At 55.4% G+C, this 56,594-nt stretch carries 57 protein-coding genes, 2 tRNA genes and 2 pseudogenes (1 of these 61 running past the window's edge); 41 read left to right on the top strand and 20 right to left on the bottom strand.

Features of this window, described 5'->3' with window-relative positions:
• The 6 genes from adk to HHJ16_RS06240 form a co-directional block, all read right to left on the bottom strand.
• Positions 1–598 carry the 5' portion of an adenylate kinase gene (gene adk, locus HHJ16_RS06265; RefSeq protein ID WP_293641640.1) on the bottom strand. 59 nt of this gene lie to the left of the window's left edge, so only the first 598 of its 657 coding nucleotides appear in the window; its start codon is at positions 596–598; the stop codon falls past the left edge of the window.
• Between the two features lie 189 nt (positions 599–787).
• Positions 788–1,546 (bottom strand): 3-deoxy-manno-octulosonate cytidylyltransferase, encoded by a 759-nt coding sequence (gene kdsB / locus HHJ16_RS06260; protein WP_293641812.1) that lies wholly within the window; start codon positions 1,544–1,546, stop codon positions 788–790.
• Between the two features lie 23 nt (positions 1,547–1,569).
• Positions 1,570–1,752: a Trm112 family protein gene (locus tag HHJ16_RS06255; protein WP_293641639.1), complete on the bottom strand. Its 183-nt coding sequence runs from the start codon at positions 1,750–1,752 to the stop codon at positions 1,570–1,572.
• On the bottom strand, positions 1,733–2,776 hold the full coding sequence (gene lpxK, locus HHJ16_RS06250) for a tetraacyldisaccharide 4'-kinase (protein WP_293641638.1): 1,044 nt from the start codon (positions 2,774–2,776) through the stop codon (positions 1,733–1,735). The genes HHJ16_RS06255 and lpxK overlap by 20 nt, the downstream gene beginning before the upstream one ends.
• Positions 2,777–2,831: 55 nt before the next feature.
• Positions 2,832–3,260, bottom strand: coding sequence for a biopolymer transporter ExbD (locus HHJ16_RS06245; RefSeq protein ID WP_293641637.1), 429 nt, complete (start codon positions 3,258–3,260; stop codon positions 2,832–2,834).
• Between the two features lie 2 nt (positions 3,261–3,262).
• Positions 3,263–3,901: a MotA/TolQ/ExbB proton channel family protein gene (locus HHJ16_RS06240; protein ID WP_293641635.1), complete on the bottom strand. Its 639-nt coding sequence runs from the start codon at positions 3,899–3,901 to the stop codon at positions 3,263–3,265.
• Between the two features lie 341 nt (positions 3,902–4,242).
• Between HHJ16_RS06240 and xseA the strand changes: the two genes are divergently transcribed.
• Both xseA and HHJ16_RS06230 read left to right on the top strand, forming a co-directional pair.
• The gene (xseA, locus tag HHJ16_RS06235) at positions 4,243–5,562 is read left to right on the top strand and encodes an exodeoxyribonuclease VII large subunit (protein ID WP_293641634.1); all 1,320 of its coding nucleotides are present in this window, start codon (positions 4,243–4,245) and stop codon (positions 5,560–5,562) included.
• Between the two features lie 58 nt (positions 5,563–5,620).
• On the top strand, positions 5,621–6,202 hold the full coding sequence (locus HHJ16_RS06230) for a Fe-Mn family superoxide dismutase (protein WP_293641633.1): 582 nt from the start codon (positions 5,621–5,623) through the stop codon (positions 6,200–6,202).
• A gap of 68 nt (positions 6,203–6,270) precedes the next feature.
• On the opposite strand, the gene HHJ16_RS06225 is transcribed toward HHJ16_RS06230, so the two are convergent.
• Positions 6,271–6,765, bottom strand: coding sequence for a DUF192 domain-containing protein (locus HHJ16_RS06225; RefSeq protein WP_293641632.1), 495 nt, complete (start codon positions 6,763–6,765; stop codon positions 6,271–6,273).
• Positions 6,766–6,858: 93 nt separating this feature from the next.
• The gene (locus HHJ16_RS06220; protein WP_293641631.1) at positions 6,859–7,236 is read right to left on the bottom strand and encodes a hypothetical protein; all 378 of its coding nucleotides are present in this window, start codon (positions 7,234–7,236) and stop codon (positions 6,859–6,861) included.
• Between the two features lie 87 nt (positions 7,237–7,323).
• Between HHJ16_RS06220 and icd the strand changes: the two genes are divergently transcribed.
• From icd to sbcB, 4 genes are all read left to right on the top strand, one after another.
• A complete protein-coding gene (icd, locus tag HHJ16_RS06215) occupies positions 7,324–8,583 on the top strand; it encodes an NADP-dependent isocitrate dehydrogenase (RefSeq protein ID WP_293641630.1) in 1,260 nt (419 codons plus the stop codon).
• A gap of 186 nt (positions 8,584–8,769) precedes the next feature.
• Positions 8,770–9,141 carry an ATP-dependent Clp protease adapter ClpS gene (gene clpS / locus HHJ16_RS06210; protein WP_293641810.1) on the top strand — a complete coding sequence of 124 codons (372 nt, stop codon included), beginning with the start codon at positions 8,770–8,772 and terminating at the stop codon, positions 9,139–9,141.
• Positions 9,142–9,209: 68 nt separating this feature from the next.
• Positions 9,210–11,540 (top strand): ATP-dependent Clp protease ATP-binding subunit ClpA, encoded by a 2,331-nt coding sequence (gene clpA / locus HHJ16_RS06205; RefSeq protein WP_293641629.1) that lies wholly within the window; start codon positions 9,210–9,212, stop codon positions 11,538–11,540.
• A 166-nt stretch (positions 11,541–11,706) separates the two neighbouring features.
• On the top strand, positions 11,707–13,161 hold the full coding sequence (gene sbcB / locus HHJ16_RS06200) for an exodeoxyribonuclease I (protein WP_293641628.1): 1,455 nt from the start codon (positions 11,707–11,709) through the stop codon (positions 13,159–13,161).
• A gap of 117 nt (positions 13,162–13,278) precedes the next feature.
• On the opposite strand, the gene HHJ16_RS06195 is transcribed toward sbcB, so the two are convergent.
• A complete protein-coding gene (locus HHJ16_RS06195; RefSeq protein ID WP_293641627.1) occupies positions 13,279–14,379 on the bottom strand; it encodes a saccharopine dehydrogenase family protein in 1,101 nt (366 codons plus the stop codon).
• Between the two features lie 138 nt (positions 14,380–14,517).
• On the opposite strand from HHJ16_RS06195, the gene HHJ16_RS06190 reads away from it, so the two are divergent.
• Entirely contained in the window at positions 14,518–14,949 is a 432-nt protein-coding gene (locus tag HHJ16_RS06190; RefSeq protein ID WP_293641626.1) for an Lrp/AsnC family transcriptional regulator, read from the top strand.
• Positions 14,950–14,996: 47 nt separating this feature from the next.
• Here the strand turns inward: HHJ16_RS06190 and HHJ16_RS06185 are convergent, their stop codons facing one another.
• Complete coding sequence (locus HHJ16_RS06185; RefSeq protein WP_293641624.1) at positions 14,997–15,695, bottom strand: glutathione S-transferase; 699 nt, start codon at positions 15,693–15,695, stop codon at positions 14,997–14,999.
• A gap of 8 nt (positions 15,696–15,703) precedes the next feature.
• On the bottom strand, positions 15,704–16,675 hold the full coding sequence (locus tag HHJ16_RS06180; RefSeq protein ID WP_293641623.1) for a rhodanese-related sulfurtransferase: 972 nt from the start codon (positions 16,673–16,675) through the stop codon (positions 15,704–15,706).
• 258 nt (positions 16,676–16,933) lie between these two features.
• On the opposite strand from HHJ16_RS06180, the gene HHJ16_RS06175 reads away from it, so the two are divergent.
• The gene (locus tag HHJ16_RS06175; RefSeq protein WP_293641622.1) at positions 16,934–18,124 is read left to right on the top strand and encodes a PHB depolymerase family esterase; all 1,191 of its coding nucleotides are present in this window, start codon (positions 16,934–16,936) and stop codon (positions 18,122–18,124) included.
• Between the two features lie 49 nt (positions 18,125–18,173).
• On the opposite strand, the gene upp is transcribed toward HHJ16_RS06175, so the two are convergent.
• Positions 18,174–18,803 (bottom strand): uracil phosphoribosyltransferase, encoded by a 630-nt coding sequence (upp, locus tag HHJ16_RS06170; protein WP_293641621.1) that lies wholly within the window; start codon positions 18,801–18,803, stop codon positions 18,174–18,176.
• A 301-nt stretch (positions 18,804–19,104) separates the two neighbouring features.
• Between upp and HHJ16_RS06165 the strand changes: the two genes are divergently transcribed.
• The 11 genes from HHJ16_RS06165 to HHJ16_RS06115 all read left to right on the top strand — a co-directional run bounded on the left by HHJ16_RS06165 (position 19,105) and on the right by HHJ16_RS06115 (position 29,147).
• Positions 19,105–19,830, top strand: coding sequence for a YebC/PmpR family DNA-binding transcriptional regulator (locus HHJ16_RS06165; protein WP_293641620.1), 726 nt, complete (start codon positions 19,105–19,107; stop codon positions 19,828–19,830).
• Between the two features lie 35 nt (positions 19,831–19,865).
• Positions 19,866–21,173, top strand: coding sequence for a phosphoribosylamine--glycine ligase (purD, locus tag HHJ16_RS06160; protein WP_293641619.1), 1,308 nt, complete (start codon positions 19,866–19,868; stop codon positions 21,171–21,173).
• Positions 21,174–21,246: 73 nt separating this feature from the next.
• Positions 21,247–22,164: an oxygen-dependent coproporphyrinogen oxidase gene (gene hemF / locus HHJ16_RS06155; RefSeq protein WP_293641618.1), complete on the top strand. Its 918-nt coding sequence runs from the start codon at positions 21,247–21,249 to the stop codon at positions 22,162–22,164.
• Positions 22,161–22,793, top strand: a complete 633-nt coding sequence (gene nadD, locus HHJ16_RS06150; protein ID WP_293641616.1) for a nicotinate (nicotinamide) nucleotide adenylyltransferase — start codon at positions 22,161–22,163, stop codon at positions 22,791–22,793. Before hemF ends, nadD begins: the two co-directional genes overlap by 4 nt.
• Before the next feature lie 26 nt (positions 22,794–22,819).
• Entirely contained in the window at positions 22,820–23,683 is an 864-nt protein-coding gene (rsfS, locus tag HHJ16_RS06145; protein ID WP_293641615.1) for a ribosome silencing factor, read from the top strand.
• On the top strand, positions 23,680–24,147 hold the full coding sequence (gene rlmH, locus HHJ16_RS06140) for a 23S rRNA (pseudouridine(1915)-N(3))-methyltransferase RlmH (RefSeq protein ID WP_293641614.1): 468 nt from the start codon (positions 23,680–23,682) through the stop codon (positions 24,145–24,147). The genes rsfS and rlmH overlap by 4 nt, the downstream gene beginning before the upstream one ends.
• Before the next feature lie 38 nt (positions 24,148–24,185).
• Positions 24,186–24,788, top strand: coding sequence for a Maf family protein (locus HHJ16_RS06135; RefSeq protein WP_293641612.1), 603 nt, complete (start codon positions 24,186–24,188; stop codon positions 24,786–24,788).
• Between the two features lie 21 nt (positions 24,789–24,809).
• On the top strand, positions 24,810–26,285 hold the full coding sequence (gene rng / locus HHJ16_RS06130) for a ribonuclease G (protein ID WP_293641610.1): 1,476 nt from the start codon (positions 24,810–24,812) through the stop codon (positions 26,283–26,285).
• A complete protein-coding gene (locus HHJ16_RS06125) occupies positions 26,282–27,055 on the top strand; it encodes a polysaccharide deacetylase family protein (RefSeq protein WP_293641608.1) in 774 nt (257 codons plus the stop codon). Before rng ends, HHJ16_RS06125 begins: the two co-directional genes overlap by 4 nt.
• Positions 27,052–28,257, top strand: a complete 1,206-nt coding sequence (locus HHJ16_RS06120) for a glycosyltransferase family 4 protein (RefSeq protein WP_293641606.1) — start codon at positions 27,052–27,054, stop codon at positions 28,255–28,257. Before HHJ16_RS06125 ends, HHJ16_RS06120 begins: the two co-directional genes overlap by 4 nt.
• Positions 28,258–28,307: 50 nt before the next feature.
• Positions 28,308–29,147: a glycosyltransferase gene (locus HHJ16_RS06115; protein ID WP_293641808.1), complete on the top strand. Its 840-nt coding sequence runs from the start codon at positions 28,308–28,310 to the stop codon at positions 29,145–29,147.
• A 33-nt stretch (positions 29,148–29,180) separates the two neighbouring features.
• Here the strand turns inward: HHJ16_RS06115 and HHJ16_RS06110 are convergent, their stop codons facing one another.
• The 3 genes from HHJ16_RS06110 to HHJ16_RS06100 all read right to left on the bottom strand — a co-directional run bounded on the left by HHJ16_RS06110 (position 29,181) and on the right by HHJ16_RS06100 (position 33,100).
• Positions 29,181–29,966, bottom strand: a complete 786-nt coding sequence (locus HHJ16_RS06110; RefSeq protein ID WP_293641604.1) for a glycosyltransferase — start codon at positions 29,964–29,966, stop codon at positions 29,181–29,183.
• Between the two features lie 150 nt (positions 29,967–30,116).
• Positions 30,117–31,886, bottom strand: coding sequence for a lipid A export permease/ATP-binding protein MsbA (msbA, locus tag HHJ16_RS06105; protein ID WP_293641602.1), 1,770 nt, complete (start codon positions 31,884–31,886; stop codon positions 30,117–30,119).
• On the bottom strand, positions 31,886–33,100 hold the full coding sequence (locus HHJ16_RS06100; protein ID WP_293641600.1) for an O-antigen ligase family protein: 1,215 nt from the start codon (positions 33,098–33,100) through the stop codon (positions 31,886–31,888). The genes msbA and HHJ16_RS06100 overlap by 1 nt, the downstream gene beginning before the upstream one ends.
• Positions 33,101–33,272: 172 nt before the next feature.
• Between HHJ16_RS06100 and HHJ16_RS06095 the strand changes: the two genes are divergently transcribed.
• The 13 genes and pseudogenes from HHJ16_RS06095 (at position 33,273) to HHJ16_RS06035 (ending at position 44,532) form a co-directional block, all read left to right on the top strand.
• Entirely contained in the window at positions 33,273–34,073 is an 801-nt protein-coding gene (locus tag HHJ16_RS06095; RefSeq protein WP_293641598.1) for a glycosyltransferase family 2 protein, read from the top strand.
• Positions 34,063–35,373, top strand: a complete 1,311-nt coding sequence (gene tolB, locus HHJ16_RS06090; RefSeq protein ID WP_293641597.1) for a Tol-Pal system beta propeller repeat protein TolB — start codon at positions 34,063–34,065, stop codon at positions 35,371–35,373. Before HHJ16_RS06095 ends, tolB begins: the two co-directional genes overlap by 11 nt.
• A 63-nt stretch (positions 35,374–35,436) precedes the next feature.
• Entirely contained in the window at positions 35,437–35,973 is a 537-nt protein-coding gene (pal, locus tag HHJ16_RS06085) for a peptidoglycan-associated lipoprotein Pal (RefSeq protein WP_293641596.1), read from the top strand.
• 21 nt (positions 35,974–35,994) lie between these two features.
• The gene (gene ybgF / locus HHJ16_RS06080; protein ID WP_293641806.1) at positions 35,995–36,750 is read left to right on the top strand and encodes a tol-pal system protein YbgF; all 756 of its coding nucleotides are present in this window, start codon (positions 35,995–35,997) and stop codon (positions 36,748–36,750) included.
• Between the two features lie 48 nt (positions 36,751–36,798).
• Positions 36,799–37,902, top strand: a complete 1,104-nt coding sequence (locus tag HHJ16_RS06075) for a YeeE/YedE family protein (RefSeq protein ID WP_293641595.1) — start codon at positions 36,799–36,801, stop codon at positions 37,900–37,902.
• A gap of 33 nt (positions 37,903–37,935) precedes the next feature.
• Positions 37,936–38,778: a tRNA threonylcarbamoyladenosine dehydratase gene (locus HHJ16_RS06070; RefSeq protein ID WP_293641594.1), complete on the top strand. Its 843-nt coding sequence runs from the start codon at positions 37,936–37,938 to the stop codon at positions 38,776–38,778.
• Positions 38,779–38,856: 78 nt separating this feature from the next.
• Positions 38,857–38,932: transfer RNA gene (locus HHJ16_RS06065), tRNA-Lys, on the top strand.
• A 33-nt stretch (positions 38,933–38,965) separates the two neighbouring features.
• A tRNA-Lys gene (locus HHJ16_RS06060) sits at positions 38,966–39,041 on the top strand.
• A gap of 501 nt (positions 39,042–39,542) precedes the next feature.
• A pseudogene (locus tag HHJ16_RS06055) lies at positions 39,543–39,856 on the top strand (IS30 family transposase); the annotation flags it as partial.
• Positions 39,857–39,860: 4 nt separating this feature from the next.
• A pseudogene (locus HHJ16_RS06050) lies at positions 39,861–40,155 on the top strand (integrase core domain-containing protein); the annotation flags it as partial.
• Between the two features lie 205 nt (positions 40,156–40,360).
• Entirely contained in the window at positions 40,361–40,822 is a 462-nt protein-coding gene (locus tag HHJ16_RS06045) for a CHRD domain-containing protein (protein ID WP_293641593.1), read from the top strand.
• Positions 40,823–41,063: 241 nt separating this feature from the next.
• The gene (locus HHJ16_RS06040) at positions 41,064–43,454 is read left to right on the top strand and encodes a YgiQ family radical SAM protein (RefSeq protein WP_293641592.1); all 2,391 of its coding nucleotides are present in this window, start codon (positions 41,064–41,066) and stop codon (positions 43,452–43,454) included.
• A 457-nt stretch (positions 43,455–43,911) separates the two neighbouring features.
• Complete coding sequence (locus HHJ16_RS06035) at positions 43,912–44,532, top strand: response regulator (protein ID WP_293641591.1); 621 nt, start codon at positions 43,912–43,914, stop codon at positions 44,530–44,532.
• A gap of 153 nt (positions 44,533–44,685) precedes the next feature.
• Here HHJ16_RS06035 and HHJ16_RS06030 read toward each other — a convergent pair whose 3' ends face one another.
• The 3 genes from HHJ16_RS06030 to HHJ16_RS06020 all read right to left on the bottom strand — a co-directional run bounded on the left by HHJ16_RS06030 (position 44,686) and on the right by HHJ16_RS06020 (position 47,615).
• A complete protein-coding gene (locus HHJ16_RS06030; RefSeq protein WP_293641590.1) occupies positions 44,686–45,570 on the bottom strand; it encodes a CoA transferase in 885 nt (294 codons plus the stop codon).
• A gap of 149 nt (positions 45,571–45,719) precedes the next feature.
• The gene (locus tag HHJ16_RS06025) at positions 45,720–46,640 is read right to left on the bottom strand and encodes an NRDE family protein (protein WP_293641588.1); all 921 of its coding nucleotides are present in this window, start codon (positions 46,638–46,640) and stop codon (positions 45,720–45,722) included.
• Between the two features lie 24 nt (positions 46,641–46,664).
• Positions 46,665–47,615 carry a folate-binding protein gene (locus HHJ16_RS06020; RefSeq protein WP_293641586.1) on the bottom strand — a complete coding sequence of 317 codons (951 nt, stop codon included), beginning with the start codon at positions 47,613–47,615 and terminating at the stop codon, positions 46,665–46,667.
• Positions 47,616–47,699: 84 nt separating this feature from the next.
• Here HHJ16_RS06020 and mltG point away from each other — a divergent pair, with 84 nt between their 5' ends.
• The 6 genes from mltG (at position 47,700) to HHJ16_RS05990 (ending at position 52,523) form a co-directional block, all read left to right on the top strand.
• Positions 47,700–48,713, top strand: coding sequence for an endolytic transglycosylase MltG (mltG, locus tag HHJ16_RS06015; protein ID WP_293641585.1), 1,014 nt, complete (start codon positions 47,700–47,702; stop codon positions 48,711–48,713).
• Between the two features lie 5 nt (positions 48,714–48,718).
• On the top strand, positions 48,719–49,402 hold the full coding sequence (gene tmk, locus HHJ16_RS06010; protein WP_293641584.1) for a dTMP kinase: 684 nt from the start codon (positions 48,719–48,721) through the stop codon (positions 49,400–49,402).
• Positions 49,399–50,514 (top strand): DNA polymerase III subunit delta', encoded by a 1,116-nt coding sequence (locus HHJ16_RS06005; RefSeq protein ID WP_293641583.1) that lies wholly within the window; start codon positions 49,399–49,401, stop codon positions 50,512–50,514. The genes tmk and HHJ16_RS06005 overlap by 4 nt, the downstream gene beginning before the upstream one ends.
• A gap of 67 nt (positions 50,515–50,581) precedes the next feature.
• Entirely contained in the window at positions 50,582–50,962 is a 381-nt protein-coding gene (locus HHJ16_RS06000; RefSeq protein WP_293641582.1) for a PilZ domain-containing protein, read from the top strand.
• Between the two features lie 98 nt (positions 50,963–51,060).
• Complete coding sequence (locus HHJ16_RS05995; RefSeq protein WP_293641581.1) at positions 51,061–51,855, top strand: TatD family hydrolase; 795 nt, start codon at positions 51,061–51,063, stop codon at positions 51,853–51,855.
• Positions 51,852–52,523 (top strand): ankyrin repeat domain-containing protein, encoded by a 672-nt coding sequence (locus HHJ16_RS05990; RefSeq protein ID WP_293641580.1) that lies wholly within the window; start codon positions 51,852–51,854, stop codon positions 52,521–52,523. The genes HHJ16_RS05995 and HHJ16_RS05990 overlap by 4 nt, the downstream gene beginning before the upstream one ends.
• A 216-nt stretch (positions 52,524–52,739) precedes the next feature.
• On the opposite strand, the gene HHJ16_RS05985 is transcribed toward HHJ16_RS05990, so the two are convergent.
• Together HHJ16_RS05985 and HHJ16_RS05980 are read right to left on the bottom strand one after the other, a co-directional pair.
• Complete coding sequence (locus tag HHJ16_RS05985) at positions 52,740–53,228, bottom strand: hypothetical protein (protein ID WP_293641579.1); 489 nt, start codon at positions 53,226–53,228, stop codon at positions 52,740–52,742.
• The gene (locus HHJ16_RS05980; RefSeq protein WP_293641578.1) at positions 53,225–53,827 is read right to left on the bottom strand and encodes a VC1465 family Xer recombination activation factor; all 603 of its coding nucleotides are present in this window, start codon (positions 53,825–53,827) and stop codon (positions 53,225–53,227) included. Before HHJ16_RS05980 ends, HHJ16_RS05985 begins: the two co-directional genes overlap by 4 nt.
• Positions 53,828–54,314: 487 nt before the next feature.
• Between HHJ16_RS05980 and aat the strand changes: the two genes are divergently transcribed.
• The 3 genes from aat to HHJ16_RS05965 all read left to right on the top strand — a co-directional run.
• A complete protein-coding gene (aat, locus tag HHJ16_RS05975) occupies positions 54,315–55,082 on the top strand; it encodes a leucyl/phenylalanyl-tRNA--protein transferase (RefSeq protein WP_293641577.1) in 768 nt (255 codons plus the stop codon).
• The gene (locus HHJ16_RS05970) at positions 55,079–55,867 is read left to right on the top strand and encodes an arginyltransferase (protein ID WP_293641576.1); all 789 of its coding nucleotides are present in this window, start codon (positions 55,079–55,081) and stop codon (positions 55,865–55,867) included. Before aat ends, HHJ16_RS05970 begins: the two co-directional genes overlap by 4 nt.
• Positions 55,868–55,928: 61 nt before the next feature.
• Positions 55,929–56,594: IclR family transcriptional regulator (locus tag HHJ16_RS05965; RefSeq protein WP_293641575.1), on the top strand; the 666-nt coding region annotated here is incomplete at its 3' end.

Raw genomic sequence — 56,594 nt, 5'->3', positions numbered from 1 at the left:
GGATAGCGCGGTATTTTGGTGCTGCATCAGGCGCGGCCTTTGCCCAACTGGAGTAGTAATCCACCAACGGGCGGGTTTGCGCGCTGTAAACCTCTAGCCGCCTGCGTACGGTCTCTTCCTTGTCGTCCTCGCGCTGAATCAAGGGCTCGCCGGTGACATCGTCTTTGCCTTCGACTTTAGGTGGGTTGTAGTTCATGTGATAGGTGCGGCCCGAGGCAGTGTGCGAGCGGCGTCCGCTCATGCGCTCGATGATGGCGTCGAAAGGCACGTCTATTTCGAGCACGTAATCAATCTTCACGCCCGCTGCCTTCATGGCGTCCGCCTGAGGAATGGTGCGCGGAAAACCGTCGAACAGGAACCCTTCGGCGCAGTCAGCCTGGGCAATACGGTCTTTGACGAGATTGATGATCAGGTTGTCACTCACCAGCGCACCGGAGTCCATGATTTTTTTCGCTTCAAGGCCTAACGGCGTGCCCGCTTTGACGGCGGCACGCAGCATATCACCGGTCGAAATCTGGGGAATGCCGTATTTTCGGCAGATAAACGCAGCTTGCGTTCCCTTGCCCGCGCCAGGGGCGCCCAACAAAATTAGTTTCATGGGAGGTCCTAGGATTTTTATGGATTCAGGAAGTCAACCCGGAAGGTCGGTGGGCCGATCATCCTATCGGTTGCCCGGTGGATGTTGAAGATTTCCACCGCACCATGCAAGCTTGTCTTTGTACTTTGCAAGGATAGCATGTACCCCTTGATTGCAGCTTACATCGTGTCGAGAAATCTCCTCTGCATCTTATAAAAACAGCTTGCGCGCCCGGTTTAGATCTTCGGGTGTATCCACCCCGAGGCCGGCTGCCTCGTCGCTAATATGCACGCAAATTCGGTGGCCATGCCACAGAGCCCGCAATTGCTCCAGCGACTCGAGTTGTTCCATCGGAGCCTGCGGAAGGCCTGGAAACTGCCGCAAAAAACCGACGCGATAACCGTAGATGCCGACGTGGCGGAGTGGTTTGGGTAGTTCACTGCCGGCTTTCCACCAGGCCTCGCCGGCAAAGTCGCGTGCGGCGGGGATTGGCGCGCGGCTGAAATACAACGCGGTATCGCGCGCATCAAGCACCACTTTGACTACATTGGGATTTAGAAAGTCAGCCAATTGGTCAATCGGATAGGCGGCCGTGCTCATGGCGCAGTCCGGGCGCTCATTGAGCAGGTGCGCAACGGCGTCAATCAGCGCCGGGTTAATGAGTGGTTCGTCACCTTGTACGTTCACCACGATGTCCTTGTCATCCAGGCCGAGCAGGCTGCAGGCCTCGGCGAGGCGATCGCTGCCACTCGCGTGGTCAAAGCGAGTCAGCACTGCCGAGACCCCAAAGAGCGCGCATTTTTCGATGACCTCAGGGCTGTCGGTCGCCACCACGGTGCGCGCGGCCGTGCTCTGCATGGCGCGCTGCGCCACGCGAACGACCATGGGCGCGCCGGCGATATCGGCCAGTGGTTTGTTCGGCAGGCGTGTGGACCCCAGACGTGCGGGAATGAGAACGGTGAAGCTCATGCCGGCAAGGATCTCACCAGACATTACAAACCAAGCTCTTCATCGGAGAGGGTTCGCGCTTCATTTTCCAGCAGCACCGGTATGCCGTCGCGCACAGGGTAGGCCAGCCGGGCACTGCGGGAGATGAGTTCCTGTTTCTCGCGGTCGTATTCGAGTTTGCCCTTGGTTACGGGGCAGACCAGTAGTTCAAGTAATTTGGTGTCCATGAACCAATGGTAGTTGAGAAAGCGGTGTAGAAAGCAAAGGAGCCAGAAGGGTGTCAAGGGCCGCAAAAAAAGCGGGCTCGGCCGAAAATGCGAGGGGCACAGCCAGCAGGTGGCGTGGAGCCAGATTTGGCATTGAAAATAGTTTGACGGCGTCCTTTTCGGTGCAAAGCACCGTCTGACCTGCGTAATCCGTCAGGTCGTCATTATCAAAATGATAGTGGTCGGGCAATGGAATCGTTTTTTCAAGCGTTAGCCCGCGCGTCCTGAGCATGGTAAAAAATGCTTCAGGATTCGCGATGCCCGCCAGGGCAACTAGGGGGCGGCCTCGCAAGGCGGCTAATTCAAACCGACTACCATCGGCCGCGACCGCATGATCTGCAAGTTGCCTACTTGAGGTAAATCCCTCAAAAGCGGGTTTCTGTCCAGAGTGCAGTACCAAATCAATACCTTGCCTTTTGCGATCGGGCCAGGATTCGCGCAGCGGGCCAGCGGGCAGCATCCAGCCATTGCCTACACCGCGGTCGTCGAATACAGCAATCTCGATATCGCGCTGCAGGGCATAGTGCTGCAGGCCATCGTCGCTCACCACCACAGCGGTGGCCGGGTACGTGGCGAGCAGGGACAGCATGGCGTCAGTGCGCCGGGAGGCCACAAAAACCGGCGCATTGGTTGCCCGTTTTATAAGCCCCGGCTCATCACCAGACTCGTCACTGGGCGTATCCGTTTTGACTTCGAGGCTCTCACGACCGGCTCGCCCGTAGCCGCGCGAGATCACAGCAACCTGAAGGCCCTGTGCCTGCAAATGCTTGACCAGTGCCATCACCAATGGTGTTTTTCCTGCCCCGCCAGCCACGACATTGCCGACCACAATCACGGGGATCCTAAAGCGCTGGGACTGGAGAAATCCGCTGTGGTAAAGCGCTCGGCGCAACTGCACCGCCAAGCCGTACAGTTGCGCCGCAGGCCAGAGTAGGTAGGCCAGCCAATTACGAGAGGCCCAAGCCTTTTGTAAGAGGTGATTCACATGTTTCTTGTCATTTCACGGCGCAAATTAAGGACTATGGGGAGGGCCTGAAGAGCTACTTCGCGCCAGCCTGCGCAGTGCTCTGTGTTGCAAAGGTAATTTGCGTGAGCCCTTGTCGCCGCGCAGCCTCCATAACCGTGATCACGGCCTGGTGCGTGGCGCTGGCATCTGCGCTGATGATGATGACGCTATCTTTGCCGGCCTTGGCTGCCGCGGCTAGTGCGTCGCCGAGCACCTCGATACTCCGACCCTCGACGAGGGTCTTGTTGACCATGTAGCGGCCGTCGCTGCTCACGGCAACGATGACTTCTTTGGGATAGTCGCGCTGCTGCTCCGCATCCGCCGCAGGCAATTTCACCTGAAGTTCAGTGAATTTGCTGTAGGTGGTCGACAGCATCAGAAAGATGAGCACCACGAGCAATACATCTATGAACGGGATGAGATTGATCTCCGGCTCATCATGCGGGTGGGGGCGAAAGTTCATCTTCATTTCCGCAAACTATTAAGGTGACGCACAAAGCGTTCAGCAGCCAGTTCCATGGTCAACAGGTAGCCGTCAACGCGGGCCCGAAAATAGCGCCAGAAAATCAGTGAAGGTATGGCCACCATCAAGCCAAAAGCGGTGTTGTAAAGCGCGATGGAAATGCCCTGTGCCAGTTGCGCCGGGTTGCCGCCGGAAGCGTTGCCGGCACTGCCTGCGCCAGCTTGGGAACCAAAAATCTGGATCATGCCGATGACAGTGCCCAGCAGGCCCAGCAAAGGCGCGGCAGAGGCGATAGTTGCCAGCGCAGCCAAATAGCGCTCCAGCTTGTGAGCGGCTTGGCGACCAGCGCCTTCCATCGTAGAGCGCAGGTCGTCTTCACTGATTCTTGGGTTGGTATTTAGCGCACGGAAGCCGCTGGCAAGTACTTCGCCGAGGAGAGAGTTTTGTTCTAGCTGCGACACCACATCGGGCGATGGGACGGCGGTTCGCGAGACGGTCATGGCTTCGTCAAGTAGTTTCGGCGGAGCGACTTTTGGGGTTTTAAGGCTGGAAAAACGCTCAATGACCAGCGCAAGAGCCAAGATAGAGCAGGCTACCAAAGGCCAAATAGGCCAGCCTGCGGCTTGTATGATCGAAAACAATGAACATCTCCAAACAGATAATTTAGCTTGAATTATGGCCCACTGAACTCCTGCAATCGGCCATTGCTTCAACTTGCGCGGCAAAGCTCCCAATGCGCTGTTTTGTAAGACATAACCCACAGAAATTGTGGATAACTTTGTGAATAAGTAATGGCGCAGAGGCCGTAGAGGCGCGCCAAATCGTGCTTATGACAGAACGATGAAAATTTGAGCAAAATTAAGTACTTTAAAATCAATGAGTTACATGAATTCATCACGACGTCCGCACAAAACTGGGGCTTCAGGCCACGCCAATTGGTGTTCTGTGGAGTACTACCTCCGTCAAATCAAGACGTTTGGCCATGTTTGACCCATCCGACCGTCATGAATCACCGCTAAGTTCCCGGCGAGAAACCGGCGACCGTATTTGGCCTGTGGGGGTCCTGCTGCGGGCGATTGCAGACAGTTTGGAGGCCCGTTTCAATCCTGTCTCCGTAAAAGGTGAAATTACCGGCTTCTCGCGAGCTGGCAGCGGACACTGCTATTTTTCGCTCAAGGACGAGCAGGGCCAGGTTCGGTGCGCTATGTTTCGTCGCGCGGCCGGTTTGCTGGAATTCTCCCCTTGTGATGGGCAACTGGTGGAGTTACGGGGCCGCTTGGGCGTGTACGAACCGCGCGGCGAACTGCAACTGGTGGTCGAGTCCTTGCGACAGGCTGGGCAAGGCAATCTATTTGAGCAGTTTGTGGCACTCAAGGCCAAACTTGCAACGGAGGGGCTTTTTGAAGCAAGCCGTAAACGGCCTCTGCCTTTACTGCCGCGGGCGATTGGCGTGGTCACTTCGTTGGGCGCCGCGGCCTTGCACGATGTCGTGACCGCACTGCAGCGCCGCACGCCCCACATACCCGTTGTGATCTACCCCGCCAGCGTGCAGGGCGGTCAAGCGGCGAGTGAGTTGCGCCAGGCGTTGCTGAAGGCTTATCGCCGCCGGGATGAAGATGAGGTCGACGTGTTGTTACTTGTTCGCGGGGGCGGCGCCATGGAAGATTTGTGGGCGTTTAACGACGAGCACCTCGCGCGCACCATTGTGGCTTCGCCTGTGCCCATAATTAGCGGCGTAGGGCATGAGACAGATTTCACCATTGCCGATTTTTGTGCTGATGTGCGTGCGCCAACGCCCACAGCAGCCGCGGAGCTCTGTGCGCAGCCTCGAAGTGTTTGGCTGGGGGTGTTAGACCTAGCCCGGTCCCGTTTGCAAAACGGGGTAGACCGCCAACTGCAGACGCATAGTCAGCGGCTGGATTGGGCGGCGTCGCGTGTCGGTCGGCCTTCGCACCTGGTGACCCGGCAGCAGGCTCGGTTGGCAAGGCTTGCGCAAAGCCTGAACCATGCCACACGCCTGACTTTTGAGCGCGAACGGTCCAAGATAGATTATCTGAACCATGATTTCCCGAGAGCGGTGGCCGGCTGCCTCCAACGCAATCGCCAACTAATCGAGCGCGCCCAATTGCGCCTTCAATTACTGGATCCCCAACTGGTCTTGGAACGAGGTTACTCCTGGCTGGCTGACCTGCAGGGGCTACCGATTGTTAGTGTAAAAATGACCCACGTGGGCCAGCCAGTGCGCGCTACCCTTGCCGATGGAGAGGTCGATTTGACTGTTTCTGCACCTCGGCTCATTTAGTTTTTTACAATGGTTTTTATCGGTTATTAGAAGTTCATCAACCACCCAAAGGAAAATCATGGAACACAAGCTCCCAGCCCTCCCTTATGCGAATGACGCGCTCGCGCCGTACTACAGCCAGGAAACCTTTGAATATCACTACGGCAAGCATCACAACGCTTACGTGGTGAACCTCAATAACTTGCAGAAAGGCACCGAGTTTGAAGCGATGACGCTCGAAGAAATCGTCAAAAAATCCAGCGGAGGCGTGTACAACAACGCTGCGCAGACTTGGAACCACACCTTTTTCTGGAGCTGCATGAAGCCTTCCGGTGGCGGCGAGCCCAGCGGTGCCTTAGGTGCCGCCATCAACGCCAAGTTCGGCTCGTACGCCGCCTTCAAAGAGTCATTTGTCAAATCTGCTGTCGGCAACTTTGGCTCGGGATGGACCTGGTTGGTCAAAAAAGCGGATGGCACGGTGGACATCGTAAACACTGGTCCCGCTGGTACACCGCTAACGACGGCTGACAAGGCCCTGATGACGGTCGATGTCTGGGAGCACGCCTACTACATCGACTACCGGAACCAACGCCCGAAATTTGTTGAAACTTTCCTGTCGAACCTGGTGAACTGGAAATTTGCCGAAGCCAACTTCGCATAATCCGGTTTTGCAAAGCAGGTAAAAAGGCCGATTTCGTATCGGCTTTTTTTGTACCCAAAATCCAAAAATCAGCGTTTTGCTTCGAAAAGTGAGCCGCTCAGCTTGCTGCCAGCTTTGATGCCCTTTTTGACAAACCAGCCTTTATTCATTTCCAGAACGTAGCGAACCGGTTGGGCTGAGCAGTGAGAGTCTGTGGTTTGCGGCTTCATGTCGGCGGTGTTCACGATAGTGCCGTCGTCTGCCACGAAAGCCGCGGTCAGGGGCAACACGGTATTTTTCATCCAGAAGCATTGTTTGGTCGGCTGCTCGAACACAAAAATCATGCCTTCATGTTGCGGCATATCCTTGCGAAACATCAAGCCCATCTCGCGTTGTGCGGGAGTTACCGCTACTTGGGCATCAATCAGATGCATGCCAGCAGACAGCTTAACTCGCTCCAGAGTCATCTGTGGGCCTTCTTGAGACGACGCGCCAAGAGGGGAAATTGCGGCTGCGAGAAACAGCAAGTAGGGCAAGCCTTTGTAAGCCCTACCGGGGAAGAAGGCGTTGAGTTTAAAAAACATAGACTCACCGTGTTGAAGTTAGACTTTCAGCATAAACGACGGGCATAAAAAATGCCCGCACAAGGCGGGCATTTTGACTGAAGTCAGAAGGAATTACTTGACTTCTGCTTTCTTGGCAGCAGCGTCGGCTTTTTTGGCAGCAGCAGCTTCAGCTTTTGCTTTTTTGGCAGCAGCAGCTTTTTCTTTCTTGGCAGCTTTGGCAGCAGCTTTATCTGCTTTGGTCATAGCTGCAGGCTTGGCAGCAGGAGCAGCAACCACAGCGGAAGCTGGGGCAGCAGGTGCCGGTGCAGCGGCTGGCGCTTGCGCGTAAGCACCAGCAACAAAGAGGCCGGCGATCAAAGTAGCGAGAATTTTGTTCATTTGGATTTCCTTAATAACGTTATTGGAAAAATTACCCCGAACTTCTCGGAGGCCCGTCCATAACGAAGCCCGCTCACAAGCCGTTGACAGGTTCTCGTAAATTCTTTCCAATAATTTTTACGGCTAAAATTTGGGAGGATCATCTAAACTGCTTAAAGAGGTGTCTTCCCAGGCGCCCTCATTGCTCACCGGAGACTATTGCACATGTACCAGCACATCAAGGTGCCCGCTCAGGGCCAGAAAATCACGGTTAATGCCGATAATTCACTGAATGTGCCTGACGAGCCCGTTATTCCCTTTATTGAAGGCGACGGCACAGGCGTAGACATCACGCCGGTGATGCTGAAGGTGGTAGACGCAGCGGTTGCCAAAGCTTATGGTGGCAAGAAAAAGATCCACTGGATGGAGGTGTTTGCCGGCGAAAAATCAACCAAAGTGTATGGCCCAGACGTCTGGCTACCCGAGGAAACGATGCACGCCGTACGCGACTATGTGGTTTCCATTAAAGGTCCGCTAACGACGCCTGTGGGTGGCGGAATCCGCAGCCTGAATGTGGCGCTGCGTCAAGAACTTGACCTGTACGTTTGCTTACGTCCGATCCAGTATTTCGCGGGCGTTCCTTCCCCTGTGAAGGAGCCCCAAAAGACCAATATGGTGATCTTTCGCGAAAACTCGGAAGACATTTATGCCGGTATCGAATTCGAATCGGGCAGCGATAAGGCCAAGAAGCTCATCAAGTTTTTGCAGGAAGAACTGGGCGTCAAGAAAATCCGCTTCCCCAATACCTCGGGGATTGGTATCAAGCCCGTTTCCAGTGAAGGTACCGAGCGTCTCGTTCGCAAGGCCCTCCAGTACGCGATCGACAACGACAAGCCCAGCGTGACCATCGTGCACAAAGGCAATATCATGAAGTTCACCGAGGGAGGTTTTCGCGACTGGTCCTACGCTTTGGCGCAAAAGGAATTTGGCGCTGAACCGATCGACGGTGGTCCATGGTGCAAGTTCAAAAATCCAAAAACAGGCAAGGACATCATCCTGAAGGACGTGATTGCTGACGCTTTTCTGCAGCAGATTTTGTTGCGTCCGGCCGAGTACAGCGTGATTGCCACGCTGAACCTGAATGGCGATTATGTTTCGGACGCGCTGGCGGCCCAAGTGGGCGGCATTGGTATTGCACCGGGCGCCAACCTGAGCGACACCATCGCGATGTTTGAGGCGACGCACGGTACAGCCCCTAAATATGCCGGTAAAGATTACGTGAACCCCGGCTCCCTGATCCTGTCTGCAGAAATGATGTTGCGCCACATGGGTTGGCTTGAGGCCGCGGATTTAATCATCAAATCGATGGAAAAGTCGATTGAGTCCAAGAAGGTCACCTATGACTTCGCTCGGCTCATGGAAGGTGCCACCCAGGTCAGCTGCTCTGGTTTCGGCCAAGTCATGATTGACCATATGTAAAACGTGCTTGATTCGCCCTACAGGCCGCCCGGGAGCGATCCCGAGGCGGTTTTTTAATGGGGGCCGATCATGCTTGGAGGTAGGAGTGGCGGAAGTGGCGCCAAAATTTTTGCTTGAATGTAGCCTTCCTGCCACCAATTCCCTTGCTAGGCGCACAAAATGATAGGGATAGCTAGAATGAATTCCATGGTAACGAAATCTCCCAAATCTCCGGCGCACCCTAGTGCTCCCGTGGTCAGACCTGACGATGGGAATGGCGGGGATTCGGTCGTTTTGGAGCGCCTTCCGCAGAAAACCAGCCCGCCGCTGATGTATCAAGTGGTTCTGCTCAATGATGACTACACCCCGATGGAATTCGTCGTGGTGGTCATTCAGGAGTTTTTTAGTAAAGACCGGGAAACCGCTACGCAAATAATGTTGAAGATTCACCTGGACGGGAAAGCCGTGTGCGGCGTGTTCTCCAAGGATGTGGCGGCAACCAAAGTGGACCAGGTGACCGAAGCAGCCCGAAAAAACGGGCACCCGCTGCAATGTGTCTGCGAGCCCATTGAATTATGAGAAATACTGCCAATATTCTCTTCAGATGTCAGTAGAGTAGAAACCCAAGCAAGCCGAAAGGAAGATCAATGATTGCCCAAGAATTAGAAGTCAGCTTGCACATGGCCTTTGTCGAGGCCCGGCAGCAACGTCACGAGTTCATCACCGTAGAACACTTGCTGCTCGCCTTGCTTGACAACCCCAGTGCAGCCGAGGTGTTGCGAGCCTGTTCCGCCAATGTGGATGATTTGCGCAAGGCGCTTGCCAATTTCATCAAGGACAACACGCCGCAGGTAGCCGGTACCGATGATGTGGACACGCAACCGACGTTGGGCTTCCAACGGGTGATTCAACGCGCCATCATGCACGTGCAGTCCACCGGCAATGGAAAAAAAGAAGTCACTGGCGCCAATGTATTGGTCGCGATTTTTGGAGAGAAAGACTCGCACGCCGTGTACTACCTGCACCAGCAGGGAGTCACGCGCCTAGACGTGGTGAACTTCATCGCGCACGGCATTAAGAAAAGCGATCCGCCCGAGCCCACCAAAACCGGCGAGAGCGCTGCGGAGAATGAAGAGGGCGCCGAAAAGAACGAAAAGGCCTCACCGCTGGAGCAGTTCACGGTCAATTTGAACCAGCTCGCCAAAGAAGGCAAGATCGATCCCTTGATCGGGCGCCAGTATGAAGTCGAGCGTGTCATCCAGACGCTCTGCCGGAGGCGCAAAAATAACCCGCTGCTGGTGGGGGAGGCCGGCGTAGGAAAAACGGCCATTGCCGAGGGCCTGGCCTGGCGTATCACGCAAAAGGATGTGCCTGAAATTCTGGCCGAGGCACAGGTGTATTCGCTGGATATGGGCGCGTTGCTGGCAGGCACCAAATACCGCGGGGATTTCGAACAGCGGCTTAAAGGTGTGTTGAAAGCGCTGAAAGACAAGCCCAACGGTATATTGTTTATTGATGAGATCCACACCCTGATCGGTGCGGGGGCAGCGTCGGGCGGTACGCTGGATGCGTCCAATTTGCTCAAGCCAGCACTCAGTTCCGGGCAGCTCAAATGCATCGGAGCCACGACCTTTACCGAGTACCGCAGCATCTTCGAGAAAGACGCCGCGCTGTCACGACGATTCCAGAAGGTGGATGTCGTCGAGCCTACGATACAGGAAACGGTTGAGATTCTTAAAGGTTTGAAGTCCCGTTTTGAAGAACACCATAGTGTCAAATACGCGGTGGGCGCTCTCCAAGCCGCCGCCGAGTTGAGTGCCAAATACATCAATGACCGTCACCTGCCTGACAAGGCCATCGACGTGATTGACGAAGCGGGTGCGGCCCAGCGAATTCTGCCGGCTTCCAAACGCAAGAAAATCATCAGCAAGGCCGAGGTGGAAGAAATCGTGGCGAAGATTGCCCGCATTCCTGCAGCGAGTGTCTCGAACGATGACCGCGGCAAGCTCAAAACACTAGAACGCGACTTGAAAAGCGTGGTGTTTGGCCAGGACAAAGCGCTGGATATGCTGGCGTCGTCCGTCAAAATGGCGCGCTCGGGGCTTGGCAAAGACGACAAGCCGATTGGTTGCTTCTTGTTCTCCGGACCCACGGGCGTGGGGAAAACAGAAGCTGCCAAGCAGCTGGCTTACATCATGGGCATCGAACTGATTCGTTTTGATATGTCGGAGTACATGGAGCGTCACGCGGTGAGTCGCCTGATTGGCGCGCCTCCGGGCTATGTGGGATTTGATCAGGGTGGCCTGCTGACCGAGGCGATTACTAAAAAACCCCATTGCGTGCTGTTGCTCGACGAAATTGAAAAAGCGCATCCTGATATCTTCAACGTGCTGCTGCAGGTCATGGACCATGGCACGCTGACGGACAACAATGGGCGCAAGGCCGATTTCCGCAATGTGATCATTGTCATGACCACCAATGCGGGTGCCGAGACCATGAACAAAGCCACCATTGGGTTCACCAACCCGCGTGAGGCGGGCGACGAAATGGCGGATATCAAACGGCTGTTCACGCCTGAATTCCGCAACCGGCTCGATGCGGTGGTGAGTTTCAAGGCACTGGACGAAACCGTTATCTTGCGTGTTGTTGACAAGTTTTTGCTGCAACTCGAGACGCAATTAGCCGAGAAAAAGGTGGAGGTCACTTTTACCGACGTATTGCGCAAATACCTGGCCAAAAAAGGTTTTGACCCCCTCATGGGCGCTCGACCTATGCAGCGTCTGATTCAAGATACGATTCGCCGGGCGCTGGCTGATGAGCTGTTGTTTGGGCGCTTGATTGATGGCGGTCGCCTGACCGTCGACATGAAAGTGACCACCGACGAAAAAGGCGTGGAATCGGGCGAAGTTCAGCTCGATATCCAGCCGCTGCCAAAGCGGGAAGGCAAGTCCAAGGCGGAGGTCGCCGAAGCCAGCTGATTGCGCGTAGTTCGTTGCGCTGCCTGAAAAGGCAAGGAGAGACTAAAAAGCCGGTAGCATAACGCTATCGGCTTTTTTCATGACGCTACAAAAATACTCGTCTGTTGTGGTCGTCCTGCCAGGGCGAGAAGATTTTTCCGCTTAAAAATATTACAAAAACCAAACTATGGCTGCGCACACTTTCTTTTGGCACGATTACGAAACTTTTGGCCTCAATACCCGTCGTGACAGGCCTGCGCAGTTTGCAGGAATTCGTACCGATGCTGAGTTGAATGAGGTGGGCCCGCCACTGATGCTTTACTGCCAACCCGCCAACGACTATCTGCCCGATCCCGCATCGTGTCTGATCACTGGCATCACGCCGCAGCACTGTCTTCAGCACGGTATTGCTGAATACGCATTTGCGGCGCAGATTGAGGCGGTGCTGTCGCAGCCCGGCACGATAGGCGTGGGCTACAACACCATACGCTTCGACGACGAAGTGACGCGGCACCTCTTTTGGCGCAACCTGATTGATCCCTACGCGCGCGAATGGCAAAACGACTGCGGCCGCTGGGATTTGCTGGACGTTGTGCGCATGGCCTATGCGTTGCGTCCGAACGGAATCGTGTGGCCTGTTAAAGAGGAGGGCCCCCATCTGGGCAAGCCCAGCTTCAAGCTGGAAGACCTGGCGCGCGCCAACGGCTTGCTTCATGAAGCGGCGCATGATGCTTTGTCCGACGTGCGAGCCACCATCGCGCTTGCCCGCCTGATTCGAACCGCACAGCCCAAGCTGTTCGATTTTTGTCTGAACTTGCACAAAAAGGACCGCGTTGCAGCCGAACTGGGTTTGCCAACCAGCCGTGAAACCGCACGACCTTTTCTCCATATTTCGGGCATGTTCCCGTCTGAGCGCGGCTGTCTGGCCGTCATGTGGCCACTCGCGACTCACCCTACCAACAAAAACGAATTACTGGCTTGGGATTTGGCGTATGACCCGAGCGAGTTGCCGCTGCTCGACGTAGCGACGCTGCGGCAGCGTTTGTTCACCCGGAGCGCCGACTTGCCAGAGGGCATGCAGCGCCTGCCTGTTAAATCCGTTCACCTCAATAAATCGCCCATGGTGATACGCCAGCTGCAAACCCTCACACCGGAAATGGCGACCCGCTGGGGTGTGGATATGGACGCTGCGCTGCGCCATGCTGAAAAAGCGGCTGGCTTGCCGGACATGAGTGCGGTCTGGCCGGAAGTCTTTTACCGGCCCAAGGAGGAGACGCCTGATGTGGATGAAGATTTATACGGCGGCTTCATAGGCCATGCTGACCGCCGCCGTCTGAACCAGTTGCGCGCGTTATCCCCTGCCGAGCTGGCGCACAACCGCACGGGGTTTGACGATGATCGGCTGGAAGAACTGCTATTTCGCTACCGCGCTCGCAATTTCGGCAATACCCTGACGCCTGAAGAGGCCGAGCGTTGGGAAACCCACAGAGCCGCGCGGCTCCTGGAAGGCGAGGGCGGCGCACGCAATGTAGACGCTCTGTTCGCTGAGATTGATACGCTGTCGGCTACGGCGGATGAGCGAGGCGAAGCGATCCTGGGCACCCTGTATGACTATGCCGAGGCAATTACTCCAGAAGTTTGAGTCCGTCCGGATTAGTTGGAAGAATCAACGCTCCGATTGTTATTGGCTAGCGTATCGGCTCTGCCTGTGTGGACCGGCGTGTGTCCCGTTTCAAAAGGTAGCTGCGAAAGGCGCGCCTCAGGCGGCGGCGAGTTGTGACGATTGGTCGGCATAGGCTATGCCGAAGCGGTTCGCAAGAAAGTCTGCCAGCGCAATGTCTTCTTGCCGGATAAACCCTCTTTGAGGCAATTGCCCAGCGGCGAGTAGATCCAGCACGGCACAGATGCCGGCAGCCGTGGTGATCTGAATGGCACTGCACAGCGCCCCGCCGACCACGCGGCTGTAGATCTTGTGTGCATAGGTCTCCTGCATTAAACGACCTTCGCGCTGGCCACTGACGGTGACAAAGACGATCACTACGTCTTGCTGGGTGGTTGGTAACGCATTTTCCAGAATGTCTTTGAGCACAGTGCGACGGTCGCGCAGCCGGAGATCGTTAAGCAGTACCTTCATGATGGCCGCGTGGCCGGGATAGCGAATGGTTTTGTAGTTGAGGTTGCTCGCCTTGCCGAGCAAAGTCTCGCACAAGGTGCCCAAGCCACCTGAGGTATTGAAGGCCTCGTAAGTCACGCCATCTAACGAAAACTCTTCATGCTCCGCCAGCGGTGGGACTTGACGTAGCACGCCCTCGACAATCGCTTCGCAAGGCTCGCAATACTCGTTGATGACCCCGTCAGTGCTCCAGGTCAGGTTGTAGTTGAGCGCATTCGATGGGTACTGCGGCAGCGCGCCCACACGCAGACGCACGCTGTGCGGGCTGTCAAAACGGCGGCACAACTCGGCCGCCACGATAGACACAAAGCCCGGCGCCAAGCCGCACTGCGGAATGAGTGCCGAATGCGCGGTAGTGGCCAGTTCCTTGACGCGGCGCGTGCTGGCCACGTCTTCCGTCAAATCGAGGTAGTGCACTTTTTCGGCAACAGCGGCTCCTGCTATCTGCGCGGTAAGGTGAAATGGCGCAGCACTCAGTACGGCAAATTGACCCGCCAGTGCCGCGCGCAATGCAGCCGGATCGGTAATATCCAGCGGCTGCAACCGAACAAGTGATGTGGCTTTGACTTTCGCCAGCGCGGCTTGGGATGAGTCAGCCAGCGTGACCGAGTAGTCTTCGACAGAGTCGAGAAGATTAGCTATTGTTGACCCAATTTTCCCCGCTCCCATCACCAGAATTTTTTTCATAAGAGTTCCCAATTTGATTTTTTCCAGCTTTTGATTTCTTCCTTATTGTTTGCGCCATTGGCAACGGTATGAAGTGTCAATTTATACAAATCGGAGCCATAATTTAGGCAAATCGACGTACTCCACACTCAATTACGCATGAATCTTGATCTTATCGACCGAACTTTACTCAACGAGCTGCGCGAAAACGCACGCTCTCCGGTGGCTTTGCTCGCCCGCAAGGCGGGGCTGTCACGCACGGCGGTACAAGCGCGTATTGCACGACTGGAGCGCGACAAAGTAATCGTCGGCTATGGCGTGCGCCTCGGTGACGCCTATGAGCAGTCCCTGGTCGAGGCGCATGTGATGCTCACCGTCGGTCCCAAGTTGTCTGGCCTGGTTGAAGCGGCGCTGCGCAAGATTCCTGAGGTTGGCTCACTGCTGTCGGTCAGTGGAACCTTTGACATGATCGCCATCGTGCAGGCCAGCTCGATTGTTCGGTTAGACGCGCTGATCGACAGCATTGGCCTGCTTGAGGGCGTGGAGCGCACCCGTACCTCGGTGGTGCTCTCCAGGCGCATCCATCGCTAAGAAGTTATGTGCCCGGCGCTTTGCACCGGCCTGCAAGAATTGCTAATTCAGGGGAAGCGCGTACCCACGTCACCGGATATCCAAGGGGGGTACTTGTCCATGGTGCGTTTGAAAAGATCGGATGACTGCCAAGCTGACAACCAATGCAGCAAGCGGGGCCAAGGCTGTCGGTCGAACCATTCCCTGTCAGTGTCTGCAAACTGGCGCACAAACGGTGCAATCGCCATGTCAGCCCACGCCGCACGGCAGCCGAAAAGATAGCCACCGATGGCCAAACGTGCATTGAGTTGAAGCAGAAATTTGGCGCCCGCCGCTTGGGAAGTTTGCGCTCCAAGGTCTTTGCGCTCACCTATTTTTGTGTCTTTATAACGGTCAGGATATTTATAGCGGTCTAGGTGCTGTTTAAAGTCGCCGTCGCATTGAGCGATCAGTGTCTGCATGGATTCAATTGAGCCAGTCTCAGGCGCTAGCCATCTTTCGGGATCATGCTGCTTTAACGCCCAGAGCATGATGTCCAGGCTCTGGTCCAACACGCGTCCATCGAGGGTAATCAACACGGGCACCGTGCCTTTTGGCGAGGTATCCAGTAAGGCCTGCGGTTTATTGCGTAAGTCCACTTCGCGCAGCGCACAGGTTAGACCGCTGGCTGCTATCGCCAATCGTGCCCGTATGGCGTATGGGCAGCGACGAAAAGAATACAAAACGGGCAGGTCGGGTTCAAGTGCCGCAGCCGGCAGGGGTGTCATTGCAAAGCTCAGGAGGTGTCTGAAGACCGTACGTCGCTGTGCGCCCCCTGGCTCACACCGATATGGGCTTGCTGGCGTGCATCGGCGAGTTCTACCTGGCGCTGACGTTCACGGTAGCCTTGCTTTTGCTGCTCGCTCGTGGCAGCGTGGCAGTGCGCGCAGCTGACGCCAAGCTCAAACAGCGGAGAGGCCCGGTCTTGGTCGCTCAGGGGGTCGCGGCAAGAACGGCACAGCGTGTAATGACCAGCGCTTAGCCCATGCCCGACGGCCACGCGTTCATCAAACACAAAACACTCGCCTTGCCATCGGCTTAGTTCTACCGGCACCGTTTCGAGATATTTGAGGATGCCGCCTTCGAGGTGATACACCTCGTCGAAGCCGTGGGAGCGGAGCAACGCAGTGGATTTTTCGCAGCGTATGCCACCGGTGCAGAACATGGCGACTTTGGGCTTTCTGCCATCCACCATGGCCAGCTTCCCGCCTTCACACATCTCCCGTTCCACCCAGTCCGGTAGCTCTGAAAAGCTGCTGGTGCCCGGGTTGACAGCACCGGTGAAAGTGCCAATGGAGACCTCGTAATCGTTGCGTGTATCCACCAGCACGATGTCAGGGTCCTGGAGCAACTGGTTCCAATGTGCCGGCTTGACATAGCGACCCGCCATGAGCGCCGGATGCAAGTCTGGCACGCCAAGCGTCACTATTTCCCGTTTTAGACGCACCTTCATGCGATAAAACGGTAGCTTGTCGGTAGGCGCTTCTTTATGGTCGAGCGTGGACAGCCGGGGATCGCAGCGAAGAAAGGCCAACACTGCATAAATGCCTTGCGGGCTCCCGGCAATGGTGCCATTAATGCCCTCGGGAGCCAACAGCAGCGTGCCTTTTACGGCGTGGGATTCACAGCAGGCGAGCAGGGGTGCCTGGAGCTCGGCAAAGTCCGGGAGCTCAACGAATTTGTACAGGGCGGCGGTCAGGACGGTCATGCTTGGGTGGCGAAATGGAGTCAAGGCTATGTCGCTACGAACTGAATCGTAACGGGTTGGCTACTGGGCAAGCGGAGTCCCGTGGAATCGGCTTCAGGCTGCGCGGGATATGGTTACCACTGTGTGGATGTATTTTGCTGCAGTGCAGCAAAATATGCCTATACTGAACCGCATGATTGAAAATCCAAGGCTGCCGACTTTTCCCAAAGGTAGCAAATCCAGCATACCATTCCGCGGCTTAGCCCTTTTATTTGCACGATGGCTAAAAGCTTGAGCAGTTTGTGGCTTAAGAACCTCTCCCGAGTTGGCAAAGCCCAACGGGCGCAAGGCCGCAAGCTGTTTAAGAGCCTTTTGCCCAAGGCTGCCCGGGCCATACCAGTGCGGCGCGCCAAACTGGTGAAGGTGCCCAAGCCCAAGGCTGCAAAGGTCCGTCGCACCTTGTCTGCGGAGCCCGTTCGCCCAGCGACCGGCCTGCCCGGCGTCTGGAAGAAATCGTATTTTTCAATACCTGAAGCAGGACGGCTGGCGCCCACGCGGCGCATGTCGTACTGGCTGTATTTGCCCGCTGGCGCGGCTCAGACGACACAGCCCTTGGTCGTCATGCTGCACGGATGTCAGCAGACCGCCCCCGATTTTGCCGCCGCAACACGCATGAACCAACTGGCCGAACGCAAGGGCTTTGCGGTGCTGTACCCGCAGCAATCGGCCGCGGCAGATTCACACGGCTGCTGGCACTGGTACAAGCGAGCGACCCAGCAGGGGTTGGGCGACGTCAGGTTGATTGCAGAAATGATTGCGTATGTGCAACGCAAGCACGGGTTCGACGAGTCGCGTACGTATGTAGCGGGGCTCTCGGCTGGGGCAGCGCTGGCGACTATAGTGGCCGTGCGCTATCCCGAGATGATTGCGGCAGTCGGTTTGCATTCGGCACCGGTCTTCGGCACCACCGACTCTCCCATGAGCGCTTACCGTGCGATGCAGCACGGCGCCATCCTGGCACACAGCGAAACGGCACATGCCCTGGTCAAAGCGCAGCCGCAGTTCCCCGGCATGCCCGTAATCCTGATCCACGGCGAGCGCGACCCGGTTGTGCGCCGCATCAATGTGGCCCAGCTGTCAGAGCAATTCCGGATCATCAATGAGTCGGTCATTACCCGACCTGAGGCGGTCATCCGCAGTTATCCGGGGCGCCTAGGCGGACGCAGCCCCCGCCACACCTACCAGACTGCGACTTACTATGCCGGCAGAAAACCTCAGCTGGTGAAGTGCGAAATCGGCGCGTTGGGCCATGCCTGGAGCGGCGGCGATGCCAGCGTGGCTTTTAGTGCGCCTGAAGGGCCTGATTCGACGCTGATGATGTGGACTTTCTTTGCACACCACAAGCGGGCCTCTAAATCCCCAAGCCCGGATCGACTGACGCGCAGTGTACTGGCTGGCGTGGAGACCTAAAAAATGGCAATAGGCAAAGAGGCTGCTCACGCCCGTGGCGGGATTTTGCCTATTTTGTTCCGAATATGCGGTCACCTGCGTCGCCTAAGCCGGGCAGTATATAGCCATGCTCGTTGAGTTGCCGATCAATGGCTGCGGTGTAAATGGCTACATCCGGATGGGCTTTTTGTAACGCCGCGATACCTTCCGGGCAGGTCAGCAGGCAGACGAACTTAATAGATTTAGGCCTGAGTTTTTTAAGTCTGTTCACGGCGGCAATGGCTGAATTTCCGGTGGCCAACATGGGATCGACGATGACGATGTCGCGCTCTTCCATCTCCTGCGGCATCTTGAAGTAATACTCAACCGGTTCCAGCGTTTTGGGGTCCCGGTACAGGCCCACGTGACCTACACGGGCACCTGGAACCACATTGAGCATCCCTTCTAGGATGCCATTGCCTGCGCGCAGAATGGAAACAAATACCAGTTTCTTGCCATCAATCACCTTGCCGGTCATGGTTTCGAGTGGCGTCTCGACTTCGACCTCCTGAAGAGGCATGTCCCGCGTCACCTCATAAGCCATCAGGCTGCTCAGCTCATTCAGCAAAGTGCGAAAGGTGTTCGTGGAAGCGTCTTTGCGGCGCATCAGTGTTAGCTTGTGCTGCACAAGGGGGTGGTCAATTAGGTAAACGTTGCTCATAGATCAGTGACTTTCTTGTCGTTAATTGTTGAATGCTTTTTGCCCCGCAGATGCCGGCTCATTTCCGGGGCATTTTTCGTTTGAAACGTCAACGCTTGCCGCTAACCGGGGTGCCGGTAATTACATTGTGGCTACGCCCAGGTAGGTCACAAGGTATATTAGATTGGTGTGTTCTTCGCAGACATCAAGCGCCTTTTCCGGATTCGGCGATCAGGGTTAGCCGGCAAGTGAAAAAGTAAAATGCAGGCTGTAGATTAAATCAATTAATCGATCGATTCATTAAGTAACTGAGGGTTTTGCCGTGGCTGGACATAGTAAGTGGGCGAATATTCAACACCGCAAGGGTCGTCAGGACGACAAACGCGGCAAGGTCTGGACGCGGGTAATCCGCGAAATCATGGTGGCAGCCCGTTTGGGGGGCGGTGACCTGGATACCAATCCGCGTTTGCGGCTGGCCGTGGAGAAGGCCAAGGCCGCCAACATGCCCGCAGACAACGTCAAGCGCAACATCGACAAGGCGACGGGTAATTTGGAAGGTGTTCATTACGAGGAAATTCGTTATGAAGGCTATGGCATTGGCGGGGCGGCTATCCTCGTCGATTGCATGACCGACAACCGGGTGCGCACGGTGGCGGAAGTTCGCCACGTGTTTGCAAAGCACGGTGGCCATATGGGCGCTGAAGGCTCGGTGGTGTTTCAATTTAAACACTGCGGTCAGTTAATTTTTGCGCCTGGCACGCCCGAAGAGAAGGTCATGGAGGTGGCTTTAGAGGCGGGCGCCGACGATGTGATCTCGCATGACGATGGCGCTATTGAAGTACTAACGCCGTTCGCTGAATTTGAAGTTGTGAAACACGCTTTGGAAGCCGCTGGCCTTAAGCCCGAACTGGCCGAAGTGACCATGCGTGCCGACAACACGATTGAGCTGACGGGTGACGAAGCCCAGAAAATGCAAAAGCTGCTTGATGTACTGGAAGATCTTGACGACACGCAAGAAGTCTTTCATAACACCTCTCTTTCCGAATAAACAAGCCGTAAAGCCTCAACAATGAAAGCTGCAGCATGAAAGTTTTAGTGGTGGGCAGTGGCGGCCGTGAACACGCCCTTGCCTGGAAACTGGCTCAATCGCCGAAAGTGCAAGCCGTGTATGTGGCCCCGGGGAATGGTGGTACGGCGTTGGATGCGCGGCTGGAGAATATCAACATTACGGATATTCAGGAACTCCGTTCGTGGGCAGTTTCACAAAAAATAGCGCTCACGGTGGTCGGCCCCGAGCAACCGCTGGCAGCCGGCATTGTGGATGAATTTCGCATGCATGGATTGCGGGTTTTTGGCCCTACTAAAGCGGCGGCCCAACTTGAAAGCTCGAAAGCCTTTTCCAAAGCTTTCATGAAGCGCCACCATATTCCCACAGCACGCTACGAGATTTTTTCGGATGCGGTGGCTGCGCATGCTTATATCGATGAACAAGGCGCGCCTATCGTGGTGAAAGCCGATGGCCTGGCGGCAGGGAAGGGCGTGGTGGTTGCCATGACGCTGCATGAGGCGCATGAGGCGATTGAGTTCATGCTAGCCAGCGGCCCGGATCAAAACGTGTTGGGTGTTGCCCACAACCAGGACGCAGATGGCAAAGTGTCACCACGGGTGGTCATCGAGGAATTCCTCCAGGGCGAAGAAGCCAGTTTCATTGTGCTGTGCGACGGCAAAAACGTGACCGCTATGGCCACAAGCCAAGACCACAAGCGCCTGTTGAATGGCGACCAAGGACCGAATACGGGTGGCATGGGAGCGTATTCACCGGCTCCTGTGGTGACGCCCGAGGTGCACGGCCGCGTTATGCGCGAAATTATTATGCCCACCATCAAGGGCATGGAAAAAGACGGCATTCCGTTTACCGGCTTTCTGTATGCGGGCCTCATGATCGACGCGCAAGGTAAACCTAAGGCGCTGGAATTCAACTGCCGCATGGGTGACCCTGAAACCCAGCCCATCATGATGCGTTTGAAAACGGATTTGTATGAAGTGATGATGGCGGCGACCTCTGGCACGCTTGATCAGGTGGAGCTTGAGTGGGATCGCCGCCCGGCTTTGGGCGTGGTGATGGCCGCCGCCGGCTACCCGCTCAATCCCCGCAACGGCGATGCGGTCCACGGTCTGCCCAAGGCGGCTGAGGATGTTTTAGTTTTCCATGCCGGGACGCGCGAACAAGATGGCGTCACAGTGACTGCTGGTGGGCGCGTGCTATGTGTGACCGCGCTGGGCAGTACCGTCAAAGCCGCTCAGCATCGCGCTTACGAGGTTGCGCAAGGTATTCACTTCGACGGCGTCCAGTACCGCAAGGATATCGGGCATCGGGCTATCAAAGCTTGATGGGAGTGGAGTTAGCTGCCCCGTCCCGTTCACCCTTCTGACATAGTTAAGTGGGTTCCCAGGTGAAATTAATATGATTGATCTTTCAGCCGTTCGGACCTTTCTGCTGGAACTGCAGGAGCGCATTACCAGTGCGGTTGTCAAGGTTGACGGGCAGTCTTTTGTGACCGATCACTGGCAAAAAGAGCCGGGTGAGTCGCTGCAGGGAAATGGCACGACCCAGATTCTGGAACGCGGTGTGGTGTTTGAACGCGCCGGGTGCGGGTTTTCGCATGTGCGCGGTCTTCAGCTGCCGCCCTCGGCCACCCAACACCGGCCCGAACTGGCGGGAGCACCCTTTGAAGCCTTGGGCGTTTCGCTGGTTTTTCACCCCCGCAATCCCTACGTGCCGACCGTGCACATGAATGTGCGCATGCTCGCAGCGACGCCGACAACTGGAATCGGCGAGCCCGTGTGCTGGTTTGGCGGTGGCATGGATCTGACACCTTACTACGGTTTTGTCGAAGACGCCGTACATTTCCACCAGGTTTGCCGAGATACGTTGGCGCCGTTTGGCAGCGACAAATACCCGCGTTTCAAACAATGGTGCGACGACTATTTTTACCTCAAGCACCGAAACGAGCAGCGCGGCATAGGCGGCATATTTTTCGACGATTTTCAGGAATTGGGTATGGACCAGAGCTTTGCCATGATGCAAAGCGTGGCGGATTCGTTTTTGCGGGCCTATCTTCCGATTGTCGAACGCCGAAAAGATACCCCTTATGGCGACCGGGAGCGCGACTTCCAGCTCTACCGGCGAGGCCGGTATGTGGAGTTCAACCTGGTATGGGACCGAGGTACCCACTTTGGCTTGCAGTCGGGCGGCCGCACTGAATCCATTCTGATGTCGATGCCGCCGCTGGCGAGCTGGGCCTATCAGCGCCAGGTTGAAGCCGGATCGCCTGAAGAGCGTTTGTACAAAGAGTTTTTGGTCAGACGGGACTGGATTTGAGTGCGGACTCCTCTCCGCGGGTCAAGCGCATTGGTGTGTTTGGGGGCGCGTTTGACCCACCACACAATGCGCACGTGGCCCTGGCATTGGCGGCGCTGGACCAGTTTGAATTAGACCTTCTGTATGTTATTCCGACCGGGCCGGCGTGGTACAAGGCCAGAGCGTTGAGTGCGCCTGTTCATCGGCTGGCCATGACCCGATTGGCATTCGAAGAGATGCCACGGGTGGTGGTGGACGACCGAGAATTAAAACGCGCGGCACCGACTTTTACGTTTGATACGCTTCGGACCTTGCAAGCTGAAGATCCTCAGGCCCAACTTTACCTGTTCATCGGGGCGGACCAGTTCGCAGCATTCAGGCAATGGCACCGCTGGCAGGCGATTTCCGAACTTGCTATAATTTGTATAGCTGATCGCGCGCAATACACGCTGACTCAGACTCAATGTGACGCTTTTCCAGGCCACAACAATCGCTTTGCTGCACTCAAGCTTCCTTTGATGCCTGTTAGTGCCACCCAAATTCGCAAGTTGCTGGCCTCGGATGAGGTTTCTGCTGCGGGAATCGCCCAGCTGGTTCCCGCGTCGGTTGCGCGTTATATTTCACTCCACCATCTGTACCGTTCCTATTAATTTTCCTCCTTGAAGCAAAGCACTGCATGACCTCCAATACTGTCAAAACCACCAGCCCAGCCGACAAGAAAGATGTGCAGAAATTGCAGCGCGCAATCATTGATGGCTTGGAGGATGTCAAGGCGCAGAATATCCAGGTATTCGATACTGAGCACATCACGTCTTTGTTCGAGCGCGTGATCGTAGCCTCGGGAACTTCCAATCGCCAGACCAAGGCACTCGCCGCCAGTGTGCGCGATTCAGTGCGGGACGCTGGGTTTGCCAAACCCCGCATCGAAGGCGAGAGCAACGGAGAGTGGATTATTGTCGACTGCGGCGCGGCGGTCGCGCACATCATGCAGCCAACGATCCGCCAGTACTACAACCTGGAAGAGCTTTGGGGCGACAAACCCATTAAGCTCAAATTAGGTGCACCAGCGCCTCTGGTGAAAGCTTCCAAACCTCAAATTAAAGCAGAGATTACTGCTCCATTGAAACGGAAACCCGGGGCGAAATCTGCCGTGAAGCCCGGCGTCAAAACAGCTTTACGCGTCGCCAAAGATCCCGCAAAAGTTCTCGCACACGTAGCCGACAGCAGCTATGTTGGCAGGGTGGGCAAAACTAACGACTGGACCGCCAAAAGGAACGCAACAACTCCTGCGGCAGAGCCGATCGCTAAATCAGCCAGGGTCAGCGCAAAGTTAGGCGCTAAAGTGACCGCCAAGCCCGCATCGAAAAAATCGGAAACCGGGCCAGCGACCAAAACGCCGAGCGTTAAATTGCCTGCCTCTAAAAGAGCGCCAGCCAAGAAAGTTGTTGCCAAGGCGACCACTAAAACTACGCCTAAAGCTGCCAGTAAAACGTCAGCCAAGGTACCCACTGCCAAGAAAATCGCGACTCGGAGCAAATGAGGCTGTTGATCATAGCCGTCGGCCAGAAGGTCCCTGATTGGGCTCAAACGGCTTACGACGACTACGCCAAAAGATTTCCCCCCGAGTTAAAAGTCGAGCTCAAGGCGGTCAAAACAGAGCCTCGTGCGTCCAAAACTATGGAGGGTTTGCTTGCCGCGGAACGGGGACGCATCGAGAGCGCCATTCCCCGGGGTTGCCGTGTCGTGGCGCTGGATGAACGGGGTACTGCAATTACCACGATGGCACTTGCCGAAAAACTTAAGGGATGGCAATTGTCCGGCGACGATGTCGCGATCGTCATTGGCGGGCCCGATGGGCTGGAAGCCAGTTTCAAGCAGTCTGCGCACGAACGTCTGCGTTTGTCAGACCTGACGCTGCCACACGCCATGGTGCGGGTGCTACTAATTGAGCAGCTTTATCGGGCTTGGAGCATCACTATTAACCACCCTTACCACCGTGAGTAAGCATGCCTCCGCGCTTTACCCGGCACGACTGAGCGTTCATGGCTGATTTCATCTATCTTGCTTCGCAAAGCCCTAGACGCCGGCAATTGCTTGAGCAACTCGGAGTCCGGTATGAGCCGCTGTTGCCGGATGCCGGTGAAGACGCTGAGGCGCTGGAGGTGATGCTTAAAGATGAGACGCCTTCGGCGTATGTCAAGCGGGTCACAAACCTCAAACTTGACGCGGCCGTAGCGCGCCTGAAGCATCGGCAACTTAAGTCAGGACCTATTTTGTGCTCCGACACCACTGTGGCACTGGGACGCACCATTTACGGGAAACCGGACGATGCCCCGGACGCTGCGCGAATGCTGCGCGATTTGGCCGGTGCAACTCACCGCGTCCTGACTGCCATAGCGATACAACAGGGGCGGCGGCGCTTGGAGGCGCTTAGTACGTCGCGGGTGAGCTTTGATCACATGACGGCTGCGCAAATCCGGTCTTATGTGGCAACCGGCGAGCCGATGGATAAAGCGGGGGCTTATGCCATTCAGGGAAGGGTGGCGATGCATATCACGCGTATTAATGGTAGTTACAGTGGCATCATGGGGCTCCCGTTGCGGGAAACGGCCCTGCTCTTGCGTGCTGCTGGTCTCAAAATTTAGCGCGTAATTTTTTTAAAGCCCATGCAACAAGATATCCTGATTAATTGGTCGCCGCAGGAAACCCGGGTCGCTGTGGTCGAGCAAGGCGCGGTGCAGGAATTGCAGGTTGAACGCACGCTGGAGCGCGGCCTCGTAGGTAATGTTTATTTAGGCAAGGTAGCGCGAGTGCTACCCGGTATGCAGTCAGCGTTCATCGACATTGGCTTGGATCGGGCTGCTTTTTTGCATGTCGCCGATTTGATGAGCAGCATCAACAGCCGCCACGCTGAGAGCGAGGCACTGTCCCCGACCCCGCTCCAGCCCATTGAGAAGCAATTGTTTGACGGTCAATCCCTCATGGTGCAGGTGCTCAAAGACCCCATTGGAACCAAAGGCGCACGGTTGACGACGCAAATCAGCATTGCGGGCCGCCTGCTGGTTTTTTTGCCCCAAGACAATCATATCGGCGTTTCGCAAAAAATCCCGCTGCGGCAACGCGAAGAACTTCGCCAGCGCGTCCAGGCGCTTAGCGGGGACATGGGCGGTGGCTTCATTCTTCGGACCAACGGGGAAGATGCCGCTGACGCAGAGCTGGCAGAAGACATTGCCTACTTACGCAAAACCTGGGCACGTATTAAGGACACTTCGCTACGCGTGCCGTCCGCTTCGGTGTTGCACCAAGACCTCAGCCTGCTGCAACGTGTGTTGCGTGACGTGGCGATGGAAAGTACGCAAACCATTCGCATCGATTCACGCGAGCAGTTTGAAAAACTGAAGACCTTTGCAACGGAGTTCATGCCCGCCACCGTACCAAAGCTTCAGCTTTACAGCGGGGAGCGGCCGATTTTTGATTTATTCAACATTGACGAAGAAATTGCGAAAGCGCTGGGCCGGCGGGTCGACCTCAAATCTGGCGGCTACCTGATCATTGACCAAGCGGAAGCCCTGACGGTAATCGACGTGAATACCGGCGGATTTGTGGGTGCCCGAAATTTCGATGACACCATCTTCAAAACTAATCTCGAAGCCTCGCAGGCGATTGCGCGGCAACTTCGCCTGCGTAATCTCGGCGGTATTGTGATTCTCGATTTCATCGACATGGTGAAGGAAAATCACCGGGACGCGGTGCTGGCTGAGTTCCAGAAGCAGCTGGCGCGTGACCGGATCAAAACCACCGTCAATGGGTTTTCTGCGCTGGGCTTGCTGGAAATGACGCGCAAGCGAACCCGTGAGTCGCTGGCTCATCAGCTGTGCGAACCTTGCAACGCATGCATCGGCAAAGGCGTCGTCAAAACCGCGCGCAGCGTAAGCTATGACATCCTGCGCGAAATTTTGCGCGAAGCCCGACAGTTCAATCCCCGGGAGTTCCGCGTCGTCGCCTCGCCCAAAGTGATTGAGCTTTTTCTGGATGAAGAAAGCCGGCATCTGGCCAGCCTGAGCGACTTTATCGGCAAGCCAATTTCTCTGCAAGCCGAAGCGGCTATGGCGCAGGAACAGTACGACATCGTCCTGCTATGACCTCAAGCGTTCTTCCGCGCACGGCGACTACCCGCACTGCCAATCACCGGCCCATTCCAATTCTGGTGTACCACCAGATCGCCCAGGCTCCGGCCAAAGGCAGTCCCTTCCGCAGTTTGTATGTGACACCCGATGCCTTTGCGCGGCAAATGGCCTGCCTGAAAATGCTCGGCTTCACCGGCTTGTCGATGACTGGTTTGCAGCCTTACTTGAGTGGCGACCAGGACGGAAAAGTAATCGGCATTACGTTCGATGATGGCTATCGAAATAATCTCACGCATGCCTTGCCTACATTGCGGAAACAAGGGTTTACATCCACCTGTTACGCCGTAAGCGGGCTCCTCGGCAAGACCAATCTGTGGGATGAGAGCCTGGGCATTGCACAGACGCCACTGATGAATCAGGCGGAGATTCGTCAATGGGTCTTGGCAGGGCAAGAGATTGGTTCGCACACTCATCTTCACGTGAATTTATTGGCCGCTGATGATGCCGTTTGCCATATTGAAATGACGCGGGGAAAAAGTGAACTAGAGTCAGTGATTGGCCAGCCAGTCAATCATTTTTGCTACCCCTACGGTCACTATGAAGCCAAACATGTGACCATGGCCCGTCAGTTAGGCTTTGTGAGTGCTACTACTACGGAGCGTAGTCGCTGTCATGCGGGGTCAGACTGGCTGCAACTTCCGCGAGTGCCGGTTTTACGCTCGACCAGCTTGCCGGTTTTTTGGCTCAAGATTGCGACTGGCTATGAGGACCGTCGGAAAAAATGAATTTGCGTCCCTCTAGCTCTGGTGAGGATGCTGCAGCCAGTCAGAAAAAACTTCGGATTGCAGTATTCAACCGAACTTTTTCCCCAACCGGCGGAGGCGCCGAACGTTATTCCATTGCGCTGGTCGAGCAGCTCGCCGCGAGGCATGAAATGCATGTATTTGCTCAGGAAATAGACCATCATTGGCCTGGTGTGATCTACCACCGCATTTCAGCGCCGCTACGCAAGCCCCGCTGGATGAACCAGTTGTGGTTTGCCACGGCCACCTGGTGGGCGACCCGGCGCGGATTTGACGTGGTGCACTCGCACGAAAATACCTGGCACGGCGATGTCCAGACGGTTCACGTTTTGCCGGTTAAATACAACTTGTTCCATCAGCGCACGGGTGGGCGTCGCTTGCTGCGATGGATTAAGGTCGTTACCAGTCCGCGTTTGCTGACCTATCTTGCGATCGAAAAATTCCGGTTTGCACTTCGGGATCAGCGCCACATAGTCGCCACCTCGCCAACGCTAAAAGAAGTTCTCGAACGGACCTACCCGGGCTGCTCATTAGCCCTGTCAGTCATCCCGCCAGGCGTAGTTTTGCCGGCAGCTGGGCCAGACCGCTTGGCTGCGCGACTCGGTTTGGGCCTGCCGACGGCGGGACCGCTGATTGCTTTTGTAGCCAACGATTATCAGAAAAAAGGCCTGGATACTCTGCTGGAGGCATTGAAGCGCCTGCCCCCAAATGTTGCCTTGGCAGTGGTGGGTAATCCTTCTTACATCGATAGGTTCAGGCAAAAGGCTATCGCCTTGAAAGTGGCTGAGCGAGTGTACTTTCTGGGGCATCTTAGGGAGATATCAACTTTGTATCGGGCGGCGGATGTGCTGGCGCATCCTACCCTTGAAGACACATTTGCCATGGTGGTCCTCGAGGCGATGGCCTATGGATTACCGATTGTGGTGAGTGATTCGCGCTACTGTGGCATTGCAGGCCTGCTTACGGATGGCGTGAATGCATTGATACTGCCTTCCCCGACCGACGCCAAGCAACTTTCGGAAAGGCTTGGTCGAGTTCTTGACGATCCTGTCTTGTACCGGCATTTATCCGAAGCAGCCCGCTCTTTCGCAGCCCAGTGGTCCTGGTCCAAAATCGCTGGTCAGCAGGAGGTGATGTACCGCGATATCGCAAAGGCTGCATCGCGTTTCGCTCGTTCCCACTAGACCTTGGTAAATACATGAATCTAAGTCCGCAACCGATTCCGCCTTTGAGCCTGTTTTCGATCATTATTCCGAGCTGGAACAACCTGGCACTGCTTAAACTGTGCGTTGAGAGTGTGAGGGCCAATAGTGCGTTTGCGCATCAAATCATCATCCATGTCAACGACGGCACGGATGGCACTCTGGCGTGGGTCCGCTCCCAAGGCATCGCACACACTTACTCAGCCCTCAACACTGGCATTTGTCTCACGGTCAACCAAGCCGCTGGACTTGCCGAGCATGATCTCATTTTGTACCTCAATGACGACATGTATTGCTGCCCTCAGTGGGACACGCGGTTGCTGGAGAAAGTACAGCAAATTGGACACGACGCGTTTGTTTTGTCGGGCACCATGATTGAACCAGTCGAATCGGGCAATCCTTGTGTCAGTGTTTATGATTTTGGACGTGATGCCGCCTCTTTCCGTGAGCGTGAAGCCCTAGATAACTACCAGACTTTGGTCAAAGCCGATTGGTATGGTTCAACTTGGCCGCCCACGTTGGTACATCGGCGCTGGTGGCAGGCAGTAGGCGGATACAGCACAGAATTCAGTCCCGGCATGAGCAGCGACAATGACTTTTCCATGAAAATGTGGGCTGCTGGCTGCCGTGTTTTTTTGGGGGTGGGAGACAGTTTGGTGTATCACTTCATGTGCAAAAGCACAGGGCGAATTGTCAAAAACAACGGCAGGAAGCAGTTCATGCGCAAATGGGGAATGACCTCGTCGTTGTTTGATCGTTATTACCTTCGACGTGGCCAAACAGCCCTTCAAACGGCGCTACCGGAACCCGAGGAGTCTGCGGAGTTTCGGCGCAAACGCCGTTTCAGTAAGCTGAAAGCCTGGCTTGCTTAAGATGCTGAAAGTGTGCAGTGGCTAGATGCGGTATTACGCCACCAACTTAAAGTGCTTGCGGCTGAAATCCATCCCTACAAGCGTTTCAACCTGCCGCATGAAGTGGTACTTGTTCTCTTTTGGCGTGGGCTCATAGCTGGGGTCGATATTGAGAACTTGTTCGGCATCGTTTGCCAGCCATTCTTGCGCGACGTGCGGATGCGTGCCTTTAAACGGTGCCAGGGCACGGCGATCAAACTGACTGTATTGCACCTGCACAGCAGGCGTTGCCCAATACTTACTGACCTGATCCGCTTTTTTCTGCATTTTTTCGTTGCGACGGATCCATCCGTAGTGATAAATGTGCGCATTGGCAAGGGCGGCATGAGGGTTGCGCCCTCTTTTATGTTCGCTGGTGACTAGCCAGTACTGGCCATCGGGGGCGTAACTGCGGATCGTGTTTCGTATCAATCGGCATTCGCGGCGATACCAGCCAGGGCTGATGGAAATCCACTCTGGTGAACCGTAAAAATGGTGGTAATCAAATACGAGCGCTTCAACAGCAGCATTTGAATGGTGGCGCTCGACGCTGGCTCGGATGGCTGCCAGTTCGGCTTCGTGCACGACTTCATCACCCTCTAGATAGAACGCCCAGTCACCCGTGCAGGAGTACTGGGCGATCATTTTTTGCTGTGCATAGACAAACCCGCGGTCAGCCATGCGCTCGTTCCACAACGTCTCAACAATCCTTATCTTGGGGTCCGCAATGGCCCGTACGCGATCGAGCGTGTTGTCCGAGCCCTGACCGACAGCTACAACAAACTCATCGACCAAAGGCAACAGGGAACGTATGGATGCTTCAAAGGGAAAGCCAAGGTCTACGCCATTGCGTATGAAGGTAAAACCGCTGATTGAAACGCTCATCTGGATATAGACCTTCAGGTATTAAGTTGAGACTGAAATCACGCGGGAAACGAGAAATAATTAAAGCTAAGCGGATTTAAAACCAAGCTTATAAAGATGCGCGTAGGCGCCGTTTTTTGCGAGCAGCTCCGCGTGCGTACCCGATTCAATCATTCTGCCGGAATCCATCATGATGATGCGATCGGCGTGCTGGATGGTGGACAGGCGGTGGGCAATGATTAGCGAAGTGCGGCTGGAGGTAAGCCGCCTGATCGCTTCCTGTACGGCCAGCTCGGATTCGGTATCCAATGCCGACGTGGCCTCATCCAAGATCAGAATAGGCGCATTCTTGTAAAGAGCCCGTGCAATTGCGAGCCGTTGGCGTTGCCCTCCTGACAACTGCATGGCATTGTGGCCGAGGATGGTGTCTAGGCCTTCGGGCAGTTCGGCGAGTAGCCCCGCCAAATTGGCGGCTATCAGACACTCTTTCACGCGGTCGCGAAGGACGGCTTGACCAAGCGCTACATTCTCGGCGATGCTGCTGTTGAGCATCACCACATGCTGGCTCACGAACGCGAATTGGGAGCGCAAAGACGCCAGATCCCAGGCGCGAATCTCCTGGCCATCAAGGGTGACATTGCCCGAATTCATTTCTACAAATCTGGGCAATAGGTTCACTAGCGTAGTTTTGCCAGAGCCCGAAGCTCCAACGATAGCGATCGTTTCCCCTGCATGGATGGAGAGGGTGAACTGGTTGAGCGCAGGAGCGGCGCCGGTTTTGTAGGCCACACTAACGTTGAAAAACTCAATGTCGCCCTGGGCTCTGGCCTTCAAAAAAGAGCCACCGGTTTCGTCCTGGGTCAGCTCCATGAGATCAAGGCCGCGTTCAAGTGCAGCCAGCCCCCGGGTCACGGGTGTCGCTGCGTCCGATAAGCTTTTAACGGGTGCAATCAGCAGCAGCATCGCGGTGACAAAGGCCACAAAGCCGCCAACCGTGGTTGTGTTTTCGGCGCTTTGCAGCAAAGCAATGGAAATGACGGCCGAAAGTGCCATGGCGGCCAGAACTTGCGTGGTCGCACTCATTCCTGCGTAAGCGGCGGTGGACTTCATCGAGAGGCGGCGCAAAGAATTGCTAAGGGCATCGAAGCGGGTTGCTTGGCTGGCTTGAGCGCCATATAGGCGAACGTCGCGATGGGCCATGACGTTTTCTTCGACTACATAAGCAAGGTTATCCGTAGCGGTTTGGCTTTCCTTGGTCAGGCGGTAAAGGCGCTTTGACAAGATCTGAATTACAAACGCAACGGCGGGAAACAAAAGTGAGACGACCAGTGTCAGCTTCCAGTTTAAAAAAATCAGATAGCCGATGAGCGCCAACAGTGTCAGAAGATCTCTGGTGAGCTTCATGATGGCATTGATCAGGAGGGAAGAGCCATTGAACACCTCATACACCACGGTGTTGGCGATGGCGCTGGAGGTTTGATCCGCAAATAAGGTCAACCGCACACTTAACAGCTTGCCAAACATCGCTTGGCGCAGTCGCAGTAGCCCGTCGTTGGTTACTTTCGCCAGGGCAAATTGGGCCAAGAAGCCTGAGAGCCCACGGAGGCTGAACAAAAGCATCAGCGCGATCGGAACCAGCCAGAGGTTAAATGAATCCTTTTGAAAACCACGGTCCAACAGCGGTTTGAGCAAGGCTGGAACGAAAGGCTCAGTTGCAGAGGCCACGAGAGTCGCGCCTATTGCCAATGCCCACCCGGCCCGCGAGCCACGGAAGTACGGCCAAACTCGTGCGATTCTGCGTAGCACTGTCGGTTTAGCAGTTGTGCCGACTGCGTTGGCTTCACGAGGCTGGGTCATCAAGTCGCATACTTTTGTTGAGGAGCGGCAGCCTTCTGAATATCGGCACTCCTTAGGCCCAGCGCTAGCAGCAACCCTATCAGTACGCAGAAAAAATCACCAATCTGCGCGTCGTAAATACTGGAATTGAACAGGCAGGCCACGGCTAGTGCCAGTAGCGTGGATTGCGTAGCGCGCGCGTAGGGTCGTCCCATTCCCTGGGTGTCCTTCAACACCGAAGACATCAAGAAACCAAGTAGAAGCACGCCGGGGATGCCCAGTTGCGCGCCCCACAGGAGGTATTCCTGGTGTGGGTTTCCGTTGCCGTTTATATCTATGTGCGCCGGATTTTGTGCTCGTTCAAGCCGGTTGTATTCGGTACTCCAGCTGCCGACGCCCGCGCCTGCAACTGGATGTTGAGACATGACCTGGATTGCCCTGCGCCAAAGACTTAGCCGTATCCCTGATGAGCTCGTGGCGTCTACCTGGGTTGAATAGGAGTTGACGTCAGTTCTGACCTGTGTCAATCGCTCGCGTACTTTGCTTGAGCTGAAAAACAAAGCCAGGGCCAGCAAGAAGGGCAACAAGACAACGACTCCGCGGTATTTCTTCGGAAGTTCCCACATGATTGCAATGGACAACAGGGCGATGCCGACGACATGGCCGCTCCGACCGCTCAGCACAAAAAAAACATCAACTAAGGCGATCAATGCAATAAAAATTGCAAGAGGCCTGCCAAATCGGCCTGGCACCAAGCTCCGCAGATGCCAACAGATTGCCGCGAAGACGGCGCTGATGATGCCTTCGTCCAGATAGCTTGAAAACACCGCGTATTCCGTCAAGGCCATGTTGGACGTCGCCCAAGGAACAGGCCAACGCGCCAGCAGCATCCAAGAGCTTGCTACGAGGAACAATTGCGCTGCAGCAAACGACGTCAATCCGTACATTGCCTCGCGCCGGTCCCGAAGAAGGACCATCATCAGCACGATAACGAGAAGCTTCCCGTACTTGGCCACAGAGCCAAGCGCATCGGCTTGAGGTGCTACGGTCCAAAGCAGACTGAGTGCGAATACGCAAATTGCGATCAGCACCGCAATGGGTGTGAACAGGCCCGTCAAGGGCTTGCCTGCGTCAGGCGCTCGGCGGGCAAAGAGTAAAGCAGCGAGTCCACAAATCAGCAGCAAGAACTTGGAAATGCTGATGATTACCATCGACAGTCCAACGGAGGCCGCCATCATGCAAATGATGACAAGCCGCAAAGTGATTTTTTTTTGTAGCAAAATGGGTGCAGGGGATACCTGTTAAGTAGACCGCATTATCGATGATTCCATTTCTCGCTTTGCGCTCAAATTCGAGGGTAACTCTACTATGCTGCAGAGGCATTTGACCGGGCAATTTTGCTGATCGATGTTGCCAAAAAAATTGCAAAGGTATTCGTTGGTTAGCCTATCCGTCGCGGTGATCACAAAAAATGAGGCGCATAACATTGCGGACTGCCTGAGCTCGGTAGTGTTTGCAGATCAGGTCGTGGTGCTCGATTCGGGCAGCACTGATGGCACTACAGAGATCGCGAGATCCCTCGGTGCGGAGGTCAGTATCAGCTCAGACTGGCAAGGGTTCGGCGTCCAGAAAAATCGCGCGTTGGATGCTGCAACATCTGATTGGGTGCTGTCCCTTGATGCAGATGAACGCGTTACGCCGGAGCTGGCACGGGAAATTCAAGCGCATCTTGCGCAGATTAGTGGTCAACCACCGGCTTTTGCACTGCCTCGACTGACTCAATTTTGCGGCGTGTGGATTCGGCACTGCGGCTGGACACCCGACTATGTGCTCAGACTGTTTCAACGCGGCGAGGCTCGTTTCACCGAAGATTTGGTGCACGAAAAATTACAGATGATCAGAGCCGATACCCCGGTCGTGCGTTTAAAAAACCCGCTTTTGCACTACAGTTATCCAACCCCTGAACATTATTGGCGCAAGCTGCAGCGCTACAGCCAGGACTGGGCTCGGCAGCGGTATGCGCGCGGGGAGCGCGCCACAATCGCACGCGCTGCACTTTCAGGCCTCACTGCTTTTGTTCGCAGCTATGTGTTTCAGCTGGGGTTTTTAGATGGCGCTATGGGTTTCGCAGTGTGTACCATGCAAGCCCAGTCAGCATTTGGCAAATATTTTGAGTTGTATTGTTTGGGTCGTAAACATGACGCGTGATATTTTTTCTCAAACCCCATTCAAGCGCCGAGCAGCCCTTAAAGGCCTGGTCGGTGCCGGTTTTTTTGCCAGCTGCGCGAGCGCCGCCTTTGCGCAATTCCGCGTAGAGGTAACCGGTGTGGGCCTGACCCAACTGCCCATCGCTGTGGCGCCATTTCGGGGAGACGCCCAGTCGCCGCAGAAAATCGGCGGCATCGTCAAGGCCGATCTTGAACGCAGCGGCATGTTTCGCGCAGTAGACGCTGCCAGCCTAGTGGCAGACGAGAACACTCGTCCAGACCTGGCCAGTTGGCGACAGAAAGGCGCGGATGCGATGGTGACTGGAAGCGTTTCACATCTTGCCGATGGCCGCTTTGATGTCCGACTTCGCCTTTGGGATATTGTGCGGGGACAAGATCTGGGTGGCCAGAGCTTCACCGTAACTCAGGCTGATTTGCGCTTGTCTGCACACCGCATTTCCGACTTTGTGTATGAAAAGCTGACCGGCGAAAAAGGAATTTTTTCAACAAGGATCGCCTATGTTACCAAGGCCGGTCCGCGTTATAACTTGTGGGTGGCGGATTCTGACGGTGAGGGCGCCCAGTCCGCGCTCACGAGCATGGAACCCATCATTTCGCCTTCTTGGTCGCCGAACGGTGCCCAGTTGGCCTATGTTTCTTTCGAGTCTCGCAAGCCGGTGATTTATTCACATGATGTGGCTACCGGAAAGCGGCGTCTGCTGGCCAATTTTAGGGGTTCAAACAGTGCACCAGCGTGGTCTCCGGACGGCAAGCAGTTGGTTGCGACTCTCAGCCGGGAAGGCGGCTCGCAAATCTACGCCTTAGGCCTTAATGGGAGCGAGCCCAAGAGGCTGACGCAGTCGTCCAGCATTGACACCGAGCCGGCCTATTCTCCCGATGGAAAATATATTTACTTTGTCAGCGATCGCGGCGGTGCACCACAGATTTACCGTATGAGCCCCGCAGGCGGCGCCCCTGAACGGGTGACGTTTACCGGCAGTTACAACATCTCCCCAGCGGTCAGTCCTGATGGGCGGTGGCTGGCTTATGTTTCAAGGGTGGCTGGTGCATTCAAGCTGCATTTGATGGAACTTGCCACCGGTTCGGTAACTCCCATTACCGATACCACGGCGGACGAACGCCCGAGTTTTGCGCCTAATAGTCGGTTGATTGTGTATGCGACCCAGCAGCAGGGCAAAGAAGCACTCATGACGACGACGCTCGATGGCAAGATCAAGGCCAGATTGTCTGGAGCTGGCGGGGATATCCGCGAGCCCGATTGGGGACCTTTTCAGCGATAGTCTTTACCGCTGGATTTGTCATTTCTTTTTATTTTTATTTTTATTTTTTAGTAGAGGTATTTCATGAAGCGCGCTCTCTTTTCCATATTTTCTTCCCTTGTTCTTGCCGCCACGCTGTCCGCCTGCGGCTCCAATGTCAAACTTGCCGATATTCCTGTGGAAGACAGGACGGCAACTGCGAAGCCGGGCGACGATGCAGGTGGCGCAGCTAGCAGGGGAGTAGCCCCGGTTCAAATTGGTGGCACGGAAGCAACCGGCGCTGGACCCGCCAATACCGCCAAAATCGTTTATTTCGATTTTGACAGCTATGTGGTGAAGCCCGAATTTCAGGGCACTATTGAGGCGCATGCGAAGTATCTGACTGCCAATAAGTCCCGCAAGGCGGCCATCGAAGGGCATACCGACGAACGCGGCGGCCGTGAGTACAACCTGGCGCTGGGACAAAAACGCTCTGAAGCCGTACGACGGGCGCTAGAGCTTTTGGGCGTTGCAGATTCCCAGGTGGAAGCGGTGAGTTTTGGCAAGGAAAAGCCAGCCGCCTCGGGCTCGGATGAAGAGTCGATGGCTAAGAATCGCCGTGCAGAAATGAACTACCGTTAATTTGGCAGCCGAACTGTGAATATGTTCAAAGCAGCCGCAGGGTTTGCGGCCTGCATATTGGCATTGAGTGCTCATGCAGCCTTGTTTGAAGATGACGAGGCTCGCAGAGCACTGCTCGATTTGCGACAAAAAGTTGATTCTTCGCAGCAGCGGACGGCAGAGGATTTGCGGAAAGCCAGCGACGACAACGTCCAGTTGCGGCGTAGCCTGCTCGATCTGTCCAACCAGATTGAGGCTCTGCGTAACGAGATGGCCACGATGCGGGGTCAAAACGAGCAACTGACGAGAGGTGTTGCCGATATGCAGCGCACCCAGAAAGACCTTACTCAAGGTGTCGACGATCGCTTGCGAAAGTTTGAACCCGGCAAGGTGACCGTGGACGGCAAGGAGTTTTTGGCAGACCCGGCGGAAAAGCAGGAATTTGAGGCAGCGCTTGCTATTCTTCGTAAGGGCGATTTTGCCGCTGCTCAGTCGAGTTTCATGACTTTCATGAAACATTACCCCCAAACTGGCTACAAGGCGTCTGCGCTGTTCTGGCTGGCCAACGCCCAGTATGCCTTACGCGACTACCGGTATGCGATAGTGAACTTCCGCGCCTTGGTCGCGGCCGACCCCAGTCATATGCGAGCACCAGAAGCACTCTTGTCGGTGGCCAATTGTCAATTGGAACTCAAGGACGCCAAGTCGGCCCGCAAAACACTTGAAGACCTTGCGAAAACTTATCCACAGTCTGAAGCTGCCTCAGTGGCCAAAGAGCGGTTAAGCAAATTGAAGTAGCCGGCACGCAAGGTCAAATTCAGCTTCCGTTCCCACTTAAAATGAGGGATGGATATTTCCGAATTCAACTCGCTCACCACGCAGGTTCTTTGGGCTGGATTCGGCCTTTCGATGATCTTCGGCGCGATCTCGCAACGCACCCGTTTTTGCACGATGGGTGCGGTCAGCGATATCGTAAATATGGCTGACTGGACGCGCATGCGAATGTGGGCCATGGCGATCGGCGTTGCCATGATTGGCTTTTTCGGTATGGCTGCAGCAGGCGTCATTGATCCCGGCAAAACGCTTTATGCCTCGAACCGATTTATCTGGCTCTCTGCGTTAGTTGGCGGCGCCCTGTTTGGTTTTGGCATGGTTTTGTCTTCTGGTTGCGGTGGCAAGACACTGGTACGCATCGGGGGCGGCAGTCTGAAATCGCTCGTGGTGCTTGCCGTGATGGGCATTGCCGGTTTCGCGACGCTTAAAGGTATCACCGCTGTGGTTCGCGTGGCCACCATCGACAAGGTAGCGCTCGACTTCACAACCAACGCCGCCTTGCCGAACTGGGCCGCAGGCATACTGGGCGTGACACCCGGCGCTGCTGGGCTGGGTCTAGCCCTGTTAATCGGATTGGGTTTGATCACCTGGGCTTTGTATGGCAAAGATTTTCGTCACTTTGACAACCTGCTGGCGGGCTTGGGTATTGGCGCTGTTATTTCGGCTATGTGGTGGGTTAGCGGCAGCCTGGGTTATGTGATCGAGAATCCGGAAACTTTGCAGGAGGCCTTCGTCGCCACTAACTCCGGCAGGTCAGAAGCCATGAGCTTTGTTGCACCAGTGGCTTACGCCCTGGATTGGCTCATGTTTTTTAGCGACAAGAGCAAGGTCCTCACGCTCGGCATCGTGTCGGTATTTGGTGTTGTCGTGGGCTCAGCCATTTATTCGCTGTTTTCGCGCAAGTTTCGCTGGGAGGGCTTTCGCGACGTGCAGGACACCGCCAATCACTTGCTCGGTGCCACATTGATGGGTGTGGGCGGTGTGTCCGCAATGGGCTGCACCGTAGGGCAGGGACTGTCTGGCATCGCGACCTTGAGCGCGACGAGTTTTGTCGCCGTGGCAGCCATATTAACGGGCTGCGTAGGTGGCTTGAAATATCAGATATGGCGAGCATGAGCCTTCGCCTGCTGCGTTCTTCCGGTACCCAGCATGAACTCTGAAACCGGTGTGGCGACTGCCGACCTCAATCGGCGCTTTGGTAGTCTTGATCGGCTTTATGGTGCGGCGGGGGGACGGCGGATTCGCGCCGCACATATCGTGGTGGTGGGTCTGGGAGGCGTGGGTTCATGGGCTGCGGAAGCCGTTGCGCGTAGCGGGGTAGCCCGCCTAACGCTGATTGACCTTGACCACATTGCAGAATCGAATATTAACCGCCAAGTTCATGCCCTTGATAGCACGTTGGGTCAGGCTAAAGTACAGGCGATGCGTGAACGAATAGCCCTCATTAACCCGGCTTGCCAGGTGGCTTGCATTGAAGAGTTTGTGGATGCTGCCAATTGGCCAAGTATGCTTGCTTTAGGCGAAGGTTTTGATCCGGAACAATTAACCGTAATCGACGCCTGCGATCAGGTGAAGGCTAAGACTGCGATGGCCGCTTGGGCGATTGCAAGCAAGGTCACTTTGATCAGCGTGGGAGCGGCGGGCGGGAAGCGGCTCGCGCATCGGGTTGAGATTGACGATTTGTCACTTGTTACGCACGACCCCTTGCTCGCGCAGATGCGTTACCGACTCCGAAAAGAACACAATGCGGCGCGTCAGGGAAAGATCGGAGTCGCCTCTGTTTTTAGTCGGGAGCCTGTGTTGCAGCCAGTGCCGGCCAAAGCCTTCGATCAGCCGGAAATCGTTACGGAAGAAGATCTAAAAACTCACGGCCACTCCGCGATGCAGAGCGACGGCAGTCTTAATTGCCACGGCTACGGATCACTCGTCTGTGTAACTTCCACATTTGGGTTGTGCGCCGCCGGTTGGGTGCTCAATAAAATTGCTGGATAGTTTCGAGAAGAGTTAAAAAATAACACTATAATTTAGAGCTGTGCTGCAAACGATGCGGTACGGACCGGAAGAAATTCTGGGACGTTAGCTCAGTTGGTAGAGCAGCGGACTTTTAATCCGTTTGTCGTGGGTTCGACCCCCGCACGTCCCACCAATTTTTTGGGTTGATGGAATTTAAATCCCATTTGGGTTCTTAGCTCAGCTGGTAGAGCAGCGGACTCTTAATCCGTCGGTCGCGAGTTCGAATCTCGCAGAACCCACCAGTCACAAGCCTTATAGGCATTAGCCCCATAGCTATTTAATTAATAGCAAGGGGCTTTTAATTTGTGGTGTCAACATCCCGTGTAGCCACCATGTAGCCAGCGGTACACGTTTTTGTACCGTGTAGCCAGCACTGACACCATCCTTGCCGGGGCCTGCGCTAGCGCTAGTAATAAGCCGGCTGTCTGATAGGCGAGTGGTGCGATGGTGGGTCAGGCGTTCAAAGCAGGCTAGGCAAACTCCGTGCCCATTCACACCCAGGCCGGACGGAGCGGTAAAAGTTTGGACACTCCCTTGCAACCGCACACCAAAAAAGGTTCATTGGCCGATGTATTCGGTATCGGATTAATTAGGGATTCGTTGCGCAGGCTTGCACTTGTAGACCCCGACAGACGGTGTACCTCTGTAAGAACGCGTAAGGCCGGAATGTGTCAATGACTTTGCTACACCGTACGTCATAAATTTACTGCGCAGGGTTATGCTGTTTCAGTCGGTTTCCTTTGCTCTAGCGATCACTGACCTGGGATCGTGGAAAGGAGCTGTCAGATCATGCGCGGTTTACGACCGAGTCTGGCGTGAAGGTCTTCTTTGCCGCAGTCCGTGGCAGCGCGACACAAACGAGAACACGAATGGTCTTCTGCGGCAATACTTCCCAAAGGGCACAGACCTGTCTAGATGGAGCGCACAAGAGATCCAAGCCGTAGCTCACACGCTGAACATCAGGCCTCGGAAAGCGCTAGGCTGGAAGACACCAGCCGAAGCCGTTAACGAGTACTTAAAATCCGTTCAACAATTCAATGTTGCGACGACCAGTTGAATGTGCCCAATACTGCGGCCACGAATTCCAGTCAGCACTGGCGCGCTACAAGATGAAAAGCTCGATGAGTCGCAAAGGCGATTGTTGGGATAATGCCCCCCACGGATAGCTTCTGGGGTCGCCTGAAAGTGGGCCGTTTGTACGGCAGAAAATTCGCGACACGCAGGCAGGCCATGAATGAGGTCATTGACTGGATGACGTTCTACAACCACCGCAGAATTCACTCGACATTGGGCTACGTCAGCCCGATGCAGTTTGAGAACAGCTGGCACGCGGCACAGCTATTGAAGGCCGCATAGTCGAGCAGCTAAGGGGTACGTCAAACAGGGGCAGGTTCAATGGCGTACTTTTGTAGGAAATGGATGACGGCAACTTGCTTCAACACCCAGCCGGAATTCAAGACGGCCAAGTCGTGGTCAAACACGACGACCACATCGGATTTGCCCTAAGATCATGTGGGCTCTGTGCCTATGAAATTTGTTTGATAACTTAAAGGAACGAACCATGCGAACACGTCGCCAAGCCACCCGCATTTCCCTTGCTGTCATCACTGTGGCGGCCGTTGCCGCCATATCGGGCTGCGGCATGATGAACCGCCAGTCGAATCTGGTTGCCTTCACCACTCAGCTCCGTGCTGCCAACGAGATGCCGACCAATGCCAGCCAAGGCACCGGGTCGGTCGACGCAATGCTTGACAAGGACACCAACCTGCTTCGTTGGAAAGTCACCTTCGCCAGCCTAACGGGACCCGCCACTGCGGCCCACTTCCACGGCCCTGCTGCCATCGGTGCCAACGCAGGCGTTGCCCTTCCGTGGCCAGGCCCGATCGTTAGCCCGATGGAAGGAAGTGCCACTTTAACGCCAGCGCAAGCGGCTGACTTGGTGGCCGGCCGCTGGTACGCCAACATCCATACGGCGGCCAATCCCGGCGGAGAAGTGCGCGGCCAGATGACGGCTCGTTACTGACTCCCGGTCGGTTGATTTCGAATCGATAGGTCGGTCCTCCTCTTAGGGGCTGAGGCCGATTCCAGATTGGATCCAGTGTTAAAACTTTTTTGGGGCTCAACGTGCTGCTACAAAAGCGCCGAGAGCGCCTAAAAGTCCCTGTCAAGTGCGGGGAGAGGTTTAAAACCTTAAGATTGAGGGTTATTTTTAAATCGTAGGCGTTACCACAAGATAATGGCCGCGGTTCTTACCGATCGCCCTCATGAACGCCCCCGTCGACGTCTCTTTCTTCATGCGCTCTGCAAAGCCGCTACCCAGTTACCGGAAGTACTGGGCCGCTCGCTTTGGTACGGCCAAATTCCTGCCGACTAGCCGGGCGGAAATGGACGTGCTCGGTTGGGACAGTTGCGACATCATCATCGTCACCGGCGACGCCTACGTAGACCATCCCAGCTTCGGCATGGCGGTGATCGGGCGTCTGCTGGAAGCACAGGGGTTTCGCGTAGGGATCATTGCGCAGCCCGAGTGGCAAAGCGCTGAGTCGTTCAAGGTACTGGGCAAGCCCAACCTGTTTTTTGGCGTGGCAGCCGGCAACATGGACTCGATGATCAACCGCTACACAGCGGATCGAAAGATTCGTAGTGACGACGCTTACACGCCCGGCGATATTGGCGGAAAGCGCCCTGACCGTGCAGCACTGGTGTATTCACAGCGCTGCAAGGAAGCCTACAAAGAAATCCCGATCATTCTTGGCGGAATTGAAGGCTCGCTTCGGCGCATTGCGCACTACGACTACTGGTCTGACAAAGTCCGCCGCAGTGTGGTGGTGGACTCGAAATGTGACTTGCTCCTATACGGCAACGCCGAACGCGCTATTGTCGAAGTTGCGCACCGCTTGGCCGCTAAGGAATCCGTTGCGACCATGACCGACATTCGCGGCACCGCTTTTATTCGCCGAATTGGCGACAAGACCGCGCAGGGCTGGTACGAGATCGATTCCACCAGTGTTGATGCGCCGGGTCGCGTGGAAGCGCACGTCAATCCCTACATGATAATTTCGGAGCAGGCCAAAGAGCAGGGTGCCACGTGCGCCCGCGAAGATGAGGCGGCTGAGGTGGCTGTGAAAGCCGAGACGGCGGGATCGCCGGCCCTCGTGCATCCTAAAAAGACAGCCTCGGAAAACGCCAATCCCGTTGTCAAACCTTTGACTTTTGTGCCCAACCCGAACCTGTCCTCCATGCAGGGCAAAGTCAAGGTCCCGCCGCGCGATCGCTCAGTCATTCGCCTGCCTTCGTATGAGCAGGTCAAAAGCGACGCTGTGCTGTATGCCCACGCCAATCGCGTGTTGCACCTGGAAACCAATCCAGGAAATGCCAGAGCGCTGGTACAGGCCCACGGTGAGGGCGCTACTGCGCGCGACGTTTGGATCACCCCGCCTCCCATTCCGCTAACGACGGTCGAGATGGACTATGTCTTTGATCTGCCTTACGCGCGTTCACCACACCCCAGTTATGCCGACGAAAACGGCAGCCATGACCACGCTACCAAGATTCCTGCTTGGGAAATGATCCGCTTTAGCATCAACATCATGCGCGGCTGCTTCGGCGGCTGCACCTTTTGTTCAATCACAGAACACGAAGGCCGGATCATCCAGAGTCGGTCAGAAGACTCGGTCATCCGCGAAATTGAAGCGATCCGCGATACGGTCAAAGGATTTACCGGAGCGATATCCGACTTGGGCGGTCCCACCGCGAACATGTACCGCATCGGCTGCAAATCACCCGAAATTGAAGCCGCCTGCCGCAAGCCCTCCTGTGTTTACCCGGGCATTTGCCAAAATCTGAACACCGATCACAATCCGCTGATCAAGATGTATCGCCGTGCGCGGGCACTCAAAGGCGTGAAAAAGATACTCATTAGTTCTGGCCTGCGTTACGACCTGGCCTTGCAAAGCCCTGAGTATGTGAAAGAACTCGTCTCGCACCATGTGGGCGGATATCTCAAGATCGCGCCTGAGCACACTGAACAGGGGCCGTTAACCAAGATGATGAAACCCGGCATCGGCAACTACGATAAGTTCAAGCAGATGTTCGAGAAATACACACTTGAAGCGGGCAAAAAGCAATTTTTAATACCCTATTTCATCGCGGCCCATCCTGGTACCAGCGATGAGGACATGATGAACCTTGCAATCTGGCTCAAGAAAAATGGTTTTAGGGCTGATCAGGTGCAAACTTTTTATCCCTCGCCGATGGCCACAGCCACGGCGATGTACCACACGAACAAGAATCCGCTTCGCAAAATCACGCGGGACAGCGAAACCGTCGACGTCGTTCGCGGCGATCGTCGCCGGCGCCTGCACAAGGCGTTTTTGCGCTACCACGATCCCATCAACTGGCCATTGCTGCGGGAAGCTCTTAAAAGCATGGGCCGCGTGGATTTGATTGGCAACGGCAAGAACCACCTGATTCCAACCTATCAGCCGCTGACCGGTGGCGGTTATAGCAGTGCACGCCGCAAAAACTCGACAAGCTCCGTGACTCAGGTTACGCCTACGGTTAAAGGTCGAATCCTGACCCAGCACACTGGACTTCCGCCAAGGGAAAACGGTTCGGGTAAGACCGCAGGCAAATTACTGCGCAGACTGCGCTAAGCTAATAATTGATTCTTTAGGCTTGAAATTCTTCTGATCCCTGGAGATCGCGCGGAGCCACGATTAACTTGACAGCATTCCCGCTTTTCCCAGAAACACCGGGTCCGGCGGGTTAGAGACCCGTTGCGTGTATTAACTTGTTCTTTTCGGCAATTTGCTTGGACGTAAAGTTGCAAGAACAATATAGCCGCCAGGATGAAGGGCGGTTGCAATACTCCTGAATGGCAAGGGCGCGCTTGGCCGATCACGGGAGGGCACCGTCGCCAAAAAATGATCTAGAAGAATTTTGAATCGAACAGCCAGTTCGTATTGCGAAGTAATTTTCAAAACCAATTTTTTACTTTGTAAAAAATAAGTAGTATTTTTACAAAAAAGTAATGGATTTCCATTTGAGAAAAATTTAAAAAAGAAGTGAAAATGTGTAAACTCATTCGGTTCAAATTGCGTTGAAAGAGCTATGAAAATTGATATTCTCCCAAAGTCGGCGGAAGAGTTTTGCGGTACTTCCTATGCTGCGATGCTGCTTGACCTTTCGGTAGGAACTGTTCAGGCATTGGTAGAAAAAAACGAGCTGCGGGCATGGAAAACGGGTGGAGGCCACCGGCGAATTTCAATGCAGTCGATACTCGACTACCAGAAGCGACACCACCTAAAAGTCTCATCCCGGCGCGCGAATGAAGCCGCGCTTAAGCTTCTTGTAGTTGAAGACGATGCCCTTACCCGCGAATTGATCAAAAGCATGGTCGAGCAATGGAACCTGCCAATTGATTGCACTGCGATGGCCTCGGCAATCGACGCGTTGATTGACATGGCCTCTTTACACCCGGACGTTTTGATCACAGATCTGAATATGCCCGGGGTAGATGGCTTCGAGTTACTAAGAACGCTGCGGGCCAATCCCTCTTTTGCCGACATCTCTGTCTTGGCGCTCACCGGCCTTAGTGAAACCCAAGTAGCCGAGCGAGGCGGGTTGCCCGAAAATACGGTTCTTTTGGGAAAACCGTTGGACATGAGCTGGCTCAATGGGTACTTCGTAGCGTTGCTGGGTAATCGAAAGCGAAAACTGATTTCAAGCTGAGATTTACAAGAGCCAGAGATTTGGTTATGGCTCTTTAACGCACGGTCTCTTCAGCCAACCCAGTCAACTGTCAGGCTGCTATTTTCTGGTAGCTTCCGGCGGGCTATTTATGATGGGCCGATGAGTAATGAGTCTATTTCAGGCCGTGCGCATTCAGACCATCGTGTGCAGCGGAATGTCCTTCGCTCCGGCGAGATTGTCCAATTGCCTGCGCGTCTGGGTGAGCAAGAAACCAGCGATGAGTTCATGCGTGGCCGGAGCGAACATGGCACGCATGTCGAAGGCCGGAGCGCCAGCCGCCTCGCACAAAGCGGCGGCAAAGTGAGGCTCCAGGGCAGCGACGGCCACGCGGCCATCCTTGCAGGGATAAATTCGATAACCGGCGTGGGCGCCGCCGACTGATCCACTCGGCTGCGTCAGGCCCCATTGCAGCGGCAAGGCCAAATAAGCCGCGGCATTCGACAGCGCCACCTCAATGTACACGCCTTGACCTTTGATGCGCTGCGCCATGGTGGCTTGCAGTATTGCTTCGCTGGCCATCAAAGAGCCGCCCATGTCGGCATACAAGGATGCGGGTAGATCCAAGCCGGGCACCAGGCCTTTTTCGGCCAGGTAGGTGAGATCGTGGCCGGGTTCGTCGGCTCGCTCACCTGGGCTGCCGACGATGGCGATCTGGCTCAGGTGCGGGTGTTGGCGGTGAAGAGACTTCCATGTCAAGCCCAGTTTTACCAGCGCTGAGGGTCGAAACGAGGTCAGCAACACATCCGCTTTAGCCAGCTCGCGGTGAAGCACATTTTGGCCCGCTTCAGTCTTTAAGTCAGCCACCAATACTTTCACGCCTTCATGCAGTTGCGCATAAGAAGGTTTGCTGTAGTGGCCCATTGGGTCACCACTGGGGGGCTCCAATTTAATGCAGCGCGCGCCCATTTGCTGGCAACGCATCAGCGCCGCAGGGCCAGGCAAATTGAGTGCCAGGCTCAACACGCGGGTGCCGCGCAGAGATTTGACGGAGAAGTGGGAGGCGGTTTTTCTGACCATGATGTCTCGCTTGTAGGCTGCTCAGTTGATCGCGTGTTTGGGGAGTCGACGAAGATTCAGCTGGATATATTTTGAACATACTATTGGTCGCATCGACCCCGTGACAGACGCATAAGCCGCAGCGACGGACCGTATCGCAATCATTGGCGCTAACGTCTGAGCTGGCGTTGATACCAGGGAATCACGTAGCAGCTGCTCTGTGGTGGCGTGAGGCCGTGGTTAGGAATAGCGTCCGCCTGATCACCCCCTTGCAGTTGCCCGCACCGGTCACGCCGAGGTGTGTGCTCTTCTACTTGAACATTCCAGTGCTCCGCGCCGGTGAGGCTATGCTGCGCGCTAGCCAGTAATACGGTGCTGCTGCGCGTGCCATAGGCGTGGTCGGGCGACTCGACAAATGCACTTGACAGTGCCTCCTCCAGCGCCAAAGGTACACCGCTAGAGGGTAGATTTTCGCGAGGGGCGCGTTTCCGGCTAGCTAGCGCCGCCCACAATAACGATTGCAGCGCCTGCACGGCGTGTGGCTCAGGCGTACCAGCTTGTGCAGTCAAGGCGGCAGTGAGGATGGCTTTTAGGGCGCAGGCCTTTGGCCACGGGGTGTTTAGCGCCGCATTCGAAAGGGCGTACACCCCGGGCGGCAGAGACTGGCTATGCCAAGCGGACGTGCCGGTTGCGAATTTGTTTGTAAGCCAAGTCCAGGCGTTTCGCTGAAAGTCACCCAGCACCAGGTTGAAGCCGCCATAAGCTGCGTGATGTTCCTCAAGCGTCAGAGCAAACGCGTTGGCGTCGCATGACTGGTCAAGCCAGCGCGTGACCAGCTCTCCTCGAGAACGCGACGCGGCCAATGGATGAGCCTCCCGCACATTGGTGAGAAAAGCCACCCGACCACCGCGGGTGATGCCCATCCAGGTTCCACCAGCACGCAGGTCGCGGCCGGAGATGATCTCTTGACCAGAGTCTGACCGCCAGATTTCCAGAGGCCGGGTCGGACGGTTCAAAAACTCGTCGCGGTTGGCTGCAATCACCAGCGGCCAGCGGGTTGAGGCGCCGATAGCAAACGCAATCAGGCACACTGTGAAGCCCGCGAGTTCATGCGTTCAGATATCCTGGAGCAGGGGATAGGGAAGGGGCAGCAGCGCCAAAGGAGCGCCCGAGCTACTTCCCAAGCTAAGACGGCCATCAGCCGAGTCGGCAGCGGCTGAAGTCTGCATCGACACGATGGCGTCAAATCCGCCTGACGGATTTGCTGCACAGGCAGCCACCAGGCCGCAGGGTTGTTCCGTGTCACGGGCTTGAAACACTTCTTGTCCAACAACCGGCGTTCCCTGGGTATGCGCGACATAGGCCCGCCGTTTCAGCGTGCCGCGAAACTGACTCCGCGCAACGACTTCCTGGCCGGGGTAGCAACCTTTTTTAAAACTCACGCCCCCGACAGATTCGTAATTAAGCATTTGCGGCACAAAAGCCTCAAAAATAGGCCGGGTAATCATGGCAATGCCGGACTGAACATCCAGCCAGTGCCAAAGGGTCAGGGCGATGGATGGGCCGCCAGGTATCGACGAACTGGCAGGCAAGCACCAGAGCGCACGCGCTACATCTGCGCCAGGGTATAAATACACCAAGTTTCCATCGCCAACATCAGCCTTGGTCCACGCGGGGCATGTGTCTTTAGCTATTAATTCAATAGCATTTCCGGCCACACCATACAGCGTAAAATCATTGCTGGCGTCGATGAGTTTGACTTTTGCGCGCATTACGAACATCAACAGGCGCCTCAGTGTAGTGGCGAGAAGGTCGCGACTGCATACCAGCAGGACTTCTTCCTCGCTACCTTGGATTCGCTTGAATACGATGAAGCTCGCCTGCATGCGGCCTTTGGCATTACAGAACGCGGCCAGGTGCGCCTCCGACAGCGCCAGCAAGGCGATGTCCTGGGTCAACTGGCTCTGCAGAAACTTCACGGCCTCTTCGCCAGTCACGCGAATCACGCCGAGGTGCGTCAGTTCTACGACACCTGAAATATCTAGGGCAATGCTGGGCATGGGCATGGGCGCTCTGGTGTGGTTGGAGGAATGGCCTGAATTATCATAGTCCTCTGATTTTCCGTTCTGTATTGAAAAGGTAGTTCAGCTGTGCGTCGTGTCTTTAAAAGTTTCGTGATACTGGTATTTGCCGGCGCACTCCTGCTGGGCGGTGCCGTTGGCTGGTGGGTAAACCAGCCCATGGCATTGCACTTGAAGCCCGGCAGCCAGGTTTTAGACCTTGAAATCGAACCTGGCACAACCGCCAGCGGCGTAGCCGCAGTGGTCGTAGCCAGTGGTGCCGTTGTGCCGGTGCTGTTACTGCAGGCTTGGTTCCGAATTTCGGGTCAGGCCCGGCAGATTAAGGCCGGGAGCTATGAACTGGTGTCCGGTACTACGCCCCGCAAACTATTAAGAATGTTGGTGCGCGGCGAAGAAACCCTCAAAAGCGTCACTCTAGTAGAAGGATGGACCTTCAGCCAAGTGAGAGTCGCGCTGCAAAAAGCAGAGCAGCTTGCGCCTGATACGCTTGGTCTAAGCCCCGAAATAATCATGCAAGAACTGAATAAACCTGGGGTCTATCCTGAAGGCCGATTCTTCCCAGACACCTACACTTATGCCAAAGGGTCCAGCGATCTGACGGTGCTAAAGCGAGCCGCCCGGGCTATGGATCAGCGGTTGGGCGTCGCTTGGGCCATGCGGAGCCCGGCTACACCCCTAAAAACGCCGGAGGAGGCCCTGATATTAGCGAGTATTGTAGAAAAAGAGACTGGCAAACCCGCCGACCGGCCGCAAATCGGAGGTGTCTTTAGCAACCGACTGCGCATCGGGATGCCGCTTCAGACTGATCCAACCGTGATTTATGGTTTGGGCGCGCAGTTTGATGGCCTCTTGCGCAAACGCGACTTGCTGAGCGACACGCCTTACAACACCTACACCCGCATCGGTTTGCCGCCCACGCCAATTGCCATGCCAGGCAAAGCCGCCTTGCTGGCGGCCGTGCAGCCCGCGCCCACCAAAGCACTTTATTTTGTGGCGCGGAATGACGGGAGCGGGAGTAGCCAATTCAGCGCCAGCCTGGACGAACACAATCGTGCCGTCAACAAATACATTCGGGGTCAGTAAGCATAATGACAATGCACGGACTTTTCATCAGTTTTGAGGGCATAGATGGCGCGGGTAAATCCACACACATCTCGGGTCTAGCTGACGCGTTTAGTGCGCAGGGCAGGGCGGTAACCTTAACTCGAGAACCTGGCGGCACACCGCTGGCTGAAAAGCTTCGCGCCATGGTGCTCGGCGACGCCATGGATCCGTTGACCGAAGCCCTGCTGATTTTCGCGGCCCGCCGTGATCACTTGGTGAACGTGATCGCCCCTGCATTGGTACGTGGCGACGTGGTGCTGTGCGATCGATTCACCGACGCCACATTTGCTTATCAAGGGGGAGGACGCGGTTTTGACCTGGACTTGCTGTCGACCCTGGAGCAATGGGTGCAATCCGACGAAGGGCTTTTGGGCGACCCGGCCGGGAACTCGCCGATGAAACCCGAAGTTGAAACCGTCATAGAACCCCACCTCACGGTCTGGTTTGACCTGCCTCCTGAGGCGGCCGCAGTGCGGCTTGCCGGTGCACGGCTACCCGATAAATTTGAATCTCAACCGCTGGAGTTTTTCCGCAAGGTGGCTCAAGGCTATGCTGATCGCCAGCGCGGCCATCCCGAACGCTTCGCCCGCATCGACGCGTCCCAAACCCGCGACGCGGTTTGGCAGGCGGTGCGGCAGGTTGTCGTCGCTAAAGGCTGGTTGTCATGAGCGATGCAAGTGCCGATACCTCAGCCGAAGACCAACGCCTCGCTCCTTGGTTGCAAACCCAGCTGGAAAGCCTGCTGACTCAACGCGGGCACGCCTGGCTGCTCAACGGACCTTCGGGGCTAGGGCAGTTTGAGCTGGCGCTGGCGCTGGCTCGGGCTTGGCTGTGCGAGCATGCTACGGCTCATGGTGCCTGCGGCACTTGCGGCAGCTGTCATGCTGTGGACGTGCACACCCACGCCGACCTTTGTATGCTGATGCCTGAAACCTTGTCGCTTGCCCTTGGGTGGCCGCTAGACGAAAAAACGCAAGATGATTTAGACAGCAAGAAGCGCAAGCCGAGCAAAGAAATCAAGGTAGATGCAGCGCGGGAAGCCGTGTCATTTACCCAGTTCACGCGCTCGCGCGGCACCACCAAAGTGGTATTGGTGTTTCCGGCCGAGCGCATGAACAACATCACGGCCAATACCCTGCTAAAAACCCTGGAAGAGCCGCCCGGACCCGTTAAATTTATTCTGGCCAGCGAGGCGGCTCACCAATTGCTTCCAACCCTACGCAGTCGCTGTCTTGGCCACACCATGGTTTGGCCTAATTTCGATAAGGCATTGGCCTGGCTCGAAAATGAAACTACTCGCCTAGGTGAGCGCGCGGGGAATTCCAAAAAGGTTGCCCCCGCGCACCGGACGGCAGATTTGCAGACGTTGCTGATAGCGGCTGGCGGGCGCCCCGCCAATGCTCTGGCTTGGGCGCAAAATAGTCCGTCCAGGGAAGCTGCCGAGCACTGGAAGGCCCTGCCGCAAGCCATGGCGCGGGGCGAGGTCGCTGCATTGGCGCATTTGGCCCCCGCGCAAGCCGTCGATGCTTTGCAGAAGCTTTGCCATGACGTTTTTGCGCTTAGGGTGGGGGCTTCCCCGCGCTTTTTTAGCACTGACGACCTTCCGCTGATCGCTAGCAGGTCAGGTAGCGCTCCTGCCGCCAGGCCTGGTCTTTACGCCCTTGCCAATTGGTCCAAGGAATTAACCGCGCTCACTCGCACCGTGGAGCATCCTTACAATCCGGGCTTGATGCTCGAGTCGTTGGTCAGCCGTGCCCAAGCAGCACTTAACGCCAAATAGCGGACTACGCACCGTGCAATGGCATACAACTATCGCAATTCGGCCATCAAACCGATAAACTCGCCTTATGAGCACCAAGTTACCTGTCAGTTCCCCTGCCGCATCCACCTCTCGGCCTAGCGTTGTTCAGCTGGCAATTAAGGAAAAGGCAGCGCTCTATGCCGCTTACATTCCTTTGTTTAAAGAAGGCGGTGTGTTTATTCCGACAACCCGCGAGTACAAGCTTGGGGATGATGTCTATGTTTTGCTGACGCTTCCCGATGACACCCAACGCTATCCAGTGGCTGGCAAAGTGGCTTGGGTCACCCCGCCGCGCGCTTCAGGTAACCGAACACAGGGCGTTGGTGTAAGGTTTCCGTCCGACGAGAAATCCCGCCTGCTGAAGATCAAGATTGAAGAAATCTTGGGCGTTCATCTGGCCTCTGACCGACCCACGCAGACTATTTAGGCAGTATTGGAACGGCAAACGGACGCGACTATTTCAACAGCTTGTTGCACGGTCTGCTTAAGCTGTGCAGAGGTTTTATACCTAAAAGATTTTTCTGAATGTTTACCGATTCCCATTGCCACTTGAGCTTTCCCGAGCTACAGGCCCAATTACCGCAAATTCGCCAGGCCATGCACGACGCCCAGGTGGACAGGGCGCTGTGCATTTGTACGACGCTGGAAGAATTCGAGACGGTACACCATCTCGCCACCCGCTATGACAACTTCTGGTCAACCGTCGGTGTGCACCCCGACAACGAAGGCGTGCTGGAACCCACGCTGGCCGACCTGGTGCAGCGTGCAAGCCTGCCGAAAGTCGTTGGTATTGGTGAAACTGGACTGGATTATTTTCGGCTTGGCGAGCGCACTGTAGCTGACATGGAATGGCAGCGCGAGCGCTTTCGAGTGCATATCCGAGCTTCTCGGCAGACCGGGAAACCGCTGGTGATTCATACCCGGAGCGCTTCGGACGATACTCTCTCCATTTTGAGAGAAAAAAGCGAGGACGCAGACGCAGTGCGGGCAGGCGGCGTCTTTCACTGCTTCACCGAGACTGAAACAGTGGCTCGCGCTGCACTTGACCTCGGTTTTTATATTTCCTTCTCAGGCATATTGACTTTTAAAAATGCAGGCGACCTACGGGAGATAGTCCGATTTGTCCCGCTTGACCGCATCCTGATCGAAACCGATAGTCCCTATTTGGCCCCCGTGCCTTATCGCGGCAAAATCAACAATCCATCGTATGTCCCTTTAGTGGCGCAACAGATTGCCGAAATCAAGCGACAACCTTTGGATGCTATCGGCGAGGCGACCAGCCGCAACTTTGAGCAGCTGTTTACCACGGTTTTGGTATGAGAAAAAACTTCGCAAATCACATTAAAACAGTTATTTATCTCTTTGTTTTTATTGGATTTAGTGGGGTTTATGCTGGCTCCTATGACGACTTCTTCATCGCCATTAAACGGGATGATCCAGGCAAGATAAAAGAGCTTCTGGCGCGTGGTTTTGATGCCAATACCCTCGACCCACACGGCCTCGATGGCTTGTATATTGCGGTGCGTGAACCCTCACTCAACGCTGCGCAAGCGTTGATCGACTGGCCTAAAACAGATGTAAACCTTCTCAACGCCAAGGATGAAAGCCCGCTCATGCTGGCAGCGCTCGAAGGTCACCAGGACTTGGTCGAAAAGCTGATAAAAAGAGGTGCCGATGTTAATAAGACCGGCTGGACACCACTGCATTACGCGGCCAGCAGCGGACAGCTAACCATCATCAGTCTGTTGCTCGAAAACAGCGCCTACATCGACGCCGAATCGCCTAACGGCACCACACCCTTGATGATGGCGGCTCGGTATGGAACGCCTGCGGCAGTCAAGCTACTGCTGCAGGAAGGCGCTGACTCACAGCTCAAAAATAAACAAGGCCTAACCGCGTTGCAGTTCGCCCAGCGCGGCAACCGGCCGGATTCGGCCGAAGCCATTGCAGCAGTCATACGCAGCAAGCGGCCAATTGGGCAATGGTAGTGCGCGAGAACAGCGCAAAGTCTGACCGCTTATGGCGCGGCAAAGAGCGTTGACGCGAGGCTGTAAAACTCATACTTGATAAACAGGAAGTCTGGAGGTATGGACAACTCACTCATGTAGCGAAGTGCAAAAAGCTAGACCACGGAAAACAATACTCAGATGTTCCACGATGTATAGCTACGTAAGTTATTGATTCCATTGGAAATTCTTTCAAATTTAGTTAAATTTTTTGGCGCTGCTGGAAGCCTGCGTTCCTACGGAGCCGCTAAATTCAGGGTCCTGCGTTCCTGCGGAGCCGCTAAATTCAGGGTCCTGCGTTCCTGCGGAGCCGCTGGGTTCGGGGTCAGGTTTTTCATGGCGCGTGAGCGCGTTTGTTCCTGCTTTGAGGGTGTGCCTCGCGTCGGGGGCCAACCCTGCGGGATTGGCTTTTCTATGCCACCAGTGCCAAGGCGCAGTCAGTTGCGCTTCGCTTCCATGGGGTTGCACCCCATACCCCGGTGCGCCTATTTCAGCGCTCAGCAGCCGATCCACCGCCCTCCGAACGATCCGCGCCATGCACCACAGCGGTGCAGCTCGAAGCCTCACCGGCACCCAGCGCGGCCCATGATTAGCCACTTTGACCGACCACCGAACCATCCCCGGCACCCACTTTGGCAAGCTCTGAACCATCGTCTGGACGGTTTCAGGACAGGTGAGGGCGTTCATACCCTCGCCCCTTGTTTTCCACCATGCGAAACTTTACCCTTCAGGCTCTGGCCTGACCACTTTGAGCCTTCTCCAATGACAGGCAGTGTTTTTCGCGAATCGATGACCCCTAATTTCCTAAAGTGTTCTATAAATAAATTAGAGCCCGGCGCTTCGCGCCGGTCTGCGGCGGTGGCCGCAGACCCCGGCACGACAGCACCTAAGGGCTCTGGGGACGCTGACGCATCCCCGGCGCCCACCGGCGCTGCCATGCCATGGACTCCAAGTGCCTGTAAGAGCTGGCCGTTACGTTGGTATAGCACCTTGAAATTGCGCGCTTGTCTGACCAGCAGCGACCACCAGGTGGCGTCATGAGGCTCGAAGCTATGACCCTCAGGCGTCCAGAGCTTACCGCCGTGGAAATGCCAACCATGCCACTCCCGACCTGGCAACTCAAACCAGCGCAGCACCCGCACCAATTTATAGGCGGCATATGGCACACCGACTTTGCCGGAAAACCAATACCGAATCGTGCGCGGTGTGACGTGAAGAAGTTTCGCAGCTTCCTCAATAGACAGACCTGCATCGGCACACAGCACTTTAAAGCGAGAACTAAGCATGGCGCGGTTTTCCCGGGCTTGGCGGGTTTTCAGGGGAATCTGCGGGCCTTGATTGTATGTTCCACGATGTATATTATGTTAAGTTGCTTGCAAAACGATATTCTTTGTTTGAACCGCCTCTGTGCACACCCAAGAGCTAGATTACGTAAGTTATGGAAAGAATCCTTCGTAACTTCAATACTTAGGTCAAAAAAGTAGTCCCTGGCGATAGCAATCAAGCAGCTCGCTCAACTACGCCGAGCGTGTGATTAACAAAGGTGTGAAATTCAACCGGTACCAACAAGGTGGCGGCTATTGATAAGATTAATGCAGGCAAACAAACTCTAGTCATCGTTTGGCAAGCGAAGTGCCTCGACATTATCGGTGAGCAACTCCATCGCGGAGGTAAACGAGTTACCCAATCGATGCTCAACTTCAAGTCATATTCCGCTGCCGATACGTCCTGGTTCGCGCCGAATTTATGCACATAACAATAACCTACGGAGCTATGGGAAAACTACCGCGCCCTATACATTGGCTTAATTCAGGGGAAAGCTTTCCGCCTCTAAACGATGCCTGGAGTCACCAGGACCCTGCGCCGGGTCTATTGGCCGCTGGCGCGACGCTGGATGTTTCCACCTTGGTTCAGGCCTACTCCCTTGGTATTTTCCCGTGGTTCAGTCTGGGACAGCCAGTGCTGTGGTGGAGTCCAGATCCGCGCATGGTATTGAAAACCACTAACTTCAAGCTGCACCAGTCTTTACGCAAAACTCTGCTGCATTTTCTGGATGATCCGAGCTTTGAAATCAGGTTTGACAGTGACTTCGACCATGTTATCAATGCCTGTGCCAACAAGCCCCGCGCCGGGCAACCAGGCACCTGGATTGTTCCCGACATGGTACGGGCCTATGCTGCCTTGCATAGGGCCGGTCACGCCCATAGCGTAGAAACTTGGGTAGGAGGTGAACTTACCGGAGGCCTTTACTGCGTCAATCTCGGCGGCATGGTGTTTGGTGAGTCCATGTTCGCACACAAGACCGACGCCTCTAAAATTGCATTGGCTGCCTTAGTGGCCTTCGGTCGGATTCATCATATTCCGATGATCGATTGCCAGCAAAGTACCCGGCATCTTGCATCACTGGGAGCGGCCGAAATCAGCCGCGCCGAGTTCGTATCACACCTTCATCAGAGCGTTGGCAAAGTCGCCCCCACTTGGCGATTTGACCCTTTATACTGGAATCAAATTTTGACGGCCGGACCGTTTACCTCATCGTGACGCACCTTAAAGACCTGCCACTGCAAACCTTGCAGTTTTATGCCACAGCGCCCTACCCTTGCAGTTACCTGCCGGGCAAGCAAGCCCGCTCACAAGTAGCTACGCCCAGCCACCTTATTCATAACGACGCGTATTCAAGCCTTGTGACCAGTGGGTTTCGACGCAGTGGAATGTTCACCTACCGACCTTACTGCGATAAGTGCCAGGCCTGCGTTCCGTTACGCGTTCCCGTCAGCAACTTTAAAGCAGACCGAAGCCAGCGTCGCGCCTGGAATCGGCACCAGTCGCTGCAAGCGCGCACACTCAAACTGTGTTTCGTGCCGGAGCATTACCAACTCTACCTGCGCTACCAGCGCGGTCGGCACGCCGGAGGGGGGATGGACCACGACAGTATTGATCAATACACTCAATTCCTGCTCCAAAGCCGTGTCAATTCGCGCTTGGTGGAGTTTCGCGAGAGCCTGGCCAATGGTGAGGCCGGTGCGCTCAAGATGGTCTCAATCCTCGATGTGCTGGAAGACGGTATTTCTGCTGTCTATACTTTTTACGAACCAGACGACCAAGCGAGCTACGGCAACTACAACGTGCTCTGGCAAATAGAGCAGGCGAAGCGTATTGGCCTGCCTTACCTATATTTGGGCTATTGGATCGCCGAAAGTCCGAAAATGAATTACAAAGCTCGATTCAGTCCCAATGAAATATTGGTTGACGGTCAATGGGTACTGTTTGATACGCCTTCGGCAATAAGCCAACACGGGCTTCACAAACAAAAAAAAGAGGCTTGAAGTTGGATCAGCAGATGATTCTTTATTTCACAGCGTAAAATTTGATGCAGAAAGTCTGCACATGAAAAAGCCCGACATCGCCATTCCTGCTATTCCGACGGTTCAAGTGATTGAACGAATATTTACTCTCCTCGAAATTTTGGCAACGCGTGAGGAGGCAGTGTCACTCAAAGAAATCAGCGGGAAGTCAGGGCTGCACCCGTCCACTGCCCACCGCATCCTGAACGATCTGGCAACAGGGCGTTTTGTGGAAAGGCCGGCTGCGGGTAGTTATCGGCTCGGCATGCGTCTCTTGGAACTGGGAAATCTCGTTAAGGCCCGGCTGAATGTGCGCGATGCTGCACTCACTCCGATGCGCGAATTGCATAAGCTGACCCAGCAACCAGTGAATCTGAGTGTTCGGCAAGGTGACGAAATAATTTACGTGGAACGTGCTTACAGCGAGCGATCTGGCATGCAGGTAGTGCGGGCTATTGGGGGCCGAGCACCGCTTCATCTGACTTCCGTAGGCAAGCTATTCTTGGCTTCTGACGATCCTCAACGTTTACGCACCTATGCAACGCGGACGGGCTTGTCGGGGCAGACCCGAAACAGCATCACCCAATTGCCGGCCTTGGAACGCGAGTTATCCAAAGCCAGGCAATATGGCATTGCGCGTGACAATGAAGAGTTGGAATTGGGGGTACGTTGCATGGCCGTCGGAATTTATGACGATCAAAACATACTG

The sequence above is a fragment of the Polaromonas sp. genome (genome assembly GCF_012927485.1).
Lineage (GTDB): Bacteria > Pseudomonadota > Gammaproteobacteria > Burkholderiales > Burkholderiaceae_C > Polaromonas.
Note: the sequence above shows the minus strand (reverse complement) of the source record. Positions and strands in the feature narration are given on the sequence as shown.

Bases quoted from the DNA above. Each gene is read 5' to 3' on its own strand.
- HHJ16_RS06035 (WP_293641591.1), top strand. From the start codon at position 43,912: ATGAAAATTGATATTCTCCCAAAGTCGGCGGAAGAGTTTTGCGGTACT.
- HHJ16_RS06020 (WP_293641586.1), bottom strand. From the start codon at position 47,615: ATGCCCATGCCCAGCATTGCCCTAGATATTTCAGGTGTCGTAGAACTG.
- rsfS (WP_293641615.1), top strand. From the start codon at position 22,820: ATGACCTCCAATACTGTCAAAACCACCAGCCCAGCCGACAAGAAAGAT.
- HHJ16_RS06195 (WP_293641627.1), bottom strand. From the start codon at position 14,379: ATGAAAAAAATTCTGGTGATGGGAGCGGGGAAAATTGGGTCAACAATA.
- tmk (WP_293641584.1), top strand. From the start codon at position 48,719: ATGACAATGCACGGACTTTTCATCAGTTTTGAGGGCATAGATGGCGCG.
- HHJ16_RS06180 (WP_293641623.1), bottom strand. From the start codon at position 16,675: ATGACCGTCCTGACCGCCGCCCTGTACAAATTCGTTGAGCTCCCGGAC.
- HHJ16_RS06255 (WP_293641639.1), bottom strand. From the start codon at position 1,752: ATGGACACCAAATTACTTGAACTACTGGTCTGCCCCGTAACCAAGGGC.
- HHJ16_RS06190 (WP_293641626.1), top strand. From the start codon at position 14,518: ATGAATCTTGATCTTATCGACCGAACTTTACTCAACGAGCTGCGCGAA.
- sbcB (WP_293641628.1), top strand. From the start codon at position 11,707: ATGGCTGCGCACACTTTCTTTTGGCACGATTACGAAACTTTTGGCCTC.
- HHJ16_RS06070 (WP_293641594.1), top strand. From the start codon at position 37,936: ATGAACTCTGAAACCGGTGTGGCGACTGCCGACCTCAATCGGCGCTTT.
- HHJ16_RS05985 (WP_293641579.1), bottom strand. From the start codon at position 53,228: ATGAACGCCCTCACCTGTCCTGAAACCGTCCAGACGATGGTTCAGAGC.
- HHJ16_RS06100 (WP_293641600.1), bottom strand. From the start codon at position 33,100: ATGGCGGCCTCCGTTGGACTGTCGATGGTAATCATCAGCATTTCCAAG.
- tolB (WP_293641597.1), top strand. From the start codon at position 34,063: ATGACGCGTGATATTTTTTCTCAAACCCCATTCAAGCGCCGAGCAGCC.
- HHJ16_RS06185 (WP_293641624.1), bottom strand. From the start codon at position 15,695: ATGACACCCCTGCCGGCTGCGGCACTTGAACCCGACCTGCCCGTTTTG.
- upp (WP_293641621.1), bottom strand. From the start codon at position 18,803: ATGAGCAACGTTTACCTAATTGACCACCCCCTTGTGCAGCACAAGCTA.
- msbA (WP_293641602.1), bottom strand. From the start codon at position 31,886: ATGACCCAGCCTCGTGAAGCCAACGCAGTCGGCACAACTGCTAAACCG.
- HHJ16_RS06120 (WP_293641606.1), top strand. From the start codon at position 27,052: ATGAATTTGCGTCCCTCTAGCTCTGGTGAGGATGCTGCAGCCAGTCAG.
- HHJ16_RS06045 (WP_293641593.1), top strand. From the start codon at position 40,361: ATGCGAACACGTCGCCAAGCCACCCGCATTTCCCTTGCTGTCATCACT.
- HHJ16_RS06230 (WP_293641633.1), top strand. From the start codon at position 5,621: ATGGAACACAAGCTCCCAGCCCTCCCTTATGCGAATGACGCGCTCGCG.
- HHJ16_RS06175 (WP_293641622.1), top strand. From the start codon at position 16,934: ATGGCTAAAAGCTTGAGCAGTTTGTGGCTTAAGAACCTCTCCCGAGTT.
- aat (WP_293641577.1), top strand. From the start codon at position 54,315: ATGGGAAAACTACCGCGCCCTATACATTGGCTTAATTCAGGGGAAAGC.
- HHJ16_RS06030 (WP_293641590.1), bottom strand. From the start codon at position 45,570: ATGGTCAGAAAAACCGCCTCCCACTTCTCCGTCAAATCTCTGCGCGGC.
- HHJ16_RS05995 (WP_293641581.1), top strand. From the start codon at position 51,061: ATGTTTACCGATTCCCATTGCCACTTGAGCTTTCCCGAGCTACAGGCC.
- clpS (WP_293641810.1), top strand. From the start codon at position 8,770: ATGGTAACGAAATCTCCCAAATCTCCGGCGCACCCTAGTGCTCCCGTG.
- xseA (WP_293641634.1), top strand. From the start codon at position 4,243: ATGTTTGACCCATCCGACCGTCATGAATCACCGCTAAGTTCCCGGCGA.
- HHJ16_RS06005 (WP_293641583.1), top strand. From the start codon at position 49,399: ATGAGCGATGCAAGTGCCGATACCTCAGCCGAAGACCAACGCCTCGCT.
- HHJ16_RS05980 (WP_293641578.1), bottom strand. From the start codon at position 53,827: ATGCTTAGTTCTCGCTTTAAAGTGCTGTGTGCCGATGCAGGTCTGTCT.
- purD (WP_293641619.1), top strand. From the start codon at position 19,866: ATGAAAGTTTTAGTGGTGGGCAGTGGCGGCCGTGAACACGCCCTTGCC.
- ybgF (WP_293641806.1), top strand. From the start codon at position 35,995: ATGTTCAAAGCAGCCGCAGGGTTTGCGGCCTGCATATTGGCATTGAGT.
- HHJ16_RS06245 (WP_293641637.1), bottom strand. From the start codon at position 3,260: ATGAACTTTCGCCCCCACCCGCATGATGAGCCGGAGATCAATCTCATC.
- hemF (WP_293641618.1), top strand. From the start codon at position 21,247: ATGATTGATCTTTCAGCCGTTCGGACCTTTCTGCTGGAACTGCAGGAG.
- HHJ16_RS06125 (WP_293641608.1), top strand. From the start codon at position 26,282: ATGACCTCAAGCGTTCTTCCGCGCACGGCGACTACCCGCACTGCCAAT.
- HHJ16_RS06000 (WP_293641582.1), top strand. From the start codon at position 50,582: ATGAGCACCAAGTTACCTGTCAGTTCCCCTGCCGCATCCACCTCTCGG.
- HHJ16_RS06075 (WP_293641595.1), top strand. From the start codon at position 36,799: ATGGATATTTCCGAATTCAACTCGCTCACCACGCAGGTTCTTTGGGCT.
- HHJ16_RS05990 (WP_293641580.1), top strand. From the start codon at position 51,852: ATGAGAAAAAACTTCGCAAATCACATTAAAACAGTTATTTATCTCTTT.
- rlmH (WP_293641614.1), top strand. From the start codon at position 23,680: ATGAGGCTGTTGATCATAGCCGTCGGCCAGAAGGTCCCTGATTGGGCT.
- HHJ16_RS06095 (WP_293641598.1), top strand. From the start codon at position 33,273: ATGTTGCCAAAAAAATTGCAAAGGTATTCGTTGGTTAGCCTATCCGTC.
- clpA (WP_293641629.1), top strand. From the start codon at position 9,210: ATGATTGCCCAAGAATTAGAAGTCAGCTTGCACATGGCCTTTGTCGAG.
- rng (WP_293641610.1), top strand. From the start codon at position 24,810: ATGCAACAAGATATCCTGATTAATTGGTCGCCGCAGGAAACCCGGGTC.
- HHJ16_RS06135 (WP_293641612.1), top strand. From the start codon at position 24,186: ATGGCTGATTTCATCTATCTTGCTTCGCAAAGCCCTAGACGCCGGCAA.
- pal (WP_293641596.1), top strand. From the start codon at position 35,437: ATGAAGCGCGCTCTCTTTTCCATATTTTCTTCCCTTGTTCTTGCCGCC.
- HHJ16_RS06225 (WP_293641632.1), bottom strand. From the start codon at position 6,765: ATGTTTTTTAAACTCAACGCCTTCTTCCCCGGTAGGGCTTACAAAGGC.
- kdsB (WP_293641812.1), bottom strand. From the start codon at position 1,546: ATGAGCTTCACCGTTCTCATTCCCGCACGTCTGGGGTCCACACGCCTG.
- HHJ16_RS06040 (WP_293641592.1), top strand. From the start codon at position 41,064: ATGAACGCCCCCGTCGACGTCTCTTTCTTCATGCGCTCTGCAAAGCCG.